Annotated in this window: 47 protein-coding genes (2 of these 47 only partly in view); 26 read left to right on the plus strand and 21 right to left on the minus strand. The window is 68.4% G+C overall.

The features are described from left to right. From coaD to NR810_RS22635, 6 genes are all read right to left on the minus strand, one after another. Positions 1-161, minus strand: the start of a protein-coding gene (gene coaD / locus NR810_RS22610) for a pantetheine-phosphate adenylyltransferase (RefSeq protein WP_257455516.1). It extends 334 nt beyond the left edge of the window; only the first 161 of its 495 coding nucleotides appear in the window; the start codon lies at positions 159-161; the stop codon falls past the left edge of the window. Continuing rightward, positions 161-1405, minus strand: coding sequence for an MFS transporter (locus NR810_RS22615; protein ID WP_257455330.1), 1245 nt, complete (start codon positions 1403-1405; stop codon positions 161-163). The genes coaD and NR810_RS22615 overlap by 1 nt, the downstream gene beginning before the upstream one ends. Continuing rightward, complete coding sequence (locus NR810_RS22620) at positions 1402-2007, minus strand: TetR/AcrR family transcriptional regulator (RefSeq protein ID WP_257455331.1); 606 nt, start codon at positions 2005-2007, stop codon at positions 1402-1404. Before NR810_RS22620 ends, NR810_RS22615 begins: the two co-directional genes overlap by 4 nt. Before the next feature lie 159 nt (positions 2008-2166). Beyond that, positions 2167-4257 carry a beta propeller repeat protein gene (locus NR810_RS22625; protein ID WP_257455332.1) on the minus strand — a complete coding sequence of 697 codons (2091 nt, stop codon included), beginning with the start codon at positions 4255-4257 and terminating at the stop codon, positions 2167-2169. Positions 4258-4399: 142 nt separating this feature from the next. Beyond that, positions 4400-4960 carry an adenine phosphoribosyltransferase gene (locus NR810_RS22630; RefSeq protein WP_257455333.1) on the minus strand — a complete coding sequence of 187 codons (561 nt, stop codon included), beginning with the start codon at positions 4958-4960 and terminating at the stop codon, positions 4400-4402. After that, entirely contained in the window at positions 4957-5943 is a 987-nt protein-coding gene (locus NR810_RS22635) for a 2-hydroxyacid dehydrogenase (protein ID WP_257455335.1), read from the minus strand. The genes NR810_RS22630 and NR810_RS22635 overlap by 4 nt, the downstream gene beginning before the upstream one ends. Positions 5944-6104: 161 nt before the next feature. Here NR810_RS22635 and NR810_RS22640 point away from each other — a divergent pair, with 161 nt between their 5' ends. The 4 genes from NR810_RS22640 (at position 6105) to NR810_RS22655 (ending at position 13332) form a co-directional block, all read left to right on the plus strand. After that, complete coding sequence (locus NR810_RS22640; RefSeq protein WP_257455337.1) at positions 6105-9416, plus strand: DEAD/DEAH box helicase; 3312 nt, start codon at positions 6105-6107, stop codon at positions 9414-9416. 149 nt (positions 9417-9565) lie between these two features. After that, on the plus strand, positions 9566-11305 hold the full coding sequence (gene recN / locus NR810_RS22645) for a DNA repair protein RecN (RefSeq protein WP_257455338.1): 1740 nt from the start codon (positions 9566-9568) through the stop codon (positions 11303-11305). Between the two features lie 93 nt (positions 11306-11398). Next, on the plus strand, positions 11399-12160 hold the full coding sequence (locus tag NR810_RS22650) for a Stp1/IreP family PP2C-type Ser/Thr phosphatase (protein WP_257455339.1): 762 nt from the start codon (positions 11399-11401) through the stop codon (positions 12158-12160). Between the two features lie 254 nt (positions 12161-12414). Further along, positions 12415-13332: a M23 family metallopeptidase gene (locus NR810_RS22655; RefSeq protein ID WP_257455340.1), complete on the plus strand. Its 918-nt coding sequence runs from the start codon at positions 12415-12417 to the stop codon at positions 13330-13332. Positions 13333-13413: 81 nt separating this feature from the next. Here NR810_RS22655 and NR810_RS22660 read toward each other — a convergent pair whose 3' ends face one another. After that, entirely contained in the window at positions 13414-14103 is a 690-nt protein-coding gene (locus NR810_RS22660) for a diguanylate cyclase domain-containing protein (protein ID WP_257455341.1), read from the minus strand. A gap of 41 nt (positions 14104-14144) precedes the next feature. Next, a complete protein-coding gene (locus NR810_RS22665) occupies positions 14145-15056 on the minus strand; it encodes an SAM-dependent methyltransferase (protein WP_257455342.1) in 912 nt (303 codons plus the stop codon). Between the two features lie 485 nt (positions 15057-15541). Between NR810_RS22665 and secA the strand changes: the two genes are divergently transcribed. From secA to NR810_RS22695, 6 genes are all read left to right on the plus strand, one after another. Continuing rightward, positions 15542-18382 (plus strand): preprotein translocase subunit SecA, encoded by a 2841-nt coding sequence (gene secA, locus NR810_RS22670; RefSeq protein ID WP_257455343.1) that lies wholly within the window; start codon positions 15542-15544, stop codon positions 18380-18382. A 224-nt stretch (positions 18383-18606) separates the two neighbouring features. Further along, on the plus strand, positions 18607-19569 hold the full coding sequence (gene rpsB / locus NR810_RS22675) for a 30S ribosomal protein S2 (protein ID WP_257455344.1): 963 nt from the start codon (positions 18607-18609) through the stop codon (positions 19567-19569). A 143-nt stretch (positions 19570-19712) separates the two neighbouring features. Beyond that, on the plus strand, positions 19713-20366 hold the full coding sequence (gene tsf, locus NR810_RS22680) for a translation elongation factor Ts (RefSeq protein ID WP_257455346.1): 654 nt from the start codon (positions 19713-19715) through the stop codon (positions 20364-20366). Positions 20367-20533: 167 nt separating this feature from the next. After that, the gene (pyrH, locus tag NR810_RS22685; RefSeq protein WP_257455347.1) at positions 20534-21286 is read left to right on the plus strand and encodes a UMP kinase; all 753 of its coding nucleotides are present in this window, start codon (positions 20534-20536) and stop codon (positions 21284-21286) included. 40 nt (positions 21287-21326) lie between these two features. Then, the gene (gene frr / locus NR810_RS22690; RefSeq protein WP_204220596.1) at positions 21327-21881 is read left to right on the plus strand and encodes a ribosome recycling factor; all 555 of its coding nucleotides are present in this window, start codon (positions 21327-21329) and stop codon (positions 21879-21881) included. Between the two features lies 1 nt (position 21882). Beyond that, positions 21883-22824 (plus strand): response regulator, encoded by a 942-nt coding sequence (locus tag NR810_RS22695; RefSeq protein WP_257455348.1) that lies wholly within the window; start codon positions 21883-21885, stop codon positions 22822-22824. 82 nt (positions 22825-22906) lie between these two features. Here the strand turns inward: NR810_RS22695 and cyaY are convergent, their stop codons facing one another. Together cyaY and NR810_RS22705 are read right to left on the minus strand one after the other, a co-directional pair. Beyond that, the gene (gene cyaY, locus NR810_RS22700) at positions 22907-23239 is read right to left on the minus strand and encodes an iron donor protein CyaY (protein WP_257455349.1); all 333 of its coding nucleotides are present in this window, start codon (positions 23237-23239) and stop codon (positions 22907-22909) included. Position 23240: 1 nt separating this feature from the next. After that, positions 23241-23753: a SixA phosphatase family protein gene (locus NR810_RS22705; RefSeq protein WP_257455350.1), complete on the minus strand. Its 513-nt coding sequence runs from the start codon at positions 23751-23753 to the stop codon at positions 23241-23243. 216 nt (positions 23754-23969) lie between these two features. Here NR810_RS22705 and NR810_RS22710 point away from each other — a divergent pair, with 216 nt between their 5' ends. Beyond that, positions 23970-24650 carry a hypothetical protein gene (locus NR810_RS22710; RefSeq protein ID WP_257455351.1) on the plus strand — a complete coding sequence of 227 codons (681 nt, stop codon included), beginning with the start codon at positions 23970-23972 and terminating at the stop codon, positions 24648-24650. A gap of 62 nt (positions 24651-24712) precedes the next feature. Here NR810_RS22710 and NR810_RS22715 read toward each other — a convergent pair whose 3' ends face one another. The 3 genes from NR810_RS22715 to NR810_RS22725 form a co-directional block, all read right to left on the minus strand. Beyond that, positions 24713-28501 carry an FAD-dependent oxidoreductase gene (locus NR810_RS22715; protein ID WP_257455352.1) on the minus strand — a complete coding sequence of 1263 codons (3789 nt, stop codon included), beginning with the start codon at positions 28499-28501 and terminating at the stop codon, positions 24713-24715. A gap of 103 nt (positions 28502-28604) precedes the next feature. Further along, positions 28605-29369 carry a glycosyltransferase gene (locus NR810_RS22720; protein ID WP_257455354.1) on the minus strand — a complete coding sequence of 255 codons (765 nt, stop codon included), beginning with the start codon at positions 29367-29369 and terminating at the stop codon, positions 28605-28607. Between the two features lie 33 nt (positions 29370-29402). Then, the gene (locus tag NR810_RS22725) at positions 29403-31640 is read right to left on the minus strand and encodes a YfhO family protein (protein ID WP_257455355.1); all 2238 of its coding nucleotides are present in this window, start codon (positions 31638-31640) and stop codon (positions 29403-29405) included. A 95-nt stretch (positions 31641-31735) separates the two neighbouring features. Here NR810_RS22725 and NR810_RS22730 point away from each other — a divergent pair, with 95 nt between their 5' ends. Then, the gene (locus tag NR810_RS22730; RefSeq protein WP_257455356.1) at positions 31736-32494 is read left to right on the plus strand and encodes a class I SAM-dependent methyltransferase; all 759 of its coding nucleotides are present in this window, start codon (positions 31736-31738) and stop codon (positions 32492-32494) included. A gap of 15 nt (positions 32495-32509) precedes the next feature. On the opposite strand, the gene NR810_RS22735 is transcribed toward NR810_RS22730, so the two are convergent. After that, positions 32510-33001 (minus strand): hypothetical protein, encoded by a 492-nt coding sequence (locus NR810_RS22735; protein ID WP_257455358.1) that lies wholly within the window; start codon positions 32999-33001, stop codon positions 32510-32512. Then, positions 32998-35241, minus strand: a complete 2244-nt coding sequence (locus tag NR810_RS22740; protein ID WP_257455359.1) for a glycosyltransferase family 4 protein — start codon at positions 35239-35241, stop codon at positions 32998-33000. The genes NR810_RS22735 and NR810_RS22740 overlap by 4 nt, the downstream gene beginning before the upstream one ends. Before the next feature lie 43 nt (positions 35242-35284). Here NR810_RS22740 and NR810_RS22745 point away from each other — a divergent pair, with 43 nt between their 5' ends. The 9 genes from NR810_RS22745 to NR810_RS22785 all read left to right on the plus strand — a co-directional run bounded on the left by NR810_RS22745 (position 35285) and on the right by NR810_RS22785 (position 44325). Next, the gene (locus NR810_RS22745) at positions 35285-36376 is read left to right on the plus strand and encodes a glycosyltransferase family 4 protein (RefSeq protein ID WP_257455361.1); all 1092 of its coding nucleotides are present in this window, start codon (positions 35285-35287) and stop codon (positions 36374-36376) included. 379 nt (positions 36377-36755) lie between these two features. Then, positions 36756-38540, plus strand: a complete 1785-nt coding sequence (locus tag NR810_RS22750; RefSeq protein WP_257455363.1) for a fatty acyl-AMP ligase — start codon at positions 36756-36758, stop codon at positions 38538-38540. A gap of 39 nt (positions 38541-38579) precedes the next feature. Continuing rightward, complete coding sequence (locus NR810_RS22755) at positions 38580-38852, plus strand: acyl carrier protein (protein WP_257455365.1); 273 nt, start codon at positions 38580-38582, stop codon at positions 38850-38852. Then, positions 38849-39868: an ABC transporter substrate-binding protein gene (locus NR810_RS52620; protein ID WP_257455366.1), complete on the plus strand. Its 1020-nt coding sequence runs from the start codon at positions 38849-38851 to the stop codon at positions 39866-39868. The genes NR810_RS22755 and NR810_RS52620 overlap by 4 nt, the downstream gene beginning before the upstream one ends. After that, positions 39865-40371, plus strand: a complete 507-nt coding sequence (locus NR810_RS22765; RefSeq protein WP_257455367.1) for an acyl-CoA thioesterase — start codon at positions 39865-39867, stop codon at positions 40369-40371. Before NR810_RS52620 ends, NR810_RS22765 begins: the two co-directional genes overlap by 4 nt. Before the next feature lie 16 nt (positions 40372-40387). Continuing rightward, on the plus strand, positions 40388-41440 hold the full coding sequence (locus NR810_RS22770; protein WP_257455368.1) for a diiron oxygenase: 1053 nt from the start codon (positions 40388-40390) through the stop codon (positions 41438-41440). 26 nt (positions 41441-41466) lie between these two features. Further along, entirely contained in the window at positions 41467-41769 is a 303-nt protein-coding gene (locus NR810_RS22775; RefSeq protein WP_257455369.1) for a 2Fe-2S iron-sulfur cluster-binding protein, read from the plus strand. 45 nt (positions 41770-41814) lie between these two features. Then, positions 41815-43197, plus strand: coding sequence for a cation:proton antiporter (locus tag NR810_RS22780; protein WP_257455370.1), 1383 nt, complete (start codon positions 41815-41817; stop codon positions 43195-43197). A gap of 102 nt (positions 43198-43299) precedes the next feature. Continuing rightward, positions 43300-44325 (plus strand): hypothetical protein, encoded by a 1026-nt coding sequence (locus NR810_RS22785; protein WP_257455371.1) that lies wholly within the window; start codon positions 43300-43302, stop codon positions 44323-44325. 69 nt (positions 44326-44394) lie between these two features. Here NR810_RS22785 and NR810_RS22790 read toward each other — a convergent pair whose 3' ends face one another. After that, entirely contained in the window at positions 44395-45282 is an 888-nt protein-coding gene (locus tag NR810_RS22790; protein ID WP_257455372.1) for an alpha/beta hydrolase family protein, read from the minus strand. 215 nt (positions 45283-45497) lie between these two features. On the opposite strand from NR810_RS22790, the gene NR810_RS22795 reads away from it, so the two are divergent. After that, positions 45498-47360, plus strand: a complete 1863-nt coding sequence (locus NR810_RS22795) for an acyl-CoA dehydrogenase family protein (RefSeq protein WP_257455517.1) — start codon at positions 45498-45500, stop codon at positions 47358-47360. On the opposite strand, the gene NR810_RS22800 is transcribed toward NR810_RS22795, so the two are convergent. Then, the gene (locus NR810_RS22800) at positions 47353-48126 is read right to left on the minus strand and encodes an acyl-ACP desaturase (protein WP_257455374.1); all 774 of its coding nucleotides are present in this window, start codon (positions 48124-48126) and stop codon (positions 47353-47355) included. The two genes, NR810_RS22795 and NR810_RS22800, sit on opposite strands and share 8 nt — an antisense overlap. Before the next feature lie 207 nt (positions 48127-48333). Between NR810_RS22800 and NR810_RS22805 the strand changes: the two genes are divergently transcribed. Continuing rightward, positions 48334-50124 carry a fatty acyl-AMP ligase gene (locus tag NR810_RS22805; RefSeq protein WP_257455375.1) on the plus strand — a complete coding sequence of 597 codons (1791 nt, stop codon included), beginning with the start codon at positions 48334-48336 and terminating at the stop codon, positions 50122-50124. Further along, the gene (locus NR810_RS22810; protein WP_257455376.1) at positions 50117-50365 is read left to right on the plus strand and encodes an acyl carrier protein; all 249 of its coding nucleotides are present in this window, start codon (positions 50117-50119) and stop codon (positions 50363-50365) included. The genes NR810_RS22805 and NR810_RS22810 overlap by 8 nt, the downstream gene beginning before the upstream one ends. Here NR810_RS22810 and NR810_RS22815 read toward each other — a convergent pair. Both NR810_RS22815 and NR810_RS22820 read right to left on the minus strand, forming a co-directional pair. After that, positions 50343-51251 carry an alpha/beta fold hydrolase gene (locus NR810_RS22815; RefSeq protein WP_257455378.1) on the minus strand — a complete coding sequence of 303 codons (909 nt, stop codon included), beginning with the start codon at positions 51249-51251 and terminating at the stop codon, positions 50343-50345. The genes NR810_RS22810 and NR810_RS22815 overlap by 23 nt on opposite strands. Next, positions 51248-53848: an AMP-binding protein gene (locus tag NR810_RS22820; protein WP_257455379.1), complete on the minus strand. Its 2601-nt coding sequence runs from the start codon at positions 53846-53848 to the stop codon at positions 51248-51250. The genes NR810_RS22815 and NR810_RS22820 overlap by 4 nt, the downstream gene beginning before the upstream one ends. Positions 53849-54039: 191 nt before the next feature. Here NR810_RS22820 and NR810_RS22825 point away from each other — a divergent pair, with 191 nt between their 5' ends. Further along, complete coding sequence (locus tag NR810_RS22825) at positions 54040-55122, plus strand: Kelch repeat-containing protein (protein ID WP_257455380.1); 1083 nt, start codon at positions 54040-54042, stop codon at positions 55120-55122. Between the two features lie 15 nt (positions 55123-55137). On the opposite strand, the gene NR810_RS22830 is transcribed toward NR810_RS22825, so the two are convergent. Beyond that, positions 55138-56193 (minus strand): patatin-like phospholipase family protein, encoded by a 1056-nt coding sequence (locus tag NR810_RS22830; protein ID WP_257455381.1) that lies wholly within the window; start codon positions 56191-56193, stop codon positions 55138-55140. A gap of 95 nt (positions 56194-56288) precedes the next feature. After that, on the minus strand, positions 56289-56984 hold the full coding sequence (locus NR810_RS22835) for a hypothetical protein (protein WP_257455382.1): 696 nt from the start codon (positions 56982-56984) through the stop codon (positions 56289-56291). Between the two features lie 220 nt (positions 56985-57204). Here NR810_RS22835 and NR810_RS22840 point away from each other — a divergent pair, with 220 nt between their 5' ends. Continuing rightward, positions 57205-57671 carry the 5' portion of a myxosortase-dependent phytase-like phosphatase gene (locus NR810_RS22840; RefSeq protein ID WP_326522516.1) on the plus strand. The gene runs 820 nt beyond the window's last position, so 467 of the gene's 1287 nt are visible here — the first part of the coding sequence; it begins with the start codon at positions 57205-57207; its stop codon lies beyond the right edge, outside the window.

Consider the following 57671-nt stretch of genomic DNA (forward strand, 5'->3'; position numbering starts at 1 on the left):
AGCAGCTCCACGCGCTCGGTCACGGAGAAGAGCGTGCGTTTCTCGGGGTTGATGGCCACCACGACGACCACATGGCCGAAGAGGCGCGCGGCCTGGCGGATGACGGAGAGGTGGCCGGCGGTCACCGGGTCGAAGCTGCCGGCATAGACGGCGATGGTCATCACGACACCTCCGGTTGTCCCCCGGACACGAGGGCCCGGGGCGGATGGAAGGTGAGCAGCACCCAGGCCACGGCCGCGGCGCAGACGGCCGCCGAGAGCGTGAAGTGCCACGCATAGCCGATCGCCTGGGCACTGAAGCCACTCACGGCCGCGGCGCCGCCGGTGGCCAGCACCACGAGCGAGGCCTGCACCGTGTAGTCGGACGCGGCGTGCTCCGGACGGCACGTCTCCATCATCACCGTGAAGAGGGCCGCGGTGGCCATGCCGCTCGTCAGGTGCTCCACGCCGCAGACGAGCGCGAGCACGGGGAGGGAGGCCCCTCGCGCGGCCAGGGCATAGAGGAGCACCGCGCCCGCTTGCAGTGTGCCGAAGACGAGCAGCGCGCGCCGTTGCCCCAGCCGGTTGACGAGCGCCCCGCCCACGAGCGCGCCGAGCAGCCCGGTGGTGAAGCCCACGAACCCGAGCATCCACCCCACCTGCGACAGGCTCAGCCCCACGTCCACGAGGAAGGTGCGCAGCATGCCCGTCGCCAGGTGCTCGCCCGCCTTGAAGAGCACGAGCAGGGTGAGCCACGCGCCCGCGCCGGGACGGTGCATCCAGTACAGCAGGGACTCGCGGAGCCAGGAGAGCAGTCCCGGGTCCTCGCGCGGCGGGGCAGGGGAGGGCGGTTCGCGGAAGAGCGCCACCGGCACCGAGGCCACCAGCAGCATCGCCCCCAGGCTCAACAGGGTGAGGCGCCAGCCCAGCGCGTCGAAGAGGACGAGCATCAGCCCGCCGCCCAGGATCATGCCCACCCGGTAGCCCGCCACCTGGATGCCATTGCCCCAGCCGCGCTCCCGGGGCTCGAGCAGGTCCACCGCGAGTCCGTCCGTGGCCACGTCCTGCGTGGCCGCCAGCAGGTTGACGAGCAGCACGGCCACCAGGAGCGATTGCACGCTCACCGTGCCCTCCGGCAGCGCCAGGCCCATGAGCAGTGCCGCCGAGAGGAACTGCAGCGGGAGGATGTAGCCGCGCCGCCGTCCCAGGCGCTCCGAGCCGTACCGGTCCATCAGCGGAGCCCAGAGGAACTTGAGCGCCCAGGGCAGCGCGAGCAGGTGGGCCAGGCCGATGGCGGGCAGCGACAGGCCCTGTTTGCGCAGCAGCACTGGCAGCGCCTGGGTGAAGAAGCCGAAGGGCAGGCCCTGGGAGAGATAGAGGCTCGTGAGCAGCCCCAGCTTCATCGGGGTCCTCAGCGCGGTCTTCATGTGCCCTCCGGGGACTCCGCCGCGTCGAGCAGCCCCGCGGCCATGCGCTTCACCGTGCCCGCCGCGGAGCCCGCCGGAATCAGCTCCGGAGCCGCCGCCGACAGGACGAAGTAGCCCTGCACCGCCGCGAACAGTCCCGCCGCCACCGCCCGCGCCCTCCGTCGGCCCACTACCGCGCCGACCAGCTCCTCCAGGTGCTCCAGGTCCGCGCGCACCACCTTCTCGTAGGCCGCGCGCACCTCGGGCTGCCTCACCGCCTCCGCGCTGATGGTCACCCATGCCGCCACCGAGGCCGGATCCGCTCCGTCTCCCGTGGCCAGGAAGGCATCCAGGAAGGCGTCCACCTGCGCCCGCGCTCCTCCCTTCACCCGCTCCAGCCGCGCCTTCACCCGCTCGCGCACTCTCGCCGCGAGCTGCTCCACCAGCGTCAGGAGGATCTCCTGCTTCTCCGTGAAGTGGTAGTGCACCAGCCCCGCGCTCAGCCCCGCCGCCTTCGCTATCTCCGCGATGGACGCTCGCTCGTAGCCACGCTCCGCCATGACTCGCAGCAGTCCCTGGACGATCTGCTGCCGGCGCTCCTCCGTGTTCGATGGTCGGGCCATGTGGAGTCCGTGTTTCTGGGTTGGTTGACCAACTTATATGGCCGCTGAGCTCTGGCGTCAACTCGATCGGGGGTTCAATCCGGGGGACGACATACCCTCACCCCGTCCCTCTCCCAGAGGGAGAGGGGAAATGTGCTCAGGACCTGCGGGGAAAGGTGCTCAGGGCTTGTGCAGGATGGCCGACTCGCCCACGACCCAGACATCCGACGGGGAGGCGGCCCACACGCCTTGCAGGGAGCGCTGGGTGCCGGTGCTCTCGGCGGTCCACCGCGACCCGTCGTAGCGCAGCAGCGTGCTGTCCTCGCCCACGGCCCACACCGCGGACGAGGAGGCTCCCCACAGCGAGTTCAAGGTGGCCGTGGTGCCACTGGACACCGGGAGCCAGACGGCGCCGTTGTAGTGCAGCAGGGTGCCATTGGCGCCCGCGGCCCAGATGTCCGACGGCCCGCTGCCCCAGACGCTCCTCAGCTCCGCCCGGGTGCCAGAGAGCATCGTGGACCAGGAGGTGCCATTCCAGCGCAGGATGGTGCCCGACTCTCCCACCGCGATGGCCAGCGAGGGGCCCTGGACCCAGACGTCTTGAAGTGTCGCGCCCGTTCCGGTGGGCTGGCATCCCCAGCCGGAGCCATCGTTGTGCAGGGCGATGCCGCCCCATCCCACGGCCCAGACGTCCGTCTGCGAGCTGCCGTGGATCGCCAGCAGGCTCTTGGAGTGCGCGGAGAGCTCCTGCGTGAAGGCCGTTCCGTTCCAACGATAGATGCGGTGATCGCCGCTGCTGGAGCCGGAGGTGGTCACCCAGACGGCGCTGGGCGAGGCCACGTAGAGGCCGCTGACGGAAGGGAAGGCGCCGCTGAAGAGGGGCTGCTCGACCCAGCCGCCGCCAGTCCAGTGCAGCAACCGGCCGTTGCCGCTGTTGGACTCCACCGCCCACACGTTGGTGGCGCCGCTGCCATGCACCTCGGAGATGTCTCCCCAATCGCGGCGCGGAGTCTGGACCGTCCACTGCGTCCCGTTCCACCGCTCGGTGAGACCCTTGGTGCCCAGGAGCCAGGCGTCATTGGGGCCGCTGCCCGCGACGACTCCGTTGTAGCCGGAGCTCGTCTTCTGCCAGCCCGCGCCGTTCCAGCGGTAGCGCGAGCTCTCGCCCACCGTGAGCACCGCCGAGGGGCCAGCGGCGAACACGTGGAAGAGCTGGTCATCGATGTGGAGGGCCTCGGAGAGGCCAGCGGTGCTGACGCGGTAGACGATGCCGTAGTCGTTGCAGAAGAGGCAGGGGTCCTCGGAGGTGACGGCCCAGACGTCGCTGGGGCTGGAGCCCGTCACCTCGTAGAGGGGCAGGGCGGTGCCCGCGTCGATGGAGGAGAAGGTGGTGCCGTCGTGGTGGCGCACGGTGCCGCCGTTGCCCACCGCCCAGACATCGCCCGGGCCGCTGCCCCACACGCCGTTGAGCGTCTGGGTGGTGCTCGCGTCCACGGGCTGGAAGCCGCTGCCCTGGTTGCGCCGCACGGTGCCGTTGGTGCCCACCGCCCAGACATCGTTCGGGCCCGAGGCCCAGAGGGAGCGGAGGTCCTGGTTCGTGCCCGAGGCGACCGGAGAGAAGGTTCCGCCCGAGGAGTGCAGCGCGATGCCTCCCCTGCCCACCGTCCACACGTCCGTGGCGGACACGGCGTGCACGTCGTAGAGGTGGGTGCTCGTCCCGCTCGACACGCGAGCCCACTTCGTCCCGTTCCATCGCTGGATGTGGCCCGCCTCGCCCACGGCCCAGCCGTCATTGGCGGCGCTGAAATGGGCACCAAACAGGGCGTAGCCATGGGGCACGGGGTACTCCCAGCACCAGCCGCCCTCGTTGCACCAGCGGTCGGCGGCGGGGATGGCGCAGGTGTTGGCCTTGCCGCGGCCGCCGCAGGTCTCCGGGGCCGAGCACGTCCCGCAGTCGAGCGTCCCTCCGCACCCGTTGGGCACCGGGCCGCAGTTGGCCTCGACTCGCGCGCACGTCAGGGGGACGCAGCCCGCATCGGCCGTGCTACCCGCGTCCGGGGTGGCGCCCGCGTCCGGCGCGGTGCCCGCGTCCACGTCGGAGCCCACACCCGCGACGGGGCAGGCCTCCACATAGGAGCCCGCGTCCGGGGGGTCGTCCGTGCCCGCGTCGTGCGAGCCCGTATCCGGGCCGCTTCCGCAGGCCGGGAGCAGGCCGAGCGCGGCCACGGTGACAGGTAGGAGCAGCGCCGTGAAGGCAAGGTTGCGTGTCATGGTCCCTCTCCGGGCGCATGTCTGTTGCAACCTCGCGGTTCCGCGAGCGTCTCTGGCGCCCCTCACGCACCCATTGCGAGCAGGGGGCGTCGTTGGATCAACACCCGTTCGCCGTGGGGCTCCCTGTCGCGGGTGTACTGCTTCAGTAGGAGATGAGCGCGCAGACCTTCTCCCGGCCCAGGCGCTCGCGACCGGGCAGGAAGTCCAGGGAGATGAGGACGCTGAAGCCCACCACCTCGCCTCCCAGCTTCGTCACCAGCTTCGCCGTCGCGTCCGCCGTGCCGCCCGTGGCCAGCAGGTCGTCCACGATGAGCACCCGGTCCCCGCGAGCCACCGCGTCCTCGTGCAACTGCAGCCCGTCGTCTCCGTACTCCAGCGCGTAGCGCTCCGTCACCGTGCGCCAGGGCAGCTTCCCCGGCTTGCGCGCCGGGGCGAAGCCCGCGTGCAGCGCCAGGGCGATGGGCGCCCCCAGCAGGAAGCCGCGTGCCTCCACACCCACCACCTTGGTGATGTGCCGGCCCCGGAAGGGCGCCGCCATCGCGTTCACCACCCGCCCGAAGAGGTGCGGATCCGCGAGCACCGGCGTCACGTCCTTGAAGAGGATTCCCGGCTTGGGGAAGTCCGGCACGTCCCGGATGCGCGCCTTCACATCCTCGATGAGGTTGGAGTCGTGGCCGGCAATGAAGAGTGGGGTGTTGCTCATGTGAAGAGCTCCGGGTTGACGCAGTGGGGAGGCTTGCGCCCCTCCAGTGCCGCGAGGAGGTTGTCCACCGCCATGGAGGCCATGCGCCCACGGGTGGCGTGGCTCGCGCTCGCGATATGCGGGGCGAGCAGTACATTGGGGAGATTCAACAACGCGTCGTTGGGAGGAAGGGGTTCCGGGTCCGTCACGTCCAGCGCGGCGCCACCCAGGTGCCCACTCGCCAGGGCCTCGGCCAGCGCGGCCTGGTCCACCACCGGGCCCCGCGCCGTGTTCACCAGCAGGGCCCCGGGCTTCATGGCCGCGAGCTCCGCCCGCCCCAGCCAGTGCCGGGTTTCGGTGTTGAGCGGCACGTGCAGCGAGACGAAGTCCGACTCGGTCAGCAGCGTGGCCTTGTCCACGCGCGTGAGTCCCAGCTCCACCTCCAGCTCCGGCCGGGCCCGGCGGTTGACGTACAGCAGCCGCATGCCGAAGCCTCGCGCCCGCCGCGCCACCGCCTCCCCGATGGCGCCCAGCCCCACCAGTCCCAGCGTCGCCCCGTGCACGTCCGACCCCAGCAGCAGCCCGGGCTCCCACGTCCGCCAGTTGCCCGCGCGCACGTACGTATCCGCCTCCGCCACCCGCCGCGCCAGCCCCATCAGCAGGGCGAAGGCGAAGTCCGCCGTCGTCTCCGTGAGGACGCCCGGCGTGTTCCCCACCGGGATGCGCCGCGCGGTACAGGCCGCCACGTCGATGTTGTCGTACCCCACCGCCATGTTGCTGACGGCCCGCAGGGTGGGCGCCTGGGCCAGCAGGGGCTCGTCCAACCGGTCGGTCAGCAGGGTGAGGAGCCCATCGGACTGCCGGGCCTCGGCCAGCAATACCTCCCGAGGGGGAGGCAGCTGCTCCTCCCACACGCGGAGTGAGACCTGTGCGGCCAGCCGGGCGAGCCCATCTCCTGGGAGTTGTCGGGTGACGAAAACTCGAGGGCGTCTGGGGCGTTCCATTTCGACCGCCGATGCTCGCACAGCCGCGAGCCGTGCGGTGGATGACCGAGCAACCCATTGCCCGGCCACCCCCCTTCATTTTTCCCACGACGGAGGATGCCCCGTCTGTGGTACTCGAACGGATTCCCCTCGTACCGGGGGGAACGGGGACCTGAGAGAACGTGCCCTCCACCGCCGACACACGAGACGCCTCTTTCCCGCTTGATGGCCAGTGGCTGCGCGCCCTCAAGGCGGAGGTCCAGCCCACCACCTTCAAGAAGGGCCGCGAAGTCGCCGAGACGCGCCGCGTCTTCGGCCTCCAACGCGAAGGCAACAGCATCCGCGCCCAGGTGGCTGGTTCCACCTCGCCCGAGGAGCGCTACGAGGTCGCCCTCGAGGTGGGCAATGGCAAGCCGACCTCCAAGTGCACCTGCGCGTCCTGGAACGTCTACGGGCCGCACTGCAAGCACGTGGTGGCCGCGGCGCTCGTCTACGCCGCCCGCCTGCGTGCTTCCATGATCGCCAACGCCGCGAACGCCGCGCAGGCCCCCAAGGCCGAGGCGGCTTCCAGGCTCGAGGCCGCCCCCAAGGCCGAGGCCGCTCCCGCCGATCCCCCAGCGGACGACGAGCCGATCGTCGACTCCGAGGAGCCCGTGGTCCAGGGGGACAATCCCCTGGTGGACGCGGTGAGCCTCCCCGCGCTCGCCAAGGTGGAGAGCTGGCTGGGCCTCTCCGCCCTGCCGGACTACGAGTTCCTCTACCGGCTCACTCCCTCCAACACGAGCCCCGGTGGCCGGCACTGGCTGGTGGACGTGCGCCGCCAGGACGCCCAGATGAAGGGGCCCGTGCACGTCAAGCGCATGCTCCAGGCCGGCACCCGCATCGCCCCGGCCGACGAGCGCATCTTCATCCTGCTCGCCAAACACGAGCACCGCTACGACTCGCGCATCGTCCTCTCCGACGAGGACCTGTGCGAGCTGCTCGAGTTCCTGCGCCAGCGCCGCGTCATCTACCGTGGCACCGCGCTCCTCTACGCGGACGAGCCGGTGCGGCCGCAGATCCACCTCGAGTCCCGTCCGGACGGGGCCACCGCCCGCATCGAGCTGCTCATGCCCGATGGGACGAGCCTGTCCTTCAAGGACGTCATCCTGCTTGCGGGCATGCGGACGTGGATCATCTCCGGGCAGTCGCTCCACCAGGTGGAGCCGGACCTGCCGCCCCGCCTGGTGCGCAAGTGGTTGCTGGAGCCCACCATGGCCTTCCCGGTGGGACAGCTCGACCGGGTGCTCACGTTCTTCGCCGCCCACCTGCCGCGCTTCCAGATGGCGCTCAAGGCGGACGACATCGACGTGGACGAGTCCGTGGAGCCCCGCTTCCTGCTCACCCTCGAGGGCACTCCCGAGAAGGTGAAGGTCCAGCTCGCCGCGCGCTACGGGCAGACGACCGTCCCCGTGTCCCCCAGTGCCTCGCACCTCGGCTATGCCAGTGGGGTGGGCGCGGATGGCCGCAAGCTGTACCGGCGCCGCGAGGAGCTCGAGCGCGGCGCGGGCAAGCGCCTGCAGGAGCTGGGGCTGCGCTACGACGGCCACACGCACTCCTACGAGGCCAGTGGTGATGGCGCCATCGAGTTCTGGGCCCGCGGCCTCGCGTCGCTGCCCGAGGAGTGGGAGCGCTACGGCGTGCAGGCCCCCAAGGTGCGCCTGCGGCCCAAGCTCAAGCCGCGCATCCGCGTGGGCATGAGCGGGGTGAGCTGGTTCGAACTGGACGCCGAGTTCATCACCGACGACCAGGCGGTGGACCTGGGCGCGGTGCGCATGTGGCTCGACTCGGGCCGGCGCTTCGTGCCCCTCAAGGACGGCACCTACGCCGAGGCGGACATCGCGGAGATCAAGCGCGCCGCGGACCTCCTGGAGGAGGCCGGTGCGCTGCCCGGCCGCACCCGCACGCGCCTGCCGCTGCACCAGGCCGTCGCGTTGGATCTGCTGGTCGAGCTCGGCGAGTTCACCGAGGTGGAGGCCAAGGCGCGCAAGGCCATGACGGAGCTGCGCGACACCAACGGCGTGCCCAAGGTGGGCGTGCCCGACGGTCTCCAGGCCACGCTGCGCCACTATCAGGAGGCGGGCCTGTCGTGGCTGTGGTTCCTCCACCGGCACGGCCTGTCCGGCATCCTCGCGGACGACATGGGTCTTGGAAAGACGATCCAGTCGCTGAGCCTCCTTCAGAAGGTGGCCAACGAGGAGGGCCGCAAGCCGTCGCTCGTGGTGGCCCCCACCAGCGTGCTCGCCAACTGGGAGCGCGAGGCCGAGCGCTTCACCCCGGGCCTCAAGACGATCGTCTGGCACGGACAGGACCGCAAGGAGCGCGTGGAGGACCTCAAGGGCGCGGACCTGGTGCTCACGTCCTACGCGCTGGTGCGGCGCGACCTGGAGGCGCTCACCGAGGTGGGCTTCCGCTACGTCATCCTCGACGAGGCGCAGAACATCAAGAACGCGGACAGCGCCACGGCACAGGCCTGCAAGTCGCTGCCGAGCGACACGCGGCTCGCGCTCACCGGTACGCCGCTGGAGAACCGGCTCAGCGAGCTGTGGAGCCTCTTCGACTTCCTCATGCCGGGCTTCCTCGGCAGCGCGGAGGGCTTCAGCGACCGTTTCGAGCAGCCCATCCAGGTGGCCAACGACAGCTCCGTGCGCGACCGCCTGCGCCGCCGCATCCAGCCCTTCATCATGCGCCGTCTGAAGACGGAGGTGGCCAAGGATCTGCCGCCCAAGACGGAGAGCGTGGCCTGGTGCGAGATGGAGCCCGGTCAGGCCGCCCTCTACCGCGAGGTGCTCGAGGAGAGCCGCCGCAAGGTGAGCGAATCCATCGAGAAGATGGGCTTCAAGCGCAGCCGCGTCTCCATCCTCGCGGCGCTGATGCGCCTGCGCCAGGTGTGCTGCGACCCGCGCCTGCTCAAGATGCCTCCCGGCACGCTGCTGCCCGGCAGCGCGAAGCTGGAGCGCTTCGGCCAGCTGGTGGACGACCTCGTGGCCGAGGGACACCGCGCTCTCGTGTTCAGCCAGTTCACCGAGATGCTGGAGCTGCTCAAGGGCGAGGCGGACCGGCGCGGGCTGCGCTACCTCTACCTGGACGGCCGCACCAAGGACCGCATGGGCAAGGTGGACGAGTTCAACCGCGCGGACGGCCCGCCGCTCTTCTTCATCAGCCTCAAGGCGGGCGGCACCGGCCTCAACCTCACCGCGGCCGACTACGTCATCCACTATGACCCGTGGTGGAACCCGGCCGTGGAGGACCAGGCCACGGACCGTACCCACCGCATCGGCCAGACGCGCGCGGTCATCAGCTACAAGCTCATTACCCGCGGCACTGTCGAGGAGAAGATTCTCAGTCTCCAGAGGCGAAAGAAGGACCTGGCCGCGGGCGTTCTCAGCGCGGATGGCGACTTCGGCAAGCTCTTGACCGAGGCCGACATCGTCGACCTGTTCCAGGGAGAATGACCCGGGAGGGCTACACGAGAGTCCGACCGCTCACATCACCCTCCGTGCATGCAAGCTGCCGCACGAGCCACGGGACGGAACGCTTGTGCAGTGTCAGAGGCCACTGCTAGGTTGTTCAGGTACGGGCCGTTTGGCGGAAGGAGGGCACCGTGCTGCTGGGCTTGCGCATTTCGAATGTGGCGGTGATCGAGGAGGTGGAGGTGACGTTCGGAGCCGGGCTGACCGTGCTCACGGGCGAGACAGGGGCGGGCAAGTCCATCCTGGTGGACGCGCTCGGGCTTCTGCTGGGCGGACGGGCGGATGCGGACGCCATCCGCTCGGGTTGCGAGGAGGCCTCGGTGGAGGGCGTGTTCGAGCGCACCCCGGTGCTGGCCGAGCGGATGGAGGAGCTGGGGGTGCCGGACCTCGGTGACGAGGTGCTGGTGCGCCGGGTGGTGTGCCGCAATGGCCGCGCCAAGGCCTACATCAATGGTTCGCTGGTGACGGTGGGCGTGCTGGGCCGCTTCATGCGCGGCGTGGTGGACATCGCCGGTCAGCACGAGCACGTGAGCCTCTTCGATGCCGGGCTGCACCGGGTGCTGTTGGACCGGTACGGGCGGTTGGAGGAGCAGCTCGCCGCCTACGGGCGCGACTACGCCGCCGTGGCGGAGGTGGTGTCGCGCATGGAGACGCTGGGCGGGGACGAGTCCCGGCTGCGCGAGCGCGCCGAGTTCCTCCGTTTCCAATTGGATGAGATCACGCGCCTGGAGCCGGAGCCCGGCGAGGACGTGCGACTGGACGCCGAGCGGCGCCGGCTGGCCGGAGCGGAGAAGCTCAAGCGGCACGGCGCCGAGGCGGAGCTGCTGCTCGGCGGCGAGGAGTCGAGCGCGGTGGAGACGGTGGGCCGCGCGCTGGGGCTGGTGAACGAGGCCTCCAAGTGCGACGCCTCGCTGGCCCCTGTCGCGGAGGCGTTGGGCTCGGCCCTCTCCGAATTGGAGGAGGCGCAGCGCCGGCTCAGCCGGTACGTCGAGGGACTGGAGTCCGACCCGGCCCGGCTGGGTGAGGTGGAGGACCGTCTGGACGCCCTCAAGCGGCTGTGCCGCAAGCATGCCTGCACCCTGGAAGGCGTGTTGCAGAAGCGTGACGCGCTGGAGACGGAGCTGTCCACGTTGGACAACCGGCAGGAGGTGCTGGAGCAGCTCGCCCGCGAGCGCAAGGCCGCCGAGGAGCGCGCGCGCCGCAGTGGCGAGGCCCTCTCCCGGGCGCGTTCGTCGTGCGCCGTCGCCTTCGGGGTGCAGGTGCGCGAGGGCCTGGGTCAGCTCGCGCTGGGCAAGGCCGCCTTCGAGGTGCGGGTGACGCCCGGCACGCAGCTCAAGGCCGAGGGCCTGGACGAGGTGGAGTTCATCTTCAGCGCCAACCCGGGCGAGCCGCCCCGGCCGCTGGCCAAGGTGGCTTCCGGCGGTGAGGCCTCGCGCCTGCTGCTGGCCCTCAAGCGTGCACTGGCGGACAGCGATGGGTGCGGTTGTTACATCCTGGACGAAGCGGATTCCGGCGTGAGCGGTGCCATCGCCGACGTGGTGGGTCGGATGATCAAGGACGTCAGCGGCCACCGTCAGGTGCTGTGCATCACCCACCTGCCGCAGGTGGCGGCCTACGCGGATGCCCACCTGCTCATCCGCAAGGGACTCAAGGGCGAGCGCACCGTCTCCGAGGTGGTTCCCCTGGAGGCCGGCTCCGAGCGGACGCAGGAACTGGCGCGGATGATGTCCGGCGTGGAGGTGACGCGCGAGGCGCTGGGCGCGGCCGAGGCCCTGGTCCGCTCGGCCCACCGGGCGTCCGGACCCCCCCGGGCCCGGCGCGAACCGACTCCGGACGGTGGGTCCCGGAGCAGGCTGCGGCGCAGTGCGTAGCCAGGTACGTGCAACGCCTCCTTGCTCCGATAAGGTCCCTCACATAGCATCCACGCCGTGTCCAGAACCGCAGGGCAGACCGCGGCTCCCCGCATGAAGGTCGTCTCGGCCGGCCTCACGGATGTGGGGCGTAAGCGCAATCACAACGAAGACAGCTTCCTGATCGACGACGAGCTACAGCTGTACGTCGTCGCGGATGGCATGGGCGGCCATGCTGGGGGCGGTACCGCCTCCCGCATCGCCGTCGAGACCATCGACAAGGAGCTCAGACGGGCCCGGGACAGCCGGGACAACCCGTTCGTCACCGCTCCCAACCTGCAGGACGCGCTCCTGCCGGATGCCTTGCGCACGGCGGTGGAGAAGGCCTGTCTGGCCATCTTCACCACCGCGCAGGAGGATCCGCGCCTGTCGGGCATGGGGACGACGGTCATCTCGCTCGTCGTGCGCGACAACCTGGCTTTCTTCGCGCACGTGGGCGACAGCCGCGCCTACCTCGTCCGGGGTCCCCTCATCCAGCAGATCTCCGAGGACCACTCGCTGGTCAACGAGCAGATCAAGGCCGGGATGATCACCCCCGAGGAGGCCAAGCACTCCCGCTACAAGAACATCATCACCCGCTCCGTGGGCTTCGAAGAGGAAGTCCAGGTGGACGTCATGGGGGTGGTGGCCGAACCGGGAGACGTCTTCCTGCTGTGCTCGGATGGTCTCGCCAACATGGTGGAGGACCGCGAGCTGCACGAGGTGGTGCAGGCCACCGGCAACTTCGCGGACATCCCCAAGCGTCTGATCGACCTGGCGAACGAGCGCGGCGGGGACGACAACATCACGGTCATCGTCGTCCAGATGTCGGCCTGAGCGGCGCCCTCGGAGAGGGGGCCTGGAATTGTTCCACCGGAGTGGACGTGGAACGTTGGGTGTCATGTATCACTGCTTGACACCCTGAGAAGTCGGGTGGTAGCTGCCCAAAGTATCCTCGGGTCCCCAGGGGCCCGGTGGATAACGGATGGATGGGCCGCGGGGCGTGGGGAGATGTTGCTGGCTCGGGAGTGACGTAGATTCCGGTCCCGGGTTCGCACGCCGAAGCGCTGAGGCGCACAAGGGAGCTGTCATTGGCGAAAAAGTCCTACACCCTGATCGTGGTCCCGGACCACGAGTCTCCGGTCAAGCGCTACCGCGTACAGAAGACCCTGTTCCTCCAGATTGGAGGAGGGCTTCTGTTGATGGCGGGCCTGGCCCTCGGGGCCACGCTCCACTACTTCCAGGTTGCCCGGGACGCGGCGGAGAACCGCATCCTGCGTGAGGAGAACCTGACGCTGCGCAGCCAGTTGAAGACGGTGCGCGAGCGCATCGAGCACATTGGCTCCACGCTGGACCGGGTGGAGCGCTTCGACCAGAAGCTGCGCGCGATGACCCTGCTGTCGGATCCGCAGCGCAACCTGGCCATGGGTCCGGTGGAGCAGGAGCCCGGAGTGGGCGCGCCCACCGCGGAGACGCAGTTCACCGAGCTGACGAGCATGGAGTCGCCCAAGGCGCTCGCGGGCAAGTTGGATCGGCTGAGCGCCGAGGCCACGCGCCAGGAGCAGAGCCTCCAGGAGATGCAGGCCTACTTCCAGGATCAGAAGTCGCTGTTGGCCTCCACGCCGTCCATGTGGCCGACGCGCGGCTGGGTGACGAGCGACTTCGGCCAGCGGTTGGATCCGTACACGGCGGAGCGCGTGTCGCACGGCGGCATGGACATCGCGGCCCCGCACGGCAAGGAAGTCAACGCGCCGTCGGATGGCACGGTGGTGTTCGCGGGGCTCGAGGGCGGCTACGGCAACGTGATCGTCATCGACCATGGCTACGGCATCAAGACGCGCTATGGCCACCTGTCGAAGCTGCTGGTGAAGGCGGGAGACCGGGTGAAGCGTGGGGCGCTGATCGCCAACGTGGGCAACACGGGCCGCTCCACGGGTCCGCACCTGCACTACGAAGTGCGCGTCAACGGCATCCCGCAGAACCCGCGCAAGTTCATCCTCGAGGAGTAATCCACTCCCGGGTGCAAGTCCCCTCTCCCCCTGGGAGAGGGCAGGGGTGAGGGTCGGAAAGCCCTCGCCCCTTTCGCGTTTTCAGGGCTCGGTGCGGCCCGGGACGAAGCCCCCGAGCTGAAGCCGCCGGCGCTGGAGTCCCCCGGCGTTCCCCATCCGCTCCAGGGTGTAGGCGCGCTCGAGCTCGCCCCACACGAGCGGTCCCAGCACCTGCCAGTGGGTGGGCTGCTCGATGATGAGCTCCAGCAGCGCGAGCGTGAAGTCCGGGGCCTCGGCGCCCTCGGGCAGCGCGGCGCGCGCGTCGGCCACGAGCCGGGACCGGGCGGACTCGCGCAGCCCCTCCGTCACGGACAGCCCCGAGGTGGGCACCAGCAGCGCGGCGAAGTTGTCGCCCTGCAGCCGCACCACCTTCGTGCCGGGCAACTGCGCCTGGAGAGAGGCCACCACGGCCCGCAGCATCGCGTCGCCCACGGGGAAGCCATGGCGCGCGTTGACGTGGATCATCCCCTTCACGTCGACGATGAGCGCGCCCAGCGTCCAGCCCTCGTGGTGGGCGTGCGTGGAGAGATCGAACTCCTCCTTGAGGAGCGTCCCCTGGGTGAGGGCGAGCGGGTTGAGCGCACCCGTCGCGTCCGGCACGCCGCGGCGCGCGTGCTCCTCATCGAGCAGGCGCTGGAGGGCGACCTTCACCGGCTCGGGCGAGCGCTGCACGAGCCGGGGGTAGAGGGCCACCAGGGAGGAGGCCATGGCTTCGTCGATGGCGTAGGGCATGGCCGCTCTTTAGCGCGGGTGCCCCCCGGGCGCAGGGGACTTCAGAGCGTCCGGTGCGCGGTGACGGTCACCTCGTCCCGGTCGTGGTAGAGCTGGCGGATGGTCAGCGCCTGCCAGCCCCCCTCCTCGACGAGGATGTGGCGCACGCGCAGGAGGATGGGGTTCTTGTCCTTCATCGGCAGCTTGATGTTGGCCACCAGGTGCGTGGCCCAACCCCGCCGGCCCCACTTGGCCAGGAGCTGCGCGACCTCGATGGGACGCCAGGCCATGTCGCAGAAGAGCCAGTCGGCCGGCTCCTCCGGGGTGTAGGCGAAGGCGCTCTCCTGGATGTGCTCCACGCGAGGGAGCCCGGCCAGCTCCGGTATCAGCTTCGCCGGATCCACGGCGATGACCCGCGCGCCACGCGCCACCAGCCGCTGCGTCCACCCACCGGGGGCCGCGCCGAGGTCCACGCACACCTCGCCCCGGCCCGGCTCGAAGGGGAGACTGACCAGGGCCTCCTCGAGCTTCATGGCCGCGCGCGAAGCCGCATCGCCCGGGCGCCGCATGCGCTGGCGTCCACCGGGAGACAGCGACAGGGCCTCCCGGGCGGGGACCGAGCCCACCACCACCACTCCCGGGGCCACGCACAGCTCGACGAGCGTCGCGCCGGACTCGCGGGCCCGCCAGGTCTCCTCCAGAAGCCGGTCGGCGGGCAGGCGCGTGCGCACCGCCTCGAGAATGGCGTCCGCCTCGTCGGCCAGCCGGTTGCCCGCCGGGCTGTCCGGGGTGAAGGCCTGTAGCACGAGGGGACCGGTGGGCACCGCCTCGAGCACCCGGGCGGCGACCGACTGTGCCAACTGCTCGGGTGCCTGCCCGGCCGGGAAGGAGGCCACCACGCGGATGCCCGTGCGGGCGAAGGCCGGAGGCTCCGCCGGGGGCTTCTCGCTCTCCACGAGCACCTCGCCGAGCATCCGGGGGGAAGCTCCCGCCCATGCCAGCTCTTCGAACAGGTGGGGCTCGAAACCGGCGCGGCAGGTCCACAGCCACCGCCCGGGTTGTGCGGGGAGGGTATCGGATGGGATGGGCGGCGGCTTCACCCGGGGCGGGACGGGCGGAGCGGGCGGGGGTGGGGGTGACTTCGCTCCCCGGGAGGTGGCTCCCCTGGGGGGGGCGGCACCTCTCTGTGAAGAGGAAGCGCCCCTCTTCGGGGCGGATGTGCCCTTCTGGGGGCGGGGAGTCGGGCGCCTCGTGGGGCGACGAGCATCTTTTCTACGGGAGGGCATTGCTTGGCCTCGGTTCCGCTTTACTCTGTCCTGCCTCTCGCACGGCTGCCTGCCAAGTGGAATGACGCGGGGGAAACGCGTGGTTTCCTTCCTGCATCCCACCTACAATCCAGGGATTTCCCTTCACTCGCCGCGTCCTATCGAGGATTCTCCGGCGAGAGAGTCAGAATCGCATGATCGAATGGACGCTGAAGAAGATCATCGGGACGAAGAATGAGCGCGAGCTCAAGAAAGCGCTCCCGAAGGTAGCCCGCATCAACGAGCTGGAAAGCAAGATGCGGGCGTTGAAGGATGAGGATTTCCCCGCCGCCACGGCACGGATGAAGCAGGAGGTGCAGAACGGTCGCCCGCTGGACGACCTGCTGTTCGACGCCTTCGCCATCGTGCGCGAGGCCGCTCGCCGGGTGATCGGCCAGCGGCACTACGACGTGCAGATGATCGGCGGCATGTTCCTGCACCAGGGGTGTATCGCGGAGATGCGCACCGGTGAGGGCAAGACGCTCACCGCCACGCTGCCCTCGTACCTCAACGCCCTGTCCGGCCGTGGTGTTCACGTGGTGACGGTGAACGACTACCTGGCCCGGCGCGACTCGGAGTGGATGGGCCGCGTGCACCGCTTCCTGGGCATGACCACCGGCTGCATCCTCCATGAGCTGAACGACCGTCAGCGCCAGGAGTCCTACCGGGCGGACATCACCTACGGGCAGAACAACGAGTTCGGCTTCGACTACCTGCGCGACAACATGAAGTTCCGTCTGCAGGACTACGTCCAGCGCGAGCTGAACTACGCCCTGGTGGACGAGGTGGACTCCATCCTCATCGACGAGGCCCGTACTCCGCTCATCATCTCGGGCCCCACCGAGGACACCACCGACAAGTACTACAACGTCGACAAGGTCATCCCAGGGCTGGTGCCGGACCAGGACTACATCCTGGACGAGAAGCACAAGTCGGTGTCCCTCACCGACGCGGGCATCGAGAAGATCCAGCAGCGGCTGAAGATCGGCAACCTGTACGACCCGAGCGAGATCGAGACGCTCCACCACGTGGAGCAGGCGCTGCGCGCCCACACGCTCTACAAGCGTGACCGCGACTACGTGGTGCGTGACGGCGAGGTCGTCATCGTCGACGAGTTCACCGGCCGACTGATGGCCGGACGCCGCTGGTCGGATGGCCTGCACCAGGCCGTCGAGGCCAAGGAGGGCGTGAAGATCGAGAACGAGAACCAGACGCTGGCGACCATCTCGTTCCAGAACTACTTCCGCATGTACTCCAAGCTCTCGGGCATGACCGGCACCGCCGACACCGAGGCCGAGGAGTTCGCGAAGATCTACAACCTCGAGGTCCGGGTGGTGCCCACCAACCGGCCCATGGTCCGTCAGGACCTGCAGGACGTGGTCTACAAGACGGAGCGCGAGAAGTTCGAGGCGGTGGCCAAGGACATCGCGGAGCTGCACAAGAAGGGGCAGCCCGTGCTGGTGGGTACGGTGTCCATCGCCAAGAGCGAGGTGGTGGCCAACTTCCTCAAGAAGCAGGGCATCCCCCACAACGTGCTCAACGCCAAGCAGCACGAGCGCGAGGCGGACATCGTCGCGCAGGCGGGCCGCAAGGGCGCCGTCACCATCTCCACCAACATGGCCGGCCGCGGCACGGACATCCTCCTGGGCGGCAACCCCGAGGTGATGGCCAAGGCCGAGGTGGGCCCCGAGCCCCAGCCGCCTCCTCCTCCGGCGGCGGATGGCCAGACGGTGGACCTGACCGCGTACCAGGCGGCGCTCGCCGAGCACAAGCAGCGCTTCGAGGCGACGCTGGCCCGGTTCAAGGAGCAGACGGCGAAGGAGCGCGAGGAGGTGACGCAGGCCGGCGGTCTGTTCATCATCGGCACCGAGCGCCACGAGTCGCGCCGCATCGACAACCAGCTGCGTGGCCGCGCCGGCCGCCAGGGTGACCCCGGTGGCAGCCGCTTCTACCTGTCGCTCGAGGACGACCTGATGCGCATCTTCGGGTCCGAGCGCATCTCGGGCCTGATGGAGCGCCTGGGCATGGAGGAGGGCGAGGTCATCGAGCACGTGTGGCTCAGCCGCGCCATCGAGAGCGCCCAGCGCCGGGTCGAGGGTCACAACTTCGACATCCGCAAGAACCTGCTCGAGTACGACGACGTGATGAACCAGCAGCGGCGCACCATCTACAAGCTGCGCCGCAAGGTGCTGGCCGCCGGTGCTGGCATCCCGCTCGTCGAGTACGACGAGGAGCCGAAGACGCGGGTGAAGGTGCGCTCCGAGCGGACCATCTCGTGGGCGGACTTCAAGGAGATGACGCTGGACGCGGTGGAGGACGTCATCGTCTCCCTCACCGACACCTACTGCCCGTCGCGCAACCCCGCTTCGTGGGACCTGGAGGCGCTCTCGCGCGGCGTGAAGGAGACGCTCAACCTGGAGCTGTCCTTCCTCAAGGCCGGCTCGCGCGAGGAGATCCAGGAGGACATCTACAAGGCCGCGGAGAAGGTCATCCAGACCCGCGAGGAGGAGTTCGGCGAGGAGTTCCTGCGCTTCCTCCAGGTGCGCTACCTGGTCACCATCGACACGCTGTGGAAGGACCACCTGCTGGCGATGGACCACCTGCGCCAGGGCATCGGCCTGCGCGGCTACGGGCAGAAGGATCCGAAGCAGGAGTACAAGAAGGAGGGCTACAACGGCTTCATGCAGATGCTCAGCGCCATCAGCTCGCAGTTCGTGAGCCAGATGATGCGGGTGCAGGCCAAGGGCGCCTCCGCCGCCGCCGAGGAGGCGGCCCGGCTGGCCCGGCAGATGGTCCAGCGTCAGCGCCAGATGCAGGAGGGCCGCGCGGACGCCGAGGGCAAGCTGGCCGAGCCCGCCGCGCCGCGTGCGGCCGCCCCCCGCCAGGCCACCGGTCCCGCCGGGGGTCCCAAGGTGGGCCGGAACGATCCGTGCCCCTGCGGCAGCGGCAAGAAGTACAAGAAGTGCCACGGTGCCGCCGACGAGGCGAGCGTCTAGGCCACCCGGCTGCCCGGCAGCCGTCCATTGACCCACACCGGGCGTTGCGAAGCTTGCACCGCCCGGAGGGGTTCTGTTAGAGAAGCGCGCCCGTCACCAGCCCAGGCTGATGGCGGGTTCGCTGTTTCAGTCAACCCACTACGCACACGCTCGTGCCGGCCCTCGGTGCTTCCTGTCAGGGAAACAACGGCCGGATTTCACGCGAGCGTGGAGGAAGAACCGAGATGGAAACCCAAGACACGACGCAGCAGCAGGCCATGGCCGCCGCCGGCGGTATCACGATGCGGCAGCTCCTGGAGGCCGGTGTTCACTTCGGCCACCAGACGAAGCGCTGGAACCCGAAGATGAAGCCGTACATCTTCGGCGCCCGCAACGGCATCTACATCATCGACCTGCAGAAGACGGTCAACCTGGCCCGGTCGGCCTTCCGCTTCGTGGCGGACATCACGGCCCGTGGCGGCTCGGTGCTCTTCGTGGGCACCAAGAAGCAGGCGCAGGACGTCATCCAGGAGGAGGCGCGCCGCGCCGGTCAGTTCTTCGTCACCAGCCGCTGGCTGGGTGGCACGCTGACCAACTTCAAGACGATCAAGCAGGGCATCGATCGGCTGAAGACCCTGGAGAAGATGAAGGAGGACGGCACCTTCGACCGTCTTCCCAAGAAGGAAGTGGCGGCCCTCGAGCGTGAGCGCGAGAAGCTGGAGAAGAACCTGGGCGGCGTGAAGGAGATGACCAAGCTGCCCAAGTGCATCTTCGTGATCGACCCGAAGAAGGAGCACATCGCCGTGCACGAGGCCAACCGCCTCGGCATCCCGGTCATTGGCGTGGTGGACACCAACTGCGACCCGGACGGCATCGACTTCGTCATCCCGGGCAACGACGACGCCATCCGCTCCATCAAGCTCTTCACCTCGAAGGTGGCCGAGTCCTGCATCGAGGGCGGGGCCCGTTACCGCGCCAGCGGGGCGGCCGACCGTGACGAGGAGGAGGCTCGCGAGGGCCGTGATGAGCGCCGCGATGACCGCGGTGACCGCCGTGGGCCGCGCCGCAACGACCGCGGTGACCGCCGTGGTGGTGACCGGGGTGGTGACCGCCGCGGTCCCCTCGTGGAGATGAAGGGCTCTGCTCCCGCCGCTGCCGCGGGTGAGGCCTCCGAGGGTGGCGAGGGCGGGGAGACCGCCGCCGAGTAACGCCGCCGCGCTCCTTGCCGGGGCGCGAGAAGTCCAGCCGGGCGGCGCGTGGTCGCCGCCCGGCTTTTCGTTTTCAATCCCCGCAGTACCCTCAAACCTGAACGCCCCTCCCGGTGTCCGCGGAGGGTGTACTGGAGACGAACATGGCCGAGGTCAGCGCCACGATGGTGAAGGAGCTCCGCGAGAAGACCGGCGCGGGCATGATGGATTGCAAGAAGGCGCTCGCCGAGACCGGTGGCGACTTCGCCAAGGCCGAGGAGTGGCTGCGCAAGAAGGGCATCGCCAAGGCCGGTAGCAAGGAGGGCCGCGTGGCGGCCGAGGGCGTCATCGGCACCTACGTCCACGGTGGCCGCATCGGCGTCATCGTGGAGGTCAACTGCGAGACGGACTTCGTCGCCCGCAACACCGACTTCCAGGACCTGGTGAAGGACGTGGCCATGCAGGTCGCCGCGACCAGCCCCAAGTACGTGCGCCGCGAGGAGGTCCCCGTGGACCAGCTGGAGAAGGAGAAGGAGATCCAGCGCGCGCTGCTCAAGCAGCAGGGCAAGCCCGAGGCCATGTGGGACAAGATCCTCGTGGGCAAGGTGGAGAAGTACTTCGAGCAGGTGTGCCTGGTGGACCAGCCCTGGGTGAAGGACGACAAGAAGAAAGTCGGTGAGATGATCACCGAGCGCGCGGCGAAGATCGGCGAGAAGGTCGCCGTGCGCCGCTTCGTCCGCTACGAGGTGGGCGAGGGCATCGAGAAGAAGAAGGACGACCTGGCCGCCGAGGTGGCCAAGACGCTGGGCCAGGCCTAGCCGTCTGGCGCTCCACGGGAGCGCCGCCAGGGGGCCGCGCGTTCCGGATATTCCGGGGCGGCGCGGCCCTCGCCATTGCGGGGACCGGGCAGGAGAGGGGCCACTGGCGGACGGCGGAGCCACTCCGGCGTTGATCGCCGCCGGGTCGAGGGATAGAAGCGGGACCAATGTCCGCTCCAGCCACGGCCCATCGTTACAAGCGCATCCTCCTCAAGCTGTCGGGCGAAGCCCTGATGGGGGAGGGGAAGTACGGCATCCATCCTCCCACGCTGACGCGTATCGCCTCGGAGTTGAAGGAGGTGGTGGAGGCGGGCGTGGAGATGGCGGTGGTCATCGGCGGAGGCAACATCTTCCGCGGCGTGGCGGGCTCCACCGAGGGCATGGACCGCGCGAGCGCCGACTACATGGGCATGCTCGCCACCTGCATCAACTCCATGGCGATGCAGGACGCGCTCGAGAAGCAGGGCTGCCACACGCGAGTGCTGTCGGCCATCAAGATGGAGCAGATCGCCGAGCCCTACATCCGCCGGCGCGCGGTGCGTCACCTGGAGAAGGGCCGCATCGTCATCTTCGCGGCGGGCACCGGCAACCCGTACTTCACGACGGACACGGCCGCCTCGCTGCGTGCCATGGAGATCAACGCCGAGGTCATCCTCAAGGCCACCAAGGTGGATGGCATCTACAACGCGGATCCGAAGAAGGACCCCGCGGCCCGGCGCTACCGGACGCTGACGTACATGGATGTCCTCAAGCAGAACCTGAACGTGATGGACTCCACGGCCATCTCGCTCTGCATGGACAACAAGCTGCCGATCATCGTCTTCGACCTCACCCAGCGCGGTAACATCCGCAAGGCCATCCTTGGCGATGCGGGAGAGATCGGAACCGTGGTGGGCGTGGGCGAGACGGCCTGGGCCTGAGCTGAGAAGAAGCACGGACGCTTCATAAGGAGACCTGCACATGGCAGACGCCGTGACCGAACTGAAGAGCCGTATCGACAAGACGCTCGATGATCTGCGCAAGGAGCTCACGAAGGTGCGCACCGGCCGGGCCAGCCCCAATCTGCTGGATGGCATCCGGGTGGACTACTACGGCACGCCCACGCCGCTGAGCGGGGTGGCCAACATCACCTCGCCCGAGCCCCGGCTCATCGTCATCAAGCCGTGGGAGCGCACGGTCCTCAAGGACATCGAGAAGGCGATCCGCGAGGCCAACCTCGGCATCAACCCGATGAACGACGGTGAGGTCATCCGCCTGCCCTTCCCCCCGCTCACCGAGGAGCGGCGCAAGGAGATCGCCAAGCAGGTGAAGACCAAGGGCGAGGACCACAAGGTCGCCATCCGCAACATCCGCCGCGACGCCAACGAGGCCATCAAGGCGCAGCTCAAGGACAAGAAGATCACCGAGGACGACTCCAAGCGCCTGACCGAGAAGGTGCAGAAGGAGACGGACGACGGGGTGAAGAAGGTCGACGAGATCATCTCCAAGAAGGAGAAGGAAGTGATGGAGGTCTGAGATGGCCTTCATCCTCGTCGCGGAGCCGTCCGCCTCGATCGCCGGGGCGCTGCGCAGGTTCCTGGAGAGTGCCCACCACGAGGTGACGGTGGTGGGAGATGTCCAGGAGGCCCTGGCCCGGGTGCGCGAGCTGGCACCCGCGGTGGTCATGGCATCCGTGTCGGACGGCTTCGATGGCGAGGGGCTCTGCCGGCAGTTGAAGGAGGAAGCGCCGGGCATTCCGGTGCTCCTGCTGTACCTGCCGGAGGAGGAGCAGCCGGAGTCGCGGGCGGCGGCCGCGGGCGCGGAGGCGTGCCTGGTGGGGCCGCTGAAGCGGGCCACGGTGGTGTCGTGCGTGAACCTGATGATGCAGGTCGCGCACTCGCGGGAAGCGGTGGCGCAGATCCGCGCCGAGCTGCAGATGCAGCAGTCGGCGGGTGTCCGGCGCGAGCCGGTGCCGGCCGGGTCCTCACCGGACCTGGACTTCCTCAAGCGGCTGCTCCTCATGGAGGTGAAGCGCAGCCGGCGTTACCGCTACCCCATCTCCTTCCTGATGTTGGAGCCGGATCGCTTCGCGGAGCGGGTGGCGCCATTGCCGGGGCCGCAGCGCACGTCGGCGTTGGCGGAGATCCTCCGGAAGCTGGCCGAGGCGCTGCGGGACATCGACCTGGCGGTGCCGTTCGCCGAGGGGCGCTTCATCGTGTTCCTGCCGCACACGCCCTACGAAGGGGCGATCATCGTGGCGGAGCGGCTGTTGCAGCGGGTGAAGGAAGTGGAGTCGGTGCCGGGGCTGACGGCGTCGCTGGGGTTGGCGGTGTTCGAGCCGGCGGCGGTGAAGGGGCAGGCGCAGGTGAGTTTCGGCACGCTCATGAAGGAAGCCGGGGACTCACTGAGGCGAGCGCAGGCGGCGGGAGGAGACCGTATCGAAGGTGGCCGTCCGGTGCCCCCAACCCCGACGGAGTAACCCAGACCCACCGACCCTCCCTCTCCCTCCGGGAGAGGGTCGGGGTGAGGGTCCCGAGCAACCCAGGTTGAGACCCTTGGGGTCAGGAGGGGTACTCGAGCTCCTCGCCGGAGATCTCCCGCACCACGTCCGCCACGAAGCGGAACAGCTCGAGCCCCTTGCCCTTGTCGTCCAGCCACGAGCCCGTGGCGGAGTCATAGGAGAAGTGGATGCCCTGGCCGCGGCCGGCGACCCAGATCTGCCGCACGGCGCGCTGGGTGTTGACGATGCACTTCTCGCGCGAGGCCGCGGTGAGGGTGACCATGTCACCGGTACTCTCGGCCTCCAGCACGTCCGGATCGAGCGCATCCGCGGCGGCGACGATGCGCTTGAACGCCGCGGCGATGAGCTGGTTGTAGACGGCTTCGTCGATCATGCTACGGCTGGATGACGTCCAGCACCTGCTGGCCCGGGGCGGCGAAGAACAGCAGCTTCGCGGGAGCGGGAGCGGCGCCGGGCTCGGTGGGCTCCGGACGCTCGATGGCGATGACGGTGCCCGGGTTGACCTGCTTGGGGAAGGACTGCATGCCCAGCAGATGAGCGGCCAGGGCGCCCATGGAGGGCTGGTGGCCCACCAGCACGATGTTCTCGTTGGCGTGCTCGTCGATGACGGGCGTCACGGACCCCACCGGCATGTCCGGCAGGAGGCAGCGATGGGCGCGCAGCGTGCCCTCGTGCTTGAGCACCGTGGAGAGCATCTGTGCCGTCTGCACCGTGCGCACCAGCGGGCTCGTCAGCACGAGCGACACGGTACCGATACGCTCCGCCAGCGACGCGAAATGCGCGGCCGTGCTGGCTCGGGCCTTGGCCGTGAGCGAGCGCGCCTCGTCCCCGAGTCCCTCGGGAGCCTCCGCGTCCGCTTCGCCATGCCTTACCAGGAAGATCCTCAAGGTGCCTCCACCGCAACCGAACGAACCGCGGTTCGTACACGACCGCGACCGGGTTGGTCAAAGGTAATGCGGCGAATGTTCGCTGGTGGTGGCCTCGCCCGTTGGGGAGCAGGCGGCCAGGGTGCATCGGCCCGGGAGGGACTCGGTTCCTCCGGCCATGTACGGGCGTATACTCCGCCCCTTTCTCAATCCGGGAGAAGCCCTGGAGGAGTGTGGATGCGCAAGCTGCTGTGGGTGCTGTTCGCCGCGGGGATGCTCGCCGGCTGCAAGAAGGACCCGGCCCCCGTGCCTGCCCGGGAGGAGACCGGGGCGGCGGCCGACAAGGACTCGCCGGAGGCCTCGGCCGGGGACTTCCAGGACGTCGATGACGGCAAGCCCTACGTCCTCACCCAGGCGAAGCTGGATGCCTACGTCGGCTACCAACGCAAGGTGCTGGATGCCTACGCGGCCATGAACAAGGCCCTCCAGGACGCCAAGGCCCGCGTGGACTCGGGCAAGGACGTCGCCGACCTGAGCGCGTCCATGAAGGCCATCGAGAGCAAGGCCGAGTCCGAGGCCAAGGCCCGCCGCGAGGCCGGCCTCTCGGAGCTGGACGTCAACCGCATCGGCGCCCTGGTCACCGACGTCATCACCCAGCGGCACATGTCCGCCATGTTGGATCTCGCGGGCGAGCTCGAGAAGCTCGAGGCGATGCGCGCCCGGCTCAACCCGGAGCAGCAGAAGGAGCTGGCTCCGCAGATCGACGCCATGCGCAAGCGCCTCGAGGAGACGGAGAAGCTCGTGGCCGTTCGCAAGGTGCACGGAGATGCCAACGTGGACCTCGTGCTCACTCGCGAGCAGGACCTCATGCTCAACTACCAGGACATGCTCCGGTCCTTCGGCGCGAAGTCGCAGTAGCTCCGGTACCCTCACCCCACCCCTCTCCCGGAGGGAGAGGGGTGGGGGAGGGCTCTCGGGAACTACACCCGGCGCAGACCGGGGACCTTCTTCAGCAGCTGCGCCAGGTACAGGTCCGCTACCTTCTCCAGCACCGTGTTGCCTCGCAGACGCTGGTTCAGGTTCACGAAGTCCACCTGGTCCAGCCGCTGATCCTGGTTGAAGCAGGAGAACACCCACGTCTCCTTGCCCGTCCGCGGATCCACGTGCCGCTGGAGGCACTGCGCGCAGATCTCCTTCATCATGCACTGCATCGGCGAGTTGATGGAGCCGATCGCCTCGTGCTCGGGGTTCAGGTACGGCTGCAGCACCCCGTGCCGCGCCTCCTGCACCGCCCTCATCATCCGGTCCGAGCCGATGGCGATCACCCGGTTCACGTCCTTGAAGGACGCCACCGGCGCCACGCCCAGCTCACCCTTGGCGTAGGCCAGCATCGCCTGCACCACGTTGCCCCGGAACGCCGAGTCCTGTGGCCGCGTCGTCTCGATGAGCTCTCCGGCATCCACCGACCACACCACCTGGTCCGTGGCCGCCTCGATCTCCTCGCGCTTGAACACGTCCGAGCGCTGCCGGAAGCCGGCGAAGTACACCACCTTGCACCCCGCCGCCTTCAGCGAGCGCGCAATCGAGAAGAGCACCGCGTTGCCCAGGCCTCCGCCCACCAGCAGCACCGTCTCGTTGTGGCCGATCTCCGTGGGCGCGCCCGTGGGGCCCATCACCACCACCGGCTCGCCCGGCTTCAGCGCGGCGCACAACCGGGACGAGGAGCCCATCTCCAACACGATGGTGCCCATCAGCCCCTTCTCCTTGTCCACCCACGCGCCCGTGAGCGCCAGGCCCTCCATCGTCAGGCGCACGCCGTCCACCACCGTCGCCGTCCGCTCGAAGTTCTGCAGCCGGTAGAACTGGCCGGGCTCGAAGTGCTGCGCCGCGAACGGCGCCTTCACCACCACCTCCACGATGGTGGGCGTGAGCCGGTTGACCGTCACCACCCTGGCCAGGAAGGCCTCGTCCTGCTTCGCGAAGTGCGCCGCCAGCTTCTCGTCACGCCGCACCTGCGCCAGCTCGTCGTCGAAGTCCAGCCCCGCCACTTCCTTCGCGTACAGACGTGCCACCTCGGGGTAGCCGTCCTTCGCGCTCGCCATGGCCTTCACCACGTTGCCCGCGTACGTGGGGTGGTTGTCGCCGAAGTACGAGATGAAGTGCCCGTCCTTCCGGTACGAGGTGAAGAAGCCCACCTTCGCCGCGATGTCCTCCACCGGCTTCACCGGCGCCAGGCCGAAGCCCTCCGCCTCCTCCGCCAGCTCGTAGCTCTTGAAGTACTCGCCGTTCTCGTCCAGCTCGAACGTCCCCGGGTACTCCTTCTCGTACGTCACGTTGGGCGCCGTGCCCGCCGCCACGCACACCGTGCGCGCCGGCAGCTCGAAGAACTCGCCGCTGCCCCGCAGCTTGCCGTCCTTCGTCACCATGCGCTCGAAGCGGATGGCCTTCACCGCCCCCTTCTCGTCCGGCATCGCCTCCACCGGGCTCATGCGCTCGATGAAGCGGATGCCTTCCTCCAGCGCCTTCACCACTTCCTCGTGGTTGAGACGGTAGGCCGGCGACTCCGTCAGGCTCCGCCGGTACACCAGGCTCACGCCGCCCCAGTTGCGCACCAGGCGGATGAAGTCCGGCGCCCGGCCCTCGGCCTGCGCGCTCTCCCGCTCGGCCCGCACCGCACGGCCGTGCTCCAGGAACGTCTGGTAGGTGGCCTTCTCCTCGGCGTCCATGCGCGCGAGCACGGCCTCCTCGCCCAGCTCCGCCACCAGCTTCTCGTGGCGCTCCAGCGTCTTCTCCACCTGCACCGGGTAGTAGGCCAGCAGCTCCGTGGCCGTATCGATGCCCGTCAGGCCTCCGCCGATGACGATCGCCGGCAGCTGCACCTGCAGGTTCGCCAGCGAGTCCCTCTTGAAGGCGCCCGTGAGCTGCAGCGCCATCAGGAAGTCGCTCGCCTTGCGGATGCCCCGGATGAGGTTGTTCTTCATCCCGATGATGGTGGGCTTGCCCGCTCCCGCGGCGATGGCGATGTGGTCGAAGCCCATCTTCCACGCGTCTTCGATCGTCAGCGTGCCACCGAAGCGGATGCCGCCGTAGATGCGCAGGTTCTGCCGCCGCTCCAGCGTCAGGTGCATCAGCGTGAGGAAGTTCTTGTCCCAGCGCACGGTGATGCCGTACTCGGACACCCCGCCGAAGCCCTCCTGGATGCGCTCGTCCAGCTCGCGCGTGAGCGCCTTCCAGTCACGGATGGGCCTCATCGCCTTGCCGTTGCGGCCCACCAGCTCGTCCTCGAAGGGCTCGATCTTCAGGCCGTCGATTCCCGTGACGCCGAAGCCCTCGTTGAGCAGGTAGTGCGAGAGCGTGTAGCCCGCCGGGCCCAGGCCCACCACCAGCACGTTGCGGCCCACGTACGGCAGCGCGTACGGGCGGCGCACGTTCAGCGGGTTCCAGCGCGTGAGCAGGCCGTAGATCTCGAAGCCCCAGGGCAGCGCCAGCACGTCCGTCAGCGCCGCCGTCTCCACCATGGGGATGTTGACCGGCTCCTGCTTCTGGAAGATGCAGGCCTTCATGCAGTCGTTGCAGATGCGGTGGCCGGTGCCCGGGCACATCGGGTTGTCCACCATCACCACCGCCAGCGACGCCAGCGAGTTGCCCTCGCGCTTGAGCGCGTGCGCCTCCGAGATGCGCTCGTCCAGCGGGCAGCCGGTGAGCGGAATGCCCAGCGGGTTCTTCTTGAAGGAGTGGCCCTCGATGACCGGATCCTTCGCCTTGAAGCCCTTGGAGCACGAGTCCTTCTCGCGCTCGTGGCAGATGACGCAATAGTCCACCTCGCCCATCACCTCGCGGGGCGTGCCGCGCGGATCCGTCAGCTTGAAGCCGTCCCGGTAGCGCAGGTGGTGGTCCGAGCCCTGGGTGATCTCCGGCAGCTTCTCGTCCGGCCGCTCCAGCTGCACCAGCTGGTCGAACACCAGCGGCTTGGGCACCCGGTGCGTGGGCCACTTGTGGAACAGCTCCTTCATCTCCGGGTGCAGCGCGCGGGCGTACGTCCAGCGGTCCGCCAGCGACAGCAGGTTGCGCACCGACTGCAGCTCCGCCGCGTCATCCCCCTGGGTGACCAGGCTGGAGCCGAAGGCGTCCTTGCCCTCGGGCGAGGACAGCAGCGCCACCCGCACACCCGTCCACTTCGCGCGCAGCGCCTCGGACTGCTCCGGCGTCAGCGGTGGCAGGTTGCCCGAGCTGCCCGAGAAGAGCCGCTCCAGGTCCATCAGCGTGAGGATGGCCTCGGCCAGGGCGCGCTCCACGTCCTCGTTGGCCAGGGCCTCGGGGAAGGCGAGCGACAGCATCAGCCGCATCCGCGCGTCCAGCGAGGGGTACTCGGCCAGCGTGGGGCGGTCCGCCGCGCCCTTCTTGAAGACCCGGCGGGTGATGAACTCGCGCTTGAAGTCGAAGAGCGGCAGCTCGCCCTTCAGGTGGCGGGCCAGCCGGTCCACGTCCGTCTCGAGGCCGAAGAGCCTCGTCACGAAGGCGGACACGTGGCGCGCCACGCGGATGAGCAGCTCGGACTCGGCGGGGCCGGTGACGCTCTTGCCACCGGACTTCCGGTAGGCCTCGAAGGTCTTGAAGAGCTCGGGCTCGTCGGCGGCGAGCTGCTCGTCGAAGCGCTCGGACAGGCGACGCAGGCCGCGCGGGCGGTACAGGTCCTCGAAGCCGAAGCCAGGGATGCCGAGGGTCAGTGTAGGGCCGTCGTTGGTAGGAAGAGCGGTCAAGGGACGCATGTCACTGGGGGTGTTGGGGAAGGCAACCAGGCGAAAACGGTCACCAGACCGCGCCTATTTCGCGGCTTACCGATTGGAAAGCAAGCGTGCTCGATCAGTGTGGCTACTGGGGACGGTTCAACCGCCGGTGCATTTCTCTCAACCCCCAGAACATCCGGGCCGCATCCACCCCGAAGCGCACCTTCGACTCCCCGGTGTCCACCCAGTCGACCGGCACCTCGAGTGGCCGGGCGCCCTGCTGGTCCATGAGGGCGAGCAGCTCCACGTCGATGAGCCAACGCTGCTCCTGGAGCCGGTCCAGCAGCGGCCGCAGCATCGACGCCCGGAAGAGCTTCGCCCCACACTGTGTGTCGTAGTAGCCGAGCCGGAAGCGCATGTCCGTCAATGTGGCGAAGATGCGCCCCTGCAGGTGCCGGAAGAGGCTGCGCTCCACATGGCGCCCCGCCATCCGGATGCGCGAGCCCACCACCACGTCGATGGCCGGGGTGGTGGTCGCCAGGGTGGCCATGCGCAGGAACTCCTCCGCGCTCACGGCCCCGTCGGCGTCCACGAAGGCCAGCCACTCGGCCCGGGGGTCGGACTCCCGCCAGCCCAGACGGATGGCCGAGCCCTTGCCGCCATTGCGCTCGGCCGCGACGAAGCGGAAGCGGTGGGGCGAGCCGGCCTCGGTCAGCCGGGCCTGGGCGGCTTCGACGCTCGCCCGCTCCTTCTCCACGTGCTCCGGAGTGCTCCCATCATCGGAGACGACGAGCTCCAGGACGGGCGAGGGGGTGGCGAGACAGGCCCGCGTGAGCTGCTCCACGAAGGCCGGAAGTCGGATGCCCTCGTTGTACGCGGGAATCACCACGCTGACGGTTGGCGGAGTCACGGGGCCGCCTTGAAGCACGGGCCCCCAGGTCCGTCAACGGTTCCCAGGGGAGGCCCGGCGGCGCCGGACCCAGGCCCATCCTCCGGTGCCCGCGAGCACGCAGAGCACGCCCGTCAATCCGGACCACAGGGTGGCCGGCACGTAGCGCAGCACCACCCGGTGCGTCCCCTCCGGGACGGGCACCGCCATGAAGGCGTAGTCGGCGCGCAACACGGGGGCGGGCTTGCCGTCCACCTCGGCACTCCAGCCGGGGAACCACGGGTCCATCACCGTCAACAACCCCGGAGCCGGTGCCTCCACCGTCATCTCCGTGTGGTTGGGTCCCCGCGCGGTGACGGTGGCCGGACGGAAGGGGTGCTGGGTGGCGGAGGGCGGGAGCGGTACGTCGGAGGGCTCCACGGTGACCGTCTCCTCCGGCCGGAAGCGGTTCAGCTGCTGGCGGAAGTCCGAGGCGCTCAGCACCTCGTAACGCTGGCTCCAGAAGGCGAGCGGCAACGCCGGCACCGTGTACTGCCAGAAGGGTCCGTCACGGTGGGGCGGAAACGGGAGACCTCCCACCGGGCCGGTGGTGACGAGGCGGGGCGCGGCGAAGAGGGAGAAGAGGGGGCTGCCCGGAATCATGCGCAGCTTGCCGTACTCGTCGTCCACGCGAGCCTGGGAGGTGACGAAGAAGCCCCCGTCGCGCGTCGCGTAGAGCAGGTCGTAGACGCGGTCCACCAGGAGCTGGCTGTAGCCATTGACTCCCTCGACGCCCGAGGCGGCGGCGAGGTTGGGGTTGAAGCCGAAGTGCACCACCCGGCCGCCCTCCGCGGGCAGGCGCGGGTACTGCCGGTTCAGCACCCGTGTGCGTGACACGGGCATGTATCCGCCGTAGGCGTGGTGCAGATCCACGAGGACGAGCAGCGCCGCGCCCAGGGGGAAGAGGTGCGCCGGCCACCTCGGCACATGCCGCGCGGCCACCCATGCGGCGAACACGGCGAGCACGCCCACCGTCCAGGGCACGTTGGCGCGCAGCTCCTCCACTCGGAACTCCAGGGACCCGGCCCGCCGCGCCAACCAGAGCGCCACCCCGAGCAGCACCAGGGCCCCGGCCACCACCTGGGCGCCCTGCCACCAGCGCCGCCGCTCGGCGAGCCCGTCGAGCGCATCGGCCGTGAGGAGGGCCGCGGCGAAGTTGGCGAGGAAGAGCGCGCGCGTGGCCACGCGCAGCTTGTCGAAGCCCGGCAGGTGGTGGAAGAGCAGCCCGTAGAGGGGCGTCTCGGTGCCGAAGCAGACGAGGAGCGAGAAGGCCAGCACCCCCAGGAAGTACCAGCCCATTCCCCGGGGCCGGGTGGTGAGGACGAGCACCAGCGCGGGCAGGCCGACGTAGCCCGTCATCTCCCAGTAGTTGAACGGACCGCCGTAGGAGGACACCCGGCCCCAGGCGTCGGGGAAGAGCAGCAGGGCCAGGGCTCGCGGATCCGGCCAGTGGTAGAAGGCGGCCCACCGCAGCGTCATGCCTCCGGCGCGCGGGCTGTTCGCGCTGAACTCGGCACCCGCGAGGATGAGGGGGGCCGCCAGCAGCAGGCCCGCGGGGAGGACGAGCAGCAACGGCCACGCCCGCCCCCGCGTGCCGAGCACCTGGAGGGCCACGTAGCCGCCGACGAGGAGCGTGGCGAAGTAGGCGAGCTGGGCCGCGCCGCCGAACCACAGCCCGGCGACCCCCAGGGCCGCGCCCAGGAAGAGGCTCGGGGAGAGGCCCCGCCGCAGGGCCACGTCCACCGCCAGCAGCGTCCACGGCAGCGGCGCCAGCGTCGCGCTGAACGTCCAGTGGTCCAGGTGCACCGTGGTGAAGCCGCCGAGCGCCACGATGAAGGCACCGGCCATGGCGGCCCCCACGCTCCGGCCCCGGTGGCGCAGCCAGGTGAACATGCCGAGCGCGGCCACCACCAGGTGGGTGAGCGAGCCGAGCGTCAGCGCGCGTGCGGCGTCCAGCGGGAAGTACAGCCAGGTGGTGGGCAGGAAGAGGCCCGCCTCGCCCGAGCTCCACAGCGGGAAGCCCGCGTAGATGGAGCGCTGCCAGAAGGGCCAGTCTCCGCCCCGGACGGTGTGTTGGAGGAGGGCTCGAACGGGGATGAAGTACTCGCGCAGGTCCTCGCTGGCGAAGGCCATGCCAGGGGCGAGCACGCGGCGGTGGAAGGCGAGCACCGCGATGGCCACCAGCAGCCCCGGCACCAGGACTGTCAGGCGGCGCACGAGGGGGGGGCGAGCGGGCGGGGAAGGGGTGGACACCCGGCCTGTCTACCTTCCACCGCCAAAAAGGTCACCGGCCGAGCGGCGAGGTGCCCCTGTCCAAGGCGGGAAGGGTGGGCTATGGAGGGGCCTTCATGGAAGCCCACCTCTATGAGGAAATGGCCCGGCTCGAGGACCACCACTGGTGGTTCCGGGGCCGCCGCAATGTCATCGAGGTCGTGCTGCGTCAGCACCTGCCTGCCGTGCCGGACCGGCGAATCCTGGACGTCGGATGCGGCACGGGCGGCAACATCCCGCTCCTCCAGCGCTTCGGCCAGGTCGAGGGACTCGAGGCCTCCCCGGACGCGCTGGCGCTGTGCCGCAAGCGGCTCGGGCCGGACTTCCCGATCCACCAGGGACATCTCCCGGAGGCCGTTCCCCCGGGCCGCTATGACGTGGTGACGGCCTTCGACGTGCTCGAGCACATCCCCGACGTGGTGGGGGCGCTCCGGGGCATCCGCTCGGTGCTGGGGCCCGAGGGGCGGCTGGTGCTCACCGTCCCGGCGCACGCCTTCTTGTGGAGCCAGCACGACGTGGTGCACCACCACCAGCGCCGCTACTCCCTGGAGCTGCTCGCCGAGCACCTCTCGGCCGCGGGGCTGCGCCTGCGCTGGTCCTCCTTCTTCAACAGCTTCCTGTTCCCGGCCATCGCCGCGGTGCGCCTGCTGGAGCGCGTGATGCCGGCGCAGCGCAAGAACCAGTTGCGCTCGGACGTCACGATGGCGCGCGACATGGGACTGGCCAACCAGGTGCTGGAGGCCGTCTTCAGCAGCGAGCGCCACCTGGTGCCGCGCGTCTCGCTGCCCTTCGGCGTCTCGCTGGTGGCGGTGGCTTCCTCCGAACAGGAGAGCTGAGGCCCTCCCCGCGGGCTACTCCTCGGAGGCCCGGCGCTGCTTCGCCGGGCGCTTCGGGCGGGACGGGGCGGACGGCGTCTCCGCGGCCGGCGAGCTCCTGGCCGGGGGCGTGGCGGCCTGGGCGGCGCGCAGGGCCTCCACCTCGCCGCGCAGACGAATCACCTCGGCGGACAGCTGCGCGTACGAGTCGCGCACGTGGCCGTTGAAGACGCGCTGGCGCGAGAGCGTCTCGTTGATGAGCACCTGGCACGTCTTGCGGAAGGCCCACTTGGCCACCAGCACGAGCTGGCCCGCGCCACCCCGGTGGGTGTGCAGCGGCAGGGGGCGCGTGGCGTCCGCGTTCTCCTCCAGCGCCTGGAGGTTGAAGGAGAGCGGATCCACCCGGGGCTCCACGCCCTGGGTGGGCACGTCCACAGGCTCCGAGGTGGGCAGCCCCCGCGTGCGCAGGCGCTCCTCGATGCGCGCGAGCAGCTCGCGCGCGGGGATGTCCCGTCCCATCAGCTTCATCGGCTCTTCTCCCTGAGGATGGAATCCAGCTCTTCCCGGTAGGCGTCCACCACCCGGGGCCACGTGTACTTCGCGGCGAAGGACTTCGCGCGCCGGCTCAGCGTGGCGCGGTGCTCGCCCACCTCACGCAGGCCCTGGATGAACGAGTCGAGGTCCTTGTACGTCCGGCCCGCCCGGCTGCGCTCCACCTGGCCCACCAGCACCTCCGAGTACGCGTTGACGAGCACCGGCGTGCCCGAGGCGAAGGCCTCCAGCGTGAGCAGCGAGAGGCTCTCGAAGCGCGAGGGCACCGCCACCGCCAGCGCACCGGCCAGCGCGTCGTACTTGTCCTGTTCGCTGATGCGGCCGACGTGGCGCACGCCCTCGCCCCGCAGCTCCATGTGCGCCTCGCCCGCGAGCACCAGGTCCGGCGCGTCGTGGAAGCGCCCCTTCAGCTCCCGGTGGTGCGCGAGCAGCTCGGGGATGCCCTTGCCGGCCTCCAGCCGCCCCACGTAGAGCAGGTAGGGGTTGCGCACCCCGTACTTCTCGCGGAAGCGCTGGGGGTCCACCTTCGCCGGCACGTCCACTCCCACCCCCACCACCCGCGCGGGCGCGTGGTCCGGGTAGTAGCGCCCGATGAGCTCCACCTCCTCGGGGGTGTTGCACAGCAGGGCGCGCGGTCGCTCGAAGACGTCCGCGTACACGCCGAAGCGGATGGGCGGCTCGTCGTGCGCCGTGGGGACGAGCAGCGAGCGCTCCGCCACCATGGGCAGGCCCCACACGGTGGGCGCGTACAGGTAGGTGAAGAAGACGAAGCCGTCGTAGTCCGCTCCGTGCGCGTCCAGGTGCTCGAGCAGGCCGGGGGCCAGCGGGCCCTGCTCGGCCACCCAGTGCTCCTCGCGCAGCCGCTCGTTGGGCTTGTCGAACACCTGCTTCGACAGCGCGTTGAACGGGCGGATGTGGCGCACGCGTGTCACCGGGAAGCGCAGCACCCGGACACCCTTCACGTGCGCGTCCTGCTCCTCGCCCGGCGGGAAGACGTTCTCCCAGGTGAGGTGGTTCTTCGCGCACGTGGTGAGGACCGTCAGCTCCCAGTGCGGTGCCAGTTGCTCCACCACCTGCTGCGCGTGGCGCTCGGCACCGCCCGTCACCTCGCCGTAGCGCTGCACCACCACGCCCACCCGGGGCTTCTTCCTGGGCGGCGCGCGGCGCCCGGGCCGTCTGTCCCCGCCCAGGGCCTTGGCGAGGGCCTTCTGGCTCTCCTCGGCGGAGAAGTGCCCGAGCCGCCGGGCCTGGCCCGCGAGCAGGCGCTCGCGCAACGACAGGTCCTCGCACAGGTCCACCACCAGCTCGGCGAGGAAGGCGAAGCGTTTCTGGTCGAAGGCGATGCCCGCGCCCCCGAGCGTCTCCGGCACGGCCGCCGCCGCGTAGGCCAGCACCGGCACCTCCGCCGCCATGGCCTCGATGAGCGGGACGCCGAAGCCCTCGTGCTCGCTCATGGAGACGAAGACGTCCGCGGTGCGGTACGCGGCCACCAGCTCCGCGTGGTTGAGCCGCCCGAGGAAGTGCACCCCGGACAGCTCGCGCGCGGTGCGCTGGAGCGACTTGAAGTAGCGGCTGCCCGGCTCGTAGCCGCCCACCAGGAGCAGGCGCGCCTCGGGCCGCAGCTTCAGCAGCTCCGCGTGCAGCGCGAGCAGGTCCTCGAAGCGCTTGTGCGGCGCCACGCGGCTCACCGAGAGCACCACGGGGCCCGTGCCCGCCAGGCGCCGCAGCAGGGCCTTGTCCGCGTTGGCCTCGGAGAAGCGCCCGGGCTCGACGAAGAGGGGGACGGTGTGGACGTCGCGGTAGCCGGCCTCGCGCAGCTCGGCGGAGTTGTAGTCCGACACGCCGAGGGCCACGTCCACGAAGGGGGCCATGGCGGCCAGCTGCGCCCGCCCGGTGAGGAGCGCCTCGGCGAGCGGGGTGCCCGCGTAGAAGCTCGCGGGGCTGATGTTGTGGAAGACGACGCCGCGGCGGCAGGGCAGGTGCAGCAGCCGGCTGCTCAGCGGCGAGGAGATGCCGTGGTGGTAGAGGACGAGGTCGTCCGGGGCCGGGCGCAGCGCCGAGACGGGGTGCGCGAGGGAGTCCAGGCCGGGGCCCACCTCGCCCGCGTACAGCTCGCCGGAGTGGCCCAGCCGGCGCAGCAGGAGTTGCAGGTGCAGCGCCGCCTGTCCGGAGGCGTCTCCGGCCACGAAGCTCGGAATCAGCTGATGGACCGCCATAGGGGGACCCTGCCTATCACAGCGCCGTGTTATGAGGCGCCCCGTGTCCATCGGTCCTGTCGCTTTCGATGCGAGCCTGTGGGACGAGCCCACCACGGGCATCGGCCTGTACACCCGTTGTCTGGCGGACGCACTGGAGACGCGGGGCGTGCGATTGCGGCGATTGGGGGCCCGGGTGTCCGGGGAGGACCCGCGTGGCCGCATGGGGCGCACGGCCTACGTGCTGGGCCGGCTGCCCCGGGCGCTGCGCGAGACGGAGGCGCGGCTGTACCACGCGCTCGGCAACTTCAACCTCCCGTTGGTGCGCACCCCCGGCAAGCCCTACGTCCTCACCGTTCACGACCTGATTCCGCTGTCGATGCCCGAGACGGTCTCCCGGGCCTACCGCTGGCAGTTCCGCCTGTGGCTCGCCCGGAGTGTCCAGGTGGCGGACCGCATCCTCTGCGTGAGCGCGTGCACCCGGGAGGACCTGTTGGCGCGCCACCCCGAGGTCTCGGACAAGGTGACGGTGGCCTACAACGGGGTGGACCACGTGGACCGCTACGTGCCTGACGCCACCGCGGAGGCCTACCTGCGCACGCTGTCGCTGCCGTCCCGCTTCGTGCTGTACGCGGGCTCGCTGGACGTGCGCAAGAACGTGAGCCTGGTGCTGGACGCGCTCGAGCGGCTGAAGGCGCGGGGACGGCCGGCGGCGCTGGTGCTGGTGGGACAGAGGTGGTTCGGCTCGGGCTCGGTGGAGTCGCGCGTGGCGAGCATGCGCTCCGAGGGCCATGACATCCGGCCGCTGGGCTACCAGTCCGAGCAGGTGTTCTACGAGCTGATGCGGAGGGCGACGGTGTTCGCGTTCCCCTCGCGCTACGAGGGCTTCGGGCTGCCGCCGCTGGAGGCGATGCGGCTGGGGACGCCGGCCATCGTGTCGACGACGGGGGCGACGCCGGAGGTGTGTGGCGAGGGGGCTCTGGCGGTGCGGCCGGACGACGCGGAGGGCCTGGCGGAGGCGCTGGAGCGGCTGCTGCAATCGGACGCGGAGCGGCGGCGCTGGTCGGAGGCGGGGCGCAAGCAGGCGGCGCGTTTCACCTGGGCGCGCTGCGCGGACGAGACGCTCGCGGCCTACGAGGCGGCACTGCGGCGGTAGTGCATGGGTCACATCGAGAATCGATGTGCTCATCGCCAATCTTGAAAGTTTCCAGCGGTGCAATTCCTATCGGGTTCAATGCTTAACAGAATGGGGTTCTCACCTCATGGGGAGGGGTCAGTATTGCTTCACGGGCAGTTTAGTGGTATTTGACTGCCCGTTGTTATGGGGTTCGCGGAGGCCCGGTGCGCACGTGGTCGGGTAGGGCAGGACCAGGGTTGCGCTCGCGGTAGGCATTCCGTGCATCCTGGTTTGCCGAAGCATCAAGCACACATGTCTGGTTGTCGGTCAGCTGCGCAGGCGTGGATGAGGAGTATGTCAGCAAGTCTGACGTAACCGCATCATCGGGCTGTCGTTCGCGTCGTCGGGGGCATTCCGGATGGCCAAGGAAGTGACTGTCGCGGCGGTGGTGGAGCGATTGACGGGCGCTGATGCGCGCATTGGCTTCTCGTTCGTGAGTCGGAGCGGCAACACCGAACAGACCCGGCTCATCACGTTCCCGGAATTGGCCGAGCAGACCGCGGCCCGTGCCGGCGCGCTGCAGGCGGCGGGGCTGAAGCAGGGCGAACGGATTGCCATCATCCTCCCGGAGAATGACGAGTTCATCCTCACATTCCTGGGAGCCATTCGCGTGGGAATCATCCCCGTGCCCATCTACCCGATGCATGGGCTCGGTCAGCTGGACGGCTACCTCGAGAACGTGCGGCACATCGTCAGGCGGAGTGGCGCGGCGGCGGTGGTGACGAACGCGAAGATCAAGCTCCTGCTCGGCACGGTGCAGGGTCAGTGCGAGAGCGTGCGCGGCATCATCTCCGTCGAGTCGCTCGCGGACGCCGCCGCACCCATGCAGCCCCGGCAGGTGAATCTGGACGACGCGGCTTTTCTCCAGTTCACCAGTGGCTCCACGTCCAATCCCAAGGGGGTCACCGTCACCCACCGGAACCTGGCGGCCAACATCCGCTGCTTCATGGAGGAGGGCTTTCGGGTGACGTCCGAGGACGTGGGCGTCTCCTGGCTTCCCCTCTTCCACGACATGGGGCTCATCGGCTTCTTGCTGGGCCCGCTGTTCTACCAACGGCCTGTTGCGTTCATCCCGCCGCTGAACTTCCTACAGCGGCCGCTGATGTGGCTGGAGGCCCTCAGCAAGTACCGCGCTTCTATCTCCTGTGCGCCCAATTTCGCCTTCGCCCTGGCGGTCAAGCGCATCCCGGAGGCGCAACGGCAAGGACTGGATCTGTCCGCCTGGCGTATCGCCGGGTGCGGCGGTGAGCCCATCCGCGCGGAAGTCCTGCGGCGCTTCGCCACGGCCTTCGCGCCCCAGGGTTTCCGTGCCGAAGCCCTGCTGCCCATGTACGGCATGGCCGAGTCCTCGCTGGCCATCACGCTGGGGAGGCCGGGCGGGGGGTTGCCGTCGACGCCCGTGGACCACACCCGGCTGAGCGAGGAGCGCGTCGCCCTCCCGCCCAGGCAGCTGGAGGGGGCGTTGGAGATCGTCGCGTGTGGCAAGCCCTTCACCGGCCACAAGCTGTCCATTTTCGACCTGACGGATGAGACCAGCGCGTCCCCCCTTCCCGATGGGCATATCGGGGAGATCCGCATCGCCGGCCCCAGCGTCATGAAGGAGTATTGGGGCGACCCGGAGGCGACGGCCCAGGTGTTCGCCGGCGAGTATCTGCGCACGGGCGACCTTGGCTTCATCCTCAACGGTGAGCTCCACGTCTGCGGCCGGCTCAAGGAGATGATCATCCTCAACGGCCGCAACTACTTCCCGCAGGACATCGAACACGTGGCCACCACCGTCCCGGGAGTGCGCAAGGGCAACCTCGTCGCCTTCGGCACGCACGAGGCTTCTGACGCGGGCGAGGGTTTGGAGCGGATCGTTCTGGCGGTGGAGATCGCCGACCCGGCCTCGTTCGATCCCTTGGCTGTCGTCCGGACGGTACAGGCCTCGCTGGGCGTCGCGCTCCACGAAGTGGTGGTACTCCAGCCCGGGCAACTCCCCAAGACGTCCAGCGGCAAGCTGCAGCGCACCAAGACGCGTGAGCTGTACGAGAGGGGCGAGTTGCATGAGCGGCAGAGCGCGCGAGAGACGAACGTTACCGACACCCTCAAGCAGGTCGTCATCAGCCAGACAAACTATTTGAAGGCCGTCCTCTTCAAGTAAACCAACCACCTCCTCGACCCAGCCGGAGTGCATGACACTATGAGTCGCCTGGAAATCCGTGCCCTCATCCACCGCTGCCTCTCCGAGGTAGAGCCCCAACTGAAGAACCTGGACCTCACCGAGGAGACGGCTCTGCCCGAGCTGGGGCTCGACTCGCTCAAGCTCATCGAGGTGGGTGTCCGGCTCGAGGATTCATTCGGCGACTCCGTGCGCTTCGACAACTGGCTGGAGCAGGAGCGCACCAAACAGAGCAACAACGCCTTCAAGCTGGCCTCGCTCATTTCCTTCATCGAAGAGCGGAGGGCCGCGTGACGGCGAGCCTCCTGCCCTACCGAGTCCGTGTCGTCAGCTCGTACATCTATGAGAAGGAGGACAGCGCCCCCTATTCCAGCATGGGCAAGCAGAACCGCTGGGTGGTGGGGTTCGTCTCGGCCATCACCCGGTTGAAATCCGGCCTGCGCGACTTTGATCTCCAGTTCCAGCGTATTCCTCCCACCCGTGAGGAGCTCATCCAGCTGCTCGCCCGCTACCGGGAGGAGGGCGTTCGCATCCTCATCGTTCCGGGCACGGACTCGGTGGTGCGCATCGCGGAGGTGAACCAGGACATCCCCGTGGTGTATTTCGGGGCCCACCCGGAGAACAACGGGATGGAGCTGCTCAACCATCCGAACATCACCGGGGTGCGGCTCAACCTGCCGCTCATCTGGAGTCGTGAGAATTTCTTTCTGCTCAAGAGCATGGTGCCCGACCTGGAGCGGGTCTACTTCCCGCTCAACCTGGGCTCCGAGTTCGCGTTCCCCAACGTGAAGAAGAACTACGAGCTCTCCCGGGCGAAAAAGGAGGGATTCTGGATCACCAGCCCCTCCAGCCACATCGGCTACCGAAGCGTGGCGTTCCTGGCCGAGTGGTTGGGGGTGGGCTACCACGAGGGCCCATACGCCACGCTCGAGGAATTGCAGGCCGGGCTGGACACGATGAAGGCGGAGCGCAGCGCCCTCATCGGCTTCAACGACACGGTGCTCAGCGGCAAGGCGGTGAAGGCGCTCCTCGAGTACTCCCGCGCCCGGCGCGTCCCGCTCTTCTGGGTCAACAACGCGGCCATCATCAAGCAGGCTGGCGTGGCGGACTTCTCCAGCGACTTCGAGGCCGTGGGACGCCTGGTGGGCCGGATGTGCCTGTCCATTCTGCGTGACGGCAAGCCCGTCAGCGAGGTGCCCTTCGAGAATGACCCGGGGCAGAAGCTCACGCTCAACCTCCCGGGCTGCCGCGAGCTCGGCTTCTCGATTCCTCCGGAGGTGCAGTCTCGCTTCGACGAGGTCGAGCCATGAGCAAGCAGGTGCAGGTGCTCGGCTACCACGAGACGCTCGGCCGCGTCCGCTTCGGTGAGGTGGACCGGTACGGGTATCTCTGGCATGGCCATGCGCTCGCCTACTTCGAGGCCGCGAGGGCCGACCTGGCGCGCCGCACCCAGCTGAGCGTGTCGGACCTGCTGGAGTTCAACATGGCCGTCCCCATGGTGGATCTGTGGGTCGAGTACAAGAAGCCGGCGCACGAGGAGGAGGAGCTCGTCACCCAGATTTCCCTGCTGCGCCAGCCGCTGCGCACCCCCTTCATCGAGTTCGCCTACCGCATCGTGAAGCTGCAGGACGGCCAGGAAGTCCTACGCGGGCGGACGCGGCAGCTCATGATGCCCCAGAGCGGGAAGCTCGTGACGCGTCTGCCAGACGAGGTCCAGCGCCGGCTGGAGTCGGTCTGGAGCTACCTCGAGACACGCCCCCGGTGGCAGGAGGATCAGATTCTCAGCCTGCTGGGCGGCCCCCCGCGTTCGTGAAGAAAGGACCCGTCTCGTGGATCAGGTAGACCCGGTAGACAAGCTGTTGAGAAGGCAGATCAAGCTTTTCGAGCACGCCCATCGCACGCCCATCGAGCTCAAGGGATTCGGCCTGACGATGAAGCGGGAGGGCATCGACAAGAGCAAGCTGTATTGCAACCCGGACTTCCTGCTCCTGCCGCTGCGCGAGTGTCCCTACCTCTCCACGCTCCGGCCCGAGCAGCTCTCCGTGCTGACCGCGTACTACTTCGCGCGGGCCTACTCGGAAATCGCCACCTCGGAGTCGGTGGCGCTGCGCTACAACATGGAGGCGTCCGCGGCGGTCTTCCCACTGTACTCGGACAACTACATGGTCCTCTTCCACGAGACGGCGGAGGAGTTCGACCACATCATCACCTTCCGCAACGTATGCCAGGCGCTCATCGGGCGCGGAGATGTCATTGGCGGAGAGTTCTTCCCCCACCTCAAGGCAGTCCCGGCCATGCTCGAGCGGTACCGGGGGAAGCTGTGCGACAACGGCTTCGGCTCCATGTACCTGCTGATGCGCTACATCCTCAACCTGGCGCTCAAGCAGCTCGAGGGCTTCATGACGGCCGGCCTCGACGAGAAGGTCGCCTCGCCGCTGGCGCTGCAGATCGTCGCTGGCCATGCGGAGGACGAGGCCCGGCACCTCACCACCTCGCTCGAGCTGGGGATCGGCCTCTTCCGGCGCGCCACGCCCAGGTCGCGTGAGCTCATTTCAGGGGCGATGCGCATCACGATGTACTCGATGATCGACAAGCGCTTCTCCGGGGATGCGGCGGCCACCTGGAACTTCGAGACGGGCCTGGGCGTGCTCCAGCGGGCGCTCCAGCACCCCGAATTCGCAGACTTCCCGCTCAGTGCCGAGGCGCTGCGCGACCTGTGGGCGTCCGAGGGCATCGCCATCCCCGCCAGTGCCGAGTTCGAGCGCTCGCGGCGGTGGATCGCGGGGCAGTTGCGCCGCCTGGCCGAGAGCATGGAGTTGGCGCTGACGCCACAGGGCGAGGCTTTCGAGCGGTATCTGACCTACGCGCAGGGCCCCGCATAATCCCGTGAGGACACGGCGAGGAGAGCATGAGTTCCGAGCGGAGTGGGCAGGAAGTCGAGCTTCAGGTGGGTGACGCGGTCTTGAAGGTCAGGTCCGGGGAGATGCTCATGGACATCTGCGAGCATCACCAGACGTGCGTCATGTTCAGTTGCCGCTCGGCTTCCTGCGGCACGTGCGCCATCGTTGTCGAGCAGGGCATGGAGAACCTCTCTCCCATGGACGGGTTGGAGGCCATCGTCGTCGAGGAGGTGTCCGAAGGACGCCCCAATGTGCGTCTGGCGTGCCAGGTGCGGATCCTTGGCTCCGCGTGCGTACGCCCTCTGCCGTAGCTTTCCATATTGGCCATACAGTCCGAGGAGGGACCGCCAGGAGCCATGTCCAAGCCAGAATCGCTGGTCCTCTTCCTCTTCGTCCTGTTGCTCCTGGCCCACCTGCTCGGCGCCCTCTGCGTGCGGTTGAGGCAACCGCGAGTGGTGGGAGAAATACTGGCGGGCGTGCTCGCGGGCCCCGCGCTTCTGGGGCGCCTGGAATTCTTTCCAAGGCCTGGAACCCATCACCAGCCCGCCCTGGATTTTCTTTATGCCTTCGGGCTGCTGATGTTGATGTTCCTGTCGGGGGCGGGCATCCACTCGCTGTTCCACCCGGATGATCGACGGAAGATTGTCTGGCTGACCTCGTTCGGAACAGTGCTGCCCTTCCTCATCGCCACCGCGCTGAGCATGAGCCTGCCCCTGGACTCGCTCATGGGCCCGGCGGGGCATCCCGTCGCGCTCCTGCTCATCATCGGCATCTCCGTCTCCATCACCTCCATCCCCGTCATCTCGCGCATCTTCCAGGATCTCCAGGTGATGCATACGCGCTTCGCGCGGCTCGTGTTGGGAGTGGCGGTGGTGGAGGACATCGCGCTCTGGGCGGGACTGGCTGGGGCCCTGTCCCTGGCACGCGCGAGCGCGCTGCCCTGGAGCGACATCACGAAGCACATCACCGTGACCGTGCTCTACATGGTCCTGGGCCTGTTCCTGGTGCCACGGGTCCTCCAGTGGCTGCACGCGGCGCGCTGGAATCCGCTCGCGCGCATGTCGCCCGTGACGCAGGTGGTCCTGCTGCTCCTCGCCTATGCCGCGGTGGCGGAGCTCCTCGACATCAACCAGGTCTTCGCCGGCTTCCTCGCCGGCCTGGCGGCCTCGAGGAACTCCTCGTTCACCCAGGAGACGCTGGACTCCATCGCGGGGCTCTCCAACTCGCTCTTCATCCCGCTCTACTTCGCGCTGGTCGGCTACAAGCTGGCGCTGATCAACGCGCTCTCACCCGGCATGCTCTGCGCCTTCCTCGTTGTCGCCTGCGTCATCAAGCTGGCCTCGGTGGGACTGGGGGCCCGGCTCGCCGGTTTCCCTTCCTCGGATGCCCTCAACCTCGCCGTGGCGACGAACGCGCGCGGAGGGCCGGGCATCGCGGTGGCCAGCGTGGCGTTCGATGCTGGCATCATCAGCCCCGCCTTCTACACCACGCTGGTCGCGGTGGCGGTGTTGACCTCCCAGGCGGCGGGGGCCTGGCTGAGCGCCGTGCTGCGGCGTGGGCAATCCCTGCTCAGTGACGGGCCCGGGTCCGAGGCCGCGGCTGAGCGCGCACCCTCCGCCGCTCGGACGGATGTTCCTTCTGGACACGCGGGGGCCACGGCACGAATCCCTGGAACCCATCGGGCTTTCGTCGCGCTCAACCTCATGCATGAAGACAGCAAGGGGCGCCAGAGGCCGTGAGCCTGCACGCGCGTCTCCGGTGCGAGCGCCCCCAAACGTGCGAAACTCGAACTTGGAAAGATTGACAAAGCATTGCGGGCGATTCTGGTGTAGAGTGAGCGCATGCTGATTGATTACCGGCGCATTCAATCGGGTGGGGAGCTGAGGAAGTTGGAGCGGAAGAACTTCCTCGACAAGAAGGCGAAAATGCAATGGTGGTACGTGGACGTCGTGATGAGCGACGGAAGCGTGCTGCTCGTGGCGTTCGTACCGAAGAAGTGGTGGCCGGACGTGGCCAGGGCGAATCTCGACGACGCGCTGGTATTCGTGGCGATGGTGGATGGCAAGGAACGCAAGTCACGGTCGGTGACCAAGACGCTGGATTCGTCGCGCATGCGCGTCTCGGAAGAGGGGCTGCGCCTCGAGGTCCCCGGCATGACCATCGTTCGCGAGGGCACCGACCCGGCGGCGTATCGGTTCGTGTTCGATCTGGAGGAGCTGAAGGGGCAGCTGGACGTCCGCGCGGTGGCGCGCCCGTTCTCGGCGTTCCCGACAGGGAAGCTGCCCGGGGTGGGTCGAGCCGCGCTGCTCGGCGGGGCGCTGAGCAGCGAGGCGTTCAGCTATGTCTCACTGGTGCCGCGCGGCAAGGCCAGCGGCGAGCTGTCCTGGGGTTCGGAGCGAATCGTCATCGACGGTCACGCCTATCACGAGCAGGGACGTTACGATGAGGCGCCGGAACGGCTCAGCAGGAAGGGCTGGTTCTGGTGTCATTTCCTCCATCCCGAATGGAACGTGTTCGGATCGCCGGGCGTGTTCCTGTACGTGCAGAAGGAGGAGGAGGCTCCGGTGTTCAGCGGCTTCAACCTGTTCGACAGGAGCCTGGGCTTCAAGAACCGCACGACAGCGGGAGAGGGACCGCACCACAAAATCTACAGTGGTGGCGAGATGCACTTCGCCTACAACGGCCTCCAGCTGTCGGTGAAGGCGGACCCTCGGCGGAACGCGCCGCTCGTGTCATTCCCATCGGCGACGACGAGGCAGATCTATCACACGCTGGTGACCGACGCGGAGTTGACCGTCGAGACCAAGGGCTCGACCCGGCGCATCCCGGGTCAGATGATCCTGGAGTCGTGCTGGCTGGGGCTTTGAGCCATCCGCACCCAATCCCTTCAGGGGAGGACATCGCCGCTCGAGCAGCGGCGATGTCCCCTGGCGTTCTCAAACGCCTTCCAGCACCGCTCGCCACAGCTCGGGCCACGCCGCCGAGTTGCTTCGCCGAAAGACATCCTGATGTTTCAGTTTCTTGACGCCGAGGTCTGACGGGCTGCGCACGCGCACGTCCTTCTTCGCCTTGGGCATGAACTCGAGGAACGCGCGCGCGGTTTCGGGGGTCGTCAAGGGATCATCCGTGAACACGTACGAGATGATCGGCGTTGCGATTTCATTGAAGTAATGCGGCTTCAATCGATCGTCGAGCTCGCCGCGGAAGTAATCCGCCTTGTGAGACCAGCGCCGCCAGGTCTTGAACGCGCCGGCGGGCAAGGTCGAACCGCCCCAGAGTCCGCCCGAGGGAATGTAGCCCTTCGTCGCCAGTTGAAGCGGCCCGTAAATCCACCAGAAGAAGAGATCGACCAGGGGTTGCTTCGGGAAGCGGTGCTTCCACCAGGTCCCGAACCCGACGCCGATGAACACCTGCCGGGTGAGCTTCTGATGGTTGGGCATGAACCCCGTGATGTGCCCACCCACGCTGTGCGCGACGTGGAATACAGGTACACCCGGTGCGGCTTCGATCAGCCGATCGAGCGCGGCGGACATGTCGAGGCGCCCCCAATCCGGGGTGTCCATCTTGAACCCGCGCAGGTCCTTGGGCGCGGATGCGGCGACGCCGCGGTAGTCGTAGACCAGGCACGCCGCGCCGCGCTCCGCGCCATGGCGCATGAAGTGAAGGTAGAACTCCTTGGGCAACCCGGTCGCCGTAGAGAATAGGACCGCCGAGGTCGGACGCTCCGGAAGCAGGAGCCGCCCGGAGAGCGGGAAACCGTCTGTCGTGTTGATGGTGATGTCTTGTTCGCGGATGCTCGCCGACGTCTGCGTCGGAATGTTCATGCCTGTCTCCTTTACGAGTCCCAGCGCGGCCGCTCTTCCGGTAACGCCAGATATTTTCATCAGCCAATCTCCCAGGGACTCGCCATCGAACCGCTCCCCCCTGGTCAATGACGATCTTGAGGATAGCGGGTCGACCGACGAGGAACAATCAAGAAGGACGTTCCGTGATGAACAAAGATTGTGCATGAGCCTTGTCGCGGGCGGCCTTGTTCTCGATGGTCTCGATAGTCGATCAGCGAGGCCCAATCATGACCATGCAGCCCCTCTTGGTTTCAGAGCCCTCTATCGAGGATCAGCTCTACCGGATCCTGAACAGCACTCGTCCCGATTATGCCTGGAAGCTGCGCAGGTATTTCGATGAGCAGTGGGATCCCTCACTGACGTTCCAGAACGAGGACCTCGACGGGTTTCGCGAGAAGACGCACTTCATGGTGCGCAAGCTTCTCCAGTCGAACCTGCTGTCCCTGGCCGAGCTGAACCAGAAGCCATCCGAGTACATGAAGTTCTGCGAGCATTCGTGCTGGATCGACGGAAGCGTCGCGGCCACGTTGTTCGGGCACTTCCTCATCTTCGGCGGAAGCCTGCTCTTCCTCGGCACCGAACGGCATCGCCCCTTGGTCGACGTCGCCAATGACTTCAGGCTCCCCGGTTGCTTCTGCATGACCGAGGTCGGACACGGCAGCAATCTCGCGGGGCTCGGCACCACCGCGACGTACGACGCCGAGCGCGGCGAGTTCATCATCAACACGCCGAGCTGGCACGACGCGAAGTGGGCGATTGCATTGCTCGCCTGGAACGCGCGGGTCGTCACGGTCATGGCGCAGCTCTACATGCCCGACGGAGAATGCAAGGGAATCCACTCGTTCCTGGTGCCGGTGCGAGACGAAGAGGGGCGACCGCTGCCGGGCGTGAAGATCAGCGACGTCGATTGGCTGATTGGCTTGAACGGCGTGGGGATCGGCGGGGCGATGTTCGATCACGTGCGCATCCCGCGCGAGAACCTGCTCAATCGTTTCGCGGACGTGACGGCGGAAGGGAAGTATGTGACGTCGTTCGCATCGTCGGGCGATCTCTTTCGCGCGCAGATCTCACCGCTGATGATCGAGCGGCTCGTCCCCTTCGCGGTGGCGGGCGTGAAGATCGCCCTCGCCGTCGCGGCACGTTATGGCAAGGAGCGGCGCCAGTTCGGACCGCGCGGTGGACCGGAGCGCCCCATCATCGAATACAGCAGTCACAAGCGGCGATTGATGCCCGGCGTCGCCGAGTCGTACGCGATCTCCCTCATGCTTGAGCGCCTGCATCTCGAGGCGGATTGCACGATGCCCGAGCCGCTGCCAACGCCGCTTCAACCGCTCTGCGCGTCGTTCAAGGCCTACTCGTACGAGACGGCGACACGGGTCATCCAGAACGCGCGCGAGTGCTGCGGTGTGCATTCGTTCCGGCACATCAACAAGATCGCCCGGGCACAGCTCGACATGCATGGCTTCGCACACGCGGCCGGTGACAACGTGGTGCTGTATCAATACGCGGGGCGGATCCTGCTCGAGGACTTCGCCGGGGGCAAAGGTCCGTTCAAGGAGGCCACCGAGCCCGAGCCCTCCACCTACTCGGACACCTGCGCGAAGCATCAGGCGTTGTTCGCGGCGCGGTTCGCCCAGCTCCTCGACTACACGCGCGGTGAGTTCATGAAGCACATGGGCGAGGGAATGAATCGCGCCGACGCCTGGAACGAGATCCTGACGTACGCGATCGAAGTCGGCCGCGCGTACGCGATTCGCGAGACGCACAAGCAGTTCCTGCGCGTCATTGGCACCTGCTCGCCGGGCCCGGTGAAGGACATCCTGATGGAGCTGTGCGAGCTGTATGGGTGGTCAACGGTGTCGGCTCAGCTCGGCTGGTACCGGGATGTCTCTGACGGCTCGCTCGACCTCTCCGGGCTCTCCGTCGAGCGAATGGTGCTCGAGTATTCGCAGCGACTGGCGCCGAAGCTCGATCTCCTGGTGGATTCCTTCGGGATCCCGGAGGTGCTGCTCCCGGCGGCAGATCTGATGGCGGACCTGCCGGGGAAGTTCAGCTAGCTTTGTCGTGCAGCTGGTCGAGGGCTCGCCGCTGATACTCCGCGAACTCCTGGCGCGACACGCCCAGGAGTTTGAGGAGCGGCATCCAGACCTTCAGGAAGAAGCCCCAGCGATTGAAGCTGTTGTGCATGCGCAGCGTCTCGACACGCCGCTCCGAGTCGGGGAGGAGATCGATCGCCGGCATGCGGAAGCCGACGGACACCAGGGCGAGATCCTCCAGTGTCTCGTGGCGGTGCTCCTCGAGCTCGAGCTTGAGGACGGCGCGGTAGAACTGCTGGTGCGCCGCCTCGTCGCGCGCGATGAGGCGGTAGATGGTCGTGAGCACCTCGTCGTTGCCGGCCCGGGCGTCCTCGAGCTGGCGTGCGTACGCGAGGAGCGTGCTCGCTTCCTGGATGGCGCCATAACAGGTCATCCGGCGGGGCGTGTCCCATGGAAGGCGCCAGGGCCGGGCCGCGATGGCGTCCTCGAGGCCGCGCAGCTGCTCCTCGGTGCGCTGTCCTGTCTTGAGCAGATACATCCGCAACGCGAGGCCGTGTTTGGATTCCTCGTAGCCCCAGTTCGCCTGGAACCACGCCCGGCCGAAGTTCTCGCGCACGAGGTTGACGCCCTGGCCGAGATAATCGGGCAGGTAGAGCTCGACGCCGCAGAACGTCTCGACGTTCATCGCGCGCCCCTCGTCGTATACCGACGGATTCAGGCGATCCCATGGAATGTCGTCGTACACGCTCCAGCGCCGCTTCTTCTCGGCGGTCTCGAAGAAGCTCATGTACATCCTGTAAACTTCCTCTCGAAACCGAATGGATCCGCTCATGGTTGCCCCCGTTTCACGGGGAGTATTTATTGCAGTTGCGCCTTGCCCGCCATTGGAATAAGAAATCCTTTCATAATCTGACGATGATCCTTCGGCCCGAGGGGTAGTCCGCCCGGGGGGGTTATGAAACAAAGTACTGGTCTCCTCGCGAAGGTTGGAGGCGTGCACGAAAGCCGCACGCTGCACGAAGCATTGCTCAGGTTGGACGAGGCTCCGGCGACGCGTGGATTCACCTTCCAGAACGAGCGGGGCGAGGAGCGTTTCGTCTCGTTTCCAGCGCTTCATGCCGAGAGCCGCCGGCGGGGCGCGGCGCTGCAGGCATTGGGAATGAAAAAAGGTGATCGCCTGGGAATGGTGATCATCGACCCCGAGGACTTCGTCGCGACGTTCCTGGGCGCGTTACGCGTGGGTGTCGTTCCGGTGCCGCTCTATCCGCCCATGCACCTGGGCAATCTCGAAAACTACACACAGCAGGCGGCGGCGATCCTTTCGTCATCGGGCTCGACCGTGCTCGCGGTGAGCGCCGGGCTGGCCAGCATCTTCTGGGCGTTCGTCGATCGCGTGCCGAGCCTCGCGCGCGTGGTCGAGACGTCGTCCCTCGCGGGAGACGCGTCGGCGCTGCGCGAGGTGTTGGTGGCGCCGGAGGATCTGGTGTTCTTGCAGTACACGTCGGGCTCGACGGGGACGCCGAAAGGCGTGAAGGCGACCAGCCGCACGCTCATCGCCAACATTCACGGCTTCATGGGCGCGTCGCTTTCCATGCAGCCGGAGGTGGACATCGGCGTGAGCTGGCTGCCGCTCCAGCACGACATGGGATTGATCGGCTTCGTGCTCGGGCCGATCTACTGGCAGGTCGCGGTGACGTTCATCCCCACGCTGCGCTTCCTCAAGCGTCCGGAGTGCTGGATGGAGACGATGCACCGCCAGAAGGCGACCGTCTCCTTTGCCCCGAACTTCGCGTACGGGTGGCTGACGCGCGTCGCCAGGGACGAGGATCTCGAGCGATGGTCGCTGGGGCACGTTCGCGTCCTCGGCGTCGGCGCGGAGCCGTTGCATTACGACACCCTGAAGCGCTTCACCGACAAGTTCGCGCGCACCGGGCTGAGCCCCGACGTGCTCCTTCCGGCGTACGGTCTGGCGGAATCGATGCTGGCGATCAGCATGAAGACGTCGACCGAGCCGATGAACGTGCGGGCGCTCGACGCCAGACGCTTTCGCGACGACGGCATGTCCGTGCCTCCCGACGGTGGAGAGGTCGAGTACCACATCGGTTGTGGCAAGGTGATCCCCGGACACGAGCTGCGCGTCGTCGATGAGAAGGGGCGGACATGCCCGGACGGCATGCGCGGTGAGATCCAGTTCCGTGGCCCGTCGGTGATGGAGGGCTATCAGGAGGGCGGCGCCGGCGAGCTCATCGACTCCGACGGATGGCTCAAGACCGGCGATCTCGGCTATCTCGTGGACGGTGAGCTCTACGTGGTGGGGCGCGCGAAGGATCTCATCATCATCCGCGGCCGCAACATCAGCCCGCAGACGATCGAGTGGGAGGTCAACAAGCTCCCGGGCGTGCGCGCTGGCACGACCATCGCGGTCGCGGTTCGCGTCGATGACAGCGAGGGCGTGGTGGTCATGTTGGAGACGCGCGGCGGCGACGTGGAGGCGCTCAAGGCCGAGGTCTCCGCGACGGTGAAGCGTGTGATCGGCGTTCCACCGGCGGACGTGGTCTGTCTGCCGCCCGGGACGATTCCCAAGACCTCGTCGGGCAAGCTTCAGCGCGGCAAGGCCCGTCGGCAGTATCTGGAAGGAAAGCTCGGGCTGGAAGGGTCGCGCACCGCGGGGTCGATGGGTGCGCGTCTACGCCTGGGACTGCAGGTGACCCGGTCCTGGTGGGCGCGCGCCAGGTTTTCGCTTTGGCCCAAGAACACGAACGAGGAAGAGCACAGACATGAGTGACCTGGAGATCATCGACCTGGTGAAGTCCGCGCTGATCAAGGTGCGGCCGGAGTTCGCCGCCGGTTTCGAGTCGGTGGCGATGAGCACGCGGTTCGAGAACCTCCGCATCGACTCGGTCGACACCCTGCGGATGATCACGTTCCTCGAGGACAAGGTTGGATTCGTGTTTCAGGACGATGACTTGAGCCGCATCGAGACGGTGACGGATCTGGCCGCGATCATCCGGAAGCACGGGCGTTAGCCCCGCCGTTGACCAGTGATGTGATGGCGTTGGCGATGTCGCCGGGCACCTCCTCCTGGAGGAAGTGTCCGGCCTGGGTGCGCTTGACCTCCGCGTGTGGCAGGAGGCGTTGGAGCCACCCGATGACGCGTCCGAGCACCGGATCGCGGTCACCCCAGACGATGCGCATGGGGCCCTTGAATGACTCGGCGACCTCCTGGCAGCGCCGGAGCGGCGCGATGGAGGGATGCTCCATGGAGTCCGGCACCATGCGCGCGAGGGCGAGGGGCGCGGCGCGGTCCTGGAGATGCCGGAGCGGCCATCGATAGGCGCGGGCGACCTCGCCGCGCATGGTGCTCCGGTCCCCTTGCGCGAGCCAGAGCGCGAGCTGCGGGAATTGCAGGCCGCGGAACAGGGCGTCGCTGAGCACGGGGAACTGGCTCAGACGATGGAACAGTGTCGGACGGAACCCGGGGCGCGGCGGCCCGAGGACGGTGTTCAGGATGACCATGCCCGACACGCGCTCGAGCCTCTCGGCGAGCGCGAGCATGCCGATGGGACCGCCCCAGTCCTGGCCGACGAAGATCATGTCGTCGAGGGCGAGCGCATCGATCAGGCCGCCGATCCAGGCGGCGTGGTTCTCGAGGGTGTGCACGCCCAGGTCGCGCGGCTTGTCGGAGAGGCCGAGGCCGACGAGGTCGGGTACGATGCAGCGCACCGGCTGGCCGCGAAGGGCGGCCATGACCTTGCGGTAGAGGAAGCCCCATGCGGGGTTGCCGTGGAGCATGAAGACGGGCTGCCCTTCACCGAATTCCATGACGTGGATGGAATGGCCCGCGACGGAGATCTGGCGGCGCTCGATGCCGTCGGGCAGTTGTCGAAGGATCCATGAGGGCAGCTCGGTCATGATGGGGCTCCTTGCAGCAGTGTGGAGATCCGCGCGCGCAGCTCACCGGTGCGCGCGTTCACGTCGGCGGATGGGTCGTCGAGGATCGCGGCGCCGACGCGGAGGGTGACGCGGTGAAGGCCGCGAAAGGACCCGCCGCGCGGCATGACGCGGTGAGTGCCGTCGATCGCCACGGGGACGATGGGCGCCCGCGCGCGCTGCGCAATCACCGCCGCGCCGTGCCGGAACGGCAGGAGGTCGCCGTCCCAGGAGCGCGTCCCCTCGGGGAATACGATCAGCACCGCGCCGCGCTCGAGCTGCGCCACGCTCTCCTCGATGGCCGCGGGGAGGTTGTGGCTGGCGTCGATCGGCACCACGCCGATCCGACGCACCAGCGGCAGCAGGAGCCCGCCGAAGTATTTGGGCTTCCCCACCATGCAGGTCCGGCGAAAGACCGGCCACGGGAGGACGGACAGGATCACGATCGCGTCGAGGATCGACTGGTGGTTCGGGCAGATCAGCGCCGCGCCCGGCGGACGCAGATGCTCGGCGCCCTTGACGTGCATGCCCAGGAGCAGCCACTCGATGCCACGGATGCAGCGCAGGAGCCCGAACACGAGCAAGGTCAGCGGCAGACTTCGCGGCGGCGGGCGGGTGGCGGCGGGCGTGGCCGGTGCGGGCGCGCCATGGGCCGTGGCCTCGACGAGCTCTCGCACGGAATGCACTGTCGCCAGCACCTCACCCGCGGCATTGACTTGGAGATCCGACAACAGCGACAGGCGCGCCAGTGAATCCAGGCCGAGGTCGAGGTCGAGATGCAGATTCGGATGGAGCTCCTCGCGCGGGCGGCTCACTCGCGCGGCGATGAGCTCGAGCGCGCGCGCGTGCGCGGGATCCTCCGCCCACGCCCGGTCGGCGTCACGCCACACCGGCTTCAACCCCACGCGCTCGGCGCCCTGGGTCGCCTTGACCCATTGCTGAAGCGCGGCGCGTTTGAGCTTGCGCGTGGTGGTGCGTGGCAGGGGCTCGCGGGTGATGGTGACGCCGGCGACGCGCTTGTAGGACGGCAGCGCGGCGGCGAGGCGCGCGACCTCCTCGTGGATCTCCTGCTCGACGTTGCCGGTGCCGGCGGCACGTATGGCCTCGAGGTCGGGGACGACGACGAGATGGAGATGCGGTTCGCTCCCCGCGCGGCCGGGCGCGAGCGTGACCCCCGCCTCGGCGATGAGCTTCGAGCGCGCGAAGTATGTCTCGAGCTCGCTCGGCTGGATCTTCTTGCCGCTGGGAAGGACGAGGGTTTCTCCGGCGCGACCCAGGAGATAGAGATAACCATTCTCGTCGAGGTACCCGAGGTCGCCGGTGTGGAGCCAGCCGTCCACGATCGTCGCCTCGCTCGGGCGGTTGTAATAGCCCGGCATCACCATCCCACCGCGGACGAGCACCTCGCCGGGCGCCTGCGGGCTCCCTCGACCGTCCGGGACGTCGATGCGGAGCTCGGCACCGGGCACCGCGCGGCCGACCGTTCCGATGGCCGTCTCGCCTGGCTGGCCGATCGCGATCGTGCCGGCGGTCTCGGTGAGACCGTAGACCTGCAGGACGTCGATGCCCAGGGCGTAGAACGTGCGCGCGGCTTCCGGATCCATGGCCGCGCCGCCGGAGAGCAGCACGCGCGTCTTCGGTCCGAACGCGGCGTGGACCTTCTTGAACATGACCTTTCCCGCGTTGAAGCCGATGGCGCGGGCGCGGCGATTCCAGCGCAACAGGCGCGGAAACATGCGTCGCAACCGGGGCGACTCATCGACTTGCGCGCGCACGCGGCGCAGGAACAGGTGATAGAACTGCGGAACGCAGAAGAAGATCGTGATGCCAGCGTCGCGCAGCGCGCTGGTGATGCGAGTGACCTCGATCTCGGGGAGGAGCACCACCGTCGCGCCGACGGTGAGCGGAGCGAGCATGCCGCCGATCTGCGCGAGGATGTGAAAGAAGGGGAGGACCGACAGGATCACGTCGTTGCGGTCGGCGCGCAATGCGAGGGCCGTTCCGTTCACCGACGCGATCAAGTTCGTGTGCGTCAGCATGACGCCCTTCGGCTCGGACGTCGTGCCTGACGTGTAGAGCAGTCCGGCCAGCTCGTCGCCGCCGCCAACGAGCTCCTCGGGGGCGGCGGCGCCGCTGGAAAACACGCCATTCTCTTGCTCGTGCAGGCCGAACACCTGCTCGAGTTGTGTCCACGTGGTGCTCTGGGCCTGGGTCTTCGCATCGACGATGGCGAAGCGCGTGCCAGCGTCCTTCATGAGCGAGCCCAGCGCCGCCGGGGACAGCTGGGGATCCAGCGTCACCGCGACGGCACCGAGGCCGACGATGGCGTACCAGGCCGCGCACCAATCCGGATGGTTGGCGCCAATCAGCGCGCAGCGCTCACCGCGCTTCAGACCGCGCCCGGTCAGGAACGCCGAGGCGCGCGCGATGCGCTCGACGAACGCGCCGTAGGTCACGACCGTGCGGGATTGCAGGCCATGGATGACGAACGCCGGTTGATCCGGGTTCTCCTCCGCTCGCCTGCGCATCTCCGCCGCGATATGGTTTGTCGATCGTCTGGTCATGTTCGGCGTGCGCACAGACATTACACTGTCAGTGCGGCTGCATGTTGAGCACCTCCCGGGCTGCGTCGATTCCTTGACGAAAAGGCTATTTGAAAGGCTCCACGGGCACTGTCTCCCCGTGGAAGTTGGCCATGCTCGGCGCTGGTTGTTCGCGGCTTCCGTGCATGATGTCGTGACACGTCACCCTTTGTGCATCGGAGAAGACCGTGAACGCGACGAGAGGATTGGTGGTTTTGCTCGCCTGGCTGTTGTTGGGGGGACCCGTCGCCTGTCAGGAGTACGCCCAACTGACCGCCCATGACATGACCGTCCCCCGTGTCTCGCACACCGCGACCCTGTTGGGCTCGGGCAAGGTGCTGGTAACGGGCGGCCGTGATGAATCCGCCTTCTGGTCCAGGGTGGAGGTGTACGACCCGGGCAAGACCTCCTGGTCCACGGCCAAGAACATGGTGGTCCCCCGCTACGGTCACACGGCCACGTTGCTGCCTTCGGGCAAGGTGTTGGTGACGGGCGGGAGCAGCGGGCTCCGTGTGGAGCAGCTGCTCGTTTCGGCGGAGGTGTATGATCCGGAGTCGGGCACCTGGTCGCGCACCGGCGACATGTCCTCTCCGCGTGTCTTCCATTCGGCCAACCTGCTTCCCGACGGCCGGATCCTGGTGACGGGTGGAGACGGCGGTGGCTCCTCCCTCTCCAGCGCCGAGGTGTATGACCCCGCGACGGGTCTCTGGTCTCCCGCTGGAAACATGGCGTCCGCTCGCCGCGATCACACCGCCACCGTGCTCTCCAATGGCAAGGTATTGGTGACGGGAGGGACTGGCGCGGAGAGCTCGCTCGCGACGGCGGAGCTGTACGACCCGGAGTCGGGCACCTGGTCCTCCACCGGCCGCCTTGGAGCCGCTCGCGCGAGCCATACGGCCTCGCTGCTTTCGGATGGCAGGGTGCTGGTCGTGGGCGGGTCGGACGGCGCGTCCCTGCCGGGTGCGGAGCTCTATGACCCGGCGAACGGCACCTGGTCCTCCACTGGAGACCTGAACACGGCTCGCACCACCCACACCGCGCTCGTGTTGCCCTCGGGGAAGATCCTGGTGACGGGGGGCTTCGTCGATGGATTCTGGCTGGCCTCGTCGGAGACGTATGACCCGGCGAGCGGCACCTGGTCCTCCATGGCCAACATGGCCACGCCCCGTGTCGGCCACACCGCCACGCTGCTTCCGGATGGCAGGGTGCTCATCACGGGGGGCTATGACGGCCAGGCGCAGCTCTTCACGGTCGAGCTTCTCGAGCCCTGAGGAGGGCCGCGGCTCTCACATCACCGCGGGTACCGGCTCGGAACTTCCGAAGGTGCGCGCGGTGGCCTCCGCTGCCCTCAGGGCCAGGACCTCGGGGATGCGGTGCTTCTGGATCCACTGCTCGAAGTTCCACGTCTCGAGGAACCGCCTCGCGGCCTCCCGGCCCTCGAGCCGCAGGGCATGGCTCAGCTCCTGGCTGATGCCGAACTGCGTGGTCTTCACGCCCAGGGTGGGGATGGCGATGGTGCGATCGAAGTTCTTCTGCTGGATGTAGCGCGCGTCGTGCGCCTCCATCATGGTGGAGAACAGTGCCCGGAAGAGGGAGAGGGGACCGCGGATGCGGCTCGGTTCCTCCGTGGCCCGGCCGTCCTCCTGCACCCGGTCCACCAGCTTGAAACCGAAGGTGGGCCATTGGGGATTCGCCGTCCCGTCGTCGAGGATGTCGACCGGGAAGTTGCTGAGCACACCACCGTCCACGATGTAGCAGGTGATGTCCTGGCCGTACTTGAGCCGGACGGGCTCGAAGAAGAAGGGGATGCTCATGCTCATGCGCACCGCCCGCGCCACGTCGAGCTCCTCGGGATCGATGCCGTAGTCCCGGATGTCCCGGGGCAGGACGAGCTTCTTGCGCCGGGTGACGTCGGCGGCGATGACCTGGAGCTTGTAGAAGTACTTCGAGCCGGGCTCCTCGCCCTCCATGTGCAGATCCCGGAAGGTGTGGACCTTGCGGGGGGAGTCGGCCAGCAGCTTGCGCAGCCAGTTCTCGAAGTAGATCCCCTCGTAGAGGCCCTTCTCGCGCAGCACGCTCAGCGCCGGGCCGACCAGTGGCACCCGGTCCATGGTGCTCGTGTCCTGGAAACGCCGGAAGTCGAGCTCCGCCATGATGGAGCCCAGTTCAGCGGCCGAGTACCCCGCGGCCAGGAGCGCCGCGGCGATGGCGCCGGCCGAGGTGCCCACGACGTTCTGGAACTTCACGCCGCGCTCCTCCATGTGCTCGATCGCGCCCACCAGCCCGATTCCCTTGACGCCCCCGCCTTCGAATACCGCATCCGCCTTGTCCAACCGCTCCATGTACCCTCTCCTCATCGCTGCATAGGAAGAGGGCTCCACGAGGACTTGTGACGGATGGAGCCGCGCTGGGGATGCGCGAGCGGGGGTTCGGGCGCTCAGTGGCTCAGCCGCCCCAGGAGCAGGCCGAGCACGAAGGTCACCGCGCCGATGGTGCCCACCATCCAGAGGGGAAAACCCTGAACGCCGGCCGAGGGAGGCGGGGAGGGCGCCCGGGCGGCGGAGGAGGACTCCTCCGGGACGAGCACCCGGACCTTGATGTCACCCGCCATCAGGGCCTCCACCAGGTCATCGATGCAGCGCTCGTAGTCCTCCGCGGAGAGGTCCAGGGGCGTGCCATGGTGGGCCTCGTAGCGCTTGGAGACCGACTCGTGGCCGCGCAGCTGCGCCTCCTTCTTGGAGACGTCCACCCAGCCGCAGACGATCGACGGCGCCGTGCCGCGCCGGGGGATGAGGGAGATGGACTGCCGGGCCAGACGGCCTCCGGCGGTGCTGGGGCCCTCGGGCTCGTCGATGCGGAGCACCCGGTGCGGCGTGCGGCCGTAGATCTTCTTGGAGAACCTGTCCCGGAGCCGCTCCGCGAACAGCGCCGCGTGTGTCGCGAACTGCGTCCGGTGGGACTCGCCCGCCGAGGGCGCCGGCTCCCGGTCCGCCTCCAGGTCCTCCAGGGGGGCCATGCGTGTCTCGTTCGACAGCCCTCCCCGGGACGGGACGCGCTCGTCCTCCACCAGTGGAGCGACGCGCGTCTCGTCCACCCGCCTCGAGTTTCCCAGTCCCCTATGACCCTTCGACATGCCGGCTCCTTGCCGGGTGGGGTGTTCCCCCTCACCGGTGGTCTGCGGTCCGGGAGGATATCGGAGTGCCGGGGCGGACGTCCCGCGTGCGCCGCTGGACGGAAGCGGGGACGGGACGCGTCACTCTGACCGGGGGTCGACCATCTTGGGCACCACTGCCTTGCACGGACGGTCTATCGTGGACACCACGTTGCGGCGGAAAACCGCCGAGGAGGGCGTCGTGCGTTTGCGAACATTCCTTTCCCTGGCCGTCCTGCTCACCGGCCTGCCCGTGCTCGCCCAGCAGGCGGTCCAGGTGCAGCCTTCGGCGGAGACGGTGCAGGTGCTCGGCGGAGGGACCGCGGTCCAGGGCGCGACCCTCTGGGTGCACCCGACGGATCCGGCCAGCAGCCTGCTGCTGGTGGCGGACAACCAGGCCGGGCTGCTCCTCTACCAGCTCGACGGCACCCTGCGGGCGCAGCTCGCCGAGGGGGGCGCGCTGGGCGTGGATGTGCAGGAGGGCTTTCCGGTGGGGGGCATCGCCCAACCGCTGGTGATGGTGGCCAACCAGACCCTCCAGGCGCTGGTGGGCTACGTCGTGGAGCCCTCGACGCTCCAGTTCCGCAGGGCCGGGCTGACGCCCATCACCCCCCAGGGCTTCATTCCCAGCAACGTGGCCCTGTACGCGAGCCCCACCACCGGGCGCTT

It is taken from the genome of Archangium lipolyticum (genome assembly GCF_024623785.1).
Taxonomy (GTDB): Bacteria; Myxococcota; Myxococcia; order Myxococcales; family Myxococcaceae; genus Archangium; species Archangium lipolyticum.

Bases quoted from the DNA above. Each gene is read 5' to 3' on its own strand.
- NR810_RS22615 (WP_257455330.1), bottom strand. From the start codon at position 1,405: ATGAAGACCGCGCTGAGGACCCCGATGAAGCTGGGGCTGCTCACGAGC.
- NR810_RS22620 (WP_257455331.1), bottom strand. From the start codon at position 2,007: ATGGCCCGACCATCGAACACGGAGGAGCGCCGGCAGCAGATCGTCCAG.
- NR810_RS22625 (WP_257455332.1), bottom strand. From the start codon at position 4,257: ATGACACGCAACCTTGCCTTCACGGCGCTGCTCCTACCTGTCACCGTG.
- NR810_RS22630 (WP_257455333.1), bottom strand. From the start codon at position 4,960: ATGAGCAACACCCCACTCTTCATTGCCGGCCACGACTCCAACCTCATC.
- NR810_RS22635 (WP_257455335.1), bottom strand. From the start codon at position 5,943: ATGGAACGCCCCAGACGCCCTCGAGTTTTCGTCACCCGACAACTCCCA.
- NR810_RS22650 (WP_257455339.1), top strand. From the start codon at position 11,399: ATGAAGGTCGTCTCGGCCGGCCTCACGGATGTGGGGCGTAAGCGCAAT.
- NR810_RS22660 (WP_257455341.1), bottom strand. From the start codon at position 14,103: ATGCCCTACGCCATCGACGAAGCCATGGCCTCCTCCCTGGTGGCCCTC.
- NR810_RS22665 (WP_257455342.1), bottom strand. From the start codon at position 15,056: ATGCTCGGCGAGGTGCTCGTGGAGAGCGAGAAGCCCCCGGCGGAGCCT.
- secA (WP_257455343.1), top strand. From the start codon at position 15,542: ATGATCGAATGGACGCTGAAGAAGATCATCGGGACGAAGAATGAGCGC.
- rpsB (WP_257455344.1), top strand. From the start codon at position 18,607: ATGGAAACCCAAGACACGACGCAGCAGCAGGCCATGGCCGCCGCCGGC.
- tsf (WP_257455346.1), top strand. From the start codon at position 19,713: ATGGCCGAGGTCAGCGCCACGATGGTGAAGGAGCTCCGCGAGAAGACC.
- pyrH (WP_257455347.1), top strand. From the start codon at position 20,534: ATGTCCGCTCCAGCCACGGCCCATCGTTACAAGCGCATCCTCCTCAAG.
- frr (WP_204220596.1), top strand. From the start codon at position 21,327: ATGGCAGACGCCGTGACCGAACTGAAGAGCCGTATCGACAAGACGCTC.
- NR810_RS22695 (WP_257455348.1), top strand. From the start codon at position 21,883: ATGGCCTTCATCCTCGTCGCGGAGCCGTCCGCCTCGATCGCCGGGGCG.
- cyaY (WP_257455349.1), bottom strand. From the start codon at position 23,239: ATGATCGACGAAGCCGTCTACAACCAGCTCATCGCCGCGGCGTTCAAG.
- NR810_RS22710 (WP_257455351.1), top strand. From the start codon at position 23,970: ATGCGCAAGCTGCTGTGGGTGCTGTTCGCCGCGGGGATGCTCGCCGGC.
- NR810_RS22715 (WP_257455352.1), bottom strand. From the start codon at position 28,501: ATGCGTCCCTTGACCGCTCTTCCTACCAACGACGGCCCTACACTGACC.
- NR810_RS22730 (WP_257455356.1), top strand. From the start codon at position 31,736: ATGGAAGCCCACCTCTATGAGGAAATGGCCCGGCTCGAGGACCACCAC.
- NR810_RS22735 (WP_257455358.1), bottom strand. From the start codon at position 33,001: ATGAAGCTGATGGGACGGGACATCCCCGCGCGCGAGCTGCTCGCGCGC.
- NR810_RS22740 (WP_257455359.1), bottom strand. From the start codon at position 35,241: ATGGCGGTCCATCAGCTGATTCCGAGCTTCGTGGCCGGAGACGCCTCC.
- NR810_RS22750 (WP_257455363.1), top strand. From the start codon at position 36,756: ATGGCCAAGGAAGTGACTGTCGCGGCGGTGGTGGAGCGATTGACGGGC.
- NR810_RS22755 (WP_257455365.1), top strand. From the start codon at position 38,580: ATGAGTCGCCTGGAAATCCGTGCCCTCATCCACCGCTGCCTCTCCGAG.
- NR810_RS22765 (WP_257455367.1), top strand. From the start codon at position 39,865: ATGAGCAAGCAGGTGCAGGTGCTCGGCTACCACGAGACGCTCGGCCGC.
- NR810_RS22775 (WP_257455369.1), top strand. From the start codon at position 41,467: ATGAGTTCCGAGCGGAGTGGGCAGGAAGTCGAGCTTCAGGTGGGTGAC.
- NR810_RS22780 (WP_257455370.1), top strand. From the start codon at position 41,815: ATGTCCAAGCCAGAATCGCTGGTCCTCTTCCTCTTCGTCCTGTTGCTC.
- NR810_RS22785 (WP_257455371.1), top strand. From the start codon at position 43,300: ATGCTGATTGATTACCGGCGCATTCAATCGGGTGGGGAGCTGAGGAAG.
- NR810_RS22790 (WP_257455372.1), bottom strand. From the start codon at position 45,282: ATGAACATTCCGACGCAGACGTCGGCGAGCATCCGCGAACAAGACATC.
- NR810_RS22795 (WP_257455517.1), top strand. From the start codon at position 45,498: ATGGTCTCGATAGTCGATCAGCGAGGCCCAATCATGACCATGCAGCCC.
- NR810_RS22800 (WP_257455374.1), bottom strand. From the start codon at position 48,126: ATGAGCTTCTTCGAGACCGCCGAGAAGAAGCGGCGCTGGAGCGTGTAC.
- NR810_RS22810 (WP_257455376.1), top strand. From the start codon at position 50,117: ATGAGTGACCTGGAGATCATCGACCTGGTGAAGTCCGCGCTGATCAAG.
- NR810_RS22815 (WP_257455378.1), bottom strand. From the start codon at position 51,251: ATGACCGAGCTGCCCTCATGGATCCTTCGACAACTGCCCGACGGCATC.
- NR810_RS22830 (WP_257455381.1), bottom strand. From the start codon at position 56,193: ATGGAGCGGTTGGACAAGGCGGATGCGGTATTCGAAGGCGGGGGCGTC.
- NR810_RS22835 (WP_257455382.1), bottom strand. From the start codon at position 56,984: ATGTCGAAGGGTCATAGGGGACTGGGAAACTCGAGGCGGGTGGACGAG.